The organism is Corynebacterium sp. LK2590 (assembly GCF_040946105.1).
Classification (GTDB): domain Bacteria; phylum Actinomycetota; class Actinomycetes; order Mycobacteriales; family Mycobacteriaceae; genus Corynebacterium.
In genome coordinates this window covers 57,312-111,650 of record NZ_JAYWMH010000008.1, presented here as the reverse complement: position 1 = coordinate 111,650, position 54,339 = coordinate 57,312, and the positions used below count along the sequence as shown (strand labels likewise).

At 65.9% G+C, this 54,339-nt stretch carries 64 protein-coding genes; 12 read left to right on the top strand and 52 right to left on the bottom strand.

Features of this window, described 5'->3' with window-relative positions:
- Positions 1-393: 393 nt before the first annotated feature.
- The 7 genes from tsaD to glmS form a co-directional block, all read right to left on the bottom strand.
- Positions 394-1,446: a tRNA (adenosine(37)-N6)-threonylcarbamoyltransferase complex transferase subunit TsaD gene (gene tsaD, locus VVR85_RS10485; RefSeq protein ID WP_368520818.1), complete on the bottom strand. Its 1,053-nt coding sequence runs from the start codon at positions 1,444-1,446 to the stop codon at positions 394-396.
- Positions 1,447-1,523: 77 nt separating this feature from the next.
- Positions 1,524-2,018: a ribosomal protein S18-alanine N-acetyltransferase gene (gene rimI, locus VVR85_RS10480; RefSeq protein WP_368520817.1), complete on the bottom strand. Its 495-nt coding sequence runs from the start codon at positions 2,016-2,018 to the stop codon at positions 1,524-1,526.
- Positions 2,015-2,710, bottom strand: a complete 696-nt coding sequence (gene tsaB / locus VVR85_RS10475) for a tRNA (adenosine(37)-N6)-threonylcarbamoyltransferase complex dimerization subunit type 1 TsaB (protein WP_368520816.1) — start codon at positions 2,708-2,710, stop codon at positions 2,015-2,017. Before tsaB ends, rimI begins: the two co-directional genes overlap by 4 nt.
- Positions 2,710-3,186 carry a hypothetical protein gene (locus tag VVR85_RS10470; protein ID WP_368520815.1) on the bottom strand — a complete coding sequence of 159 codons (477 nt, stop codon included), beginning with the start codon at positions 3,184-3,186 and terminating at the stop codon, positions 2,710-2,712. Before VVR85_RS10470 ends, tsaB begins: the two co-directional genes overlap by 1 nt.
- 163 nt (positions 3,187-3,349) lie before the next feature.
- Complete coding sequence (gene tsaE, locus VVR85_RS10465) at positions 3,350-3,856, bottom strand: tRNA (adenosine(37)-N6)-threonylcarbamoyltransferase complex ATPase subunit type 1 TsaE (protein WP_368520814.1); 507 nt, start codon at positions 3,854-3,856, stop codon at positions 3,350-3,352.
- A 1-nt stretch (position 3,857) separates the two neighbouring features.
- Entirely contained in the window at positions 3,858-4,958 is a 1,101-nt protein-coding gene (alr, locus tag VVR85_RS10460; RefSeq protein ID WP_368520813.1) for an alanine racemase, read from the bottom strand.
- A gap of 5 nt (positions 4,959-4,963) precedes the next feature.
- The gene (glmS, locus tag VVR85_RS10455; RefSeq protein WP_368520812.1) at positions 4,964-6,835 is read right to left on the bottom strand and encodes a glutamine--fructose-6-phosphate transaminase (isomerizing); all 1,872 of its coding nucleotides are present in this window, start codon (positions 6,833-6,835) and stop codon (positions 4,964-4,966) included.
- Positions 6,836-6,969: 134 nt separating this feature from the next.
- Here glmS and VVR85_RS10450 point away from each other — a divergent pair, with 134 nt between their 5' ends.
- Positions 6,970-7,803, top strand: a complete 834-nt coding sequence (locus VVR85_RS10450; protein ID WP_368520811.1) for a dienelactone hydrolase family protein — start codon at positions 6,970-6,972, stop codon at positions 7,801-7,803.
- Here VVR85_RS10450 and VVR85_RS10445 read toward each other — a convergent pair.
- From VVR85_RS10445 to glmM, 4 genes are all read right to left on the bottom strand, one after another.
- The gene (locus VVR85_RS10445) at positions 7,800-8,069 is read right to left on the bottom strand and encodes a hypothetical protein (RefSeq protein WP_368520810.1); all 270 of its coding nucleotides are present in this window, start codon (positions 8,067-8,069) and stop codon (positions 7,800-7,802) included. The genes VVR85_RS10450 and VVR85_RS10445 overlap by 4 nt on opposite strands.
- Positions 8,063-9,655, bottom strand: coding sequence for a zinc metalloprotease (locus VVR85_RS10440; protein WP_368520809.1), 1,593 nt, complete (start codon positions 9,653-9,655; stop codon positions 8,063-8,065). Before VVR85_RS10440 ends, VVR85_RS10445 begins: the two co-directional genes overlap by 7 nt.
- Positions 9,648-9,956 (bottom strand): hypothetical protein, encoded by a 309-nt coding sequence (locus VVR85_RS10435; RefSeq protein ID WP_368520808.1) that lies wholly within the window; start codon positions 9,954-9,956, stop codon positions 9,648-9,650. Before VVR85_RS10435 ends, VVR85_RS10440 begins: the two co-directional genes overlap by 8 nt.
- A 156-nt stretch (positions 9,957-10,112) precedes the next feature.
- Entirely contained in the window at positions 10,113-11,456 is a 1,344-nt protein-coding gene (glmM, locus tag VVR85_RS10430) for a phosphoglucosamine mutase (protein WP_368520807.1), read from the bottom strand.
- Positions 11,457-11,593: 137 nt separating this feature from the next.
- On the opposite strand from glmM, the gene VVR85_RS10425 reads away from it, so the two are divergent.
- Complete coding sequence (locus VVR85_RS10425) at positions 11,594-13,132, top strand: FAD-binding oxidoreductase (RefSeq protein ID WP_368520806.1); 1,539 nt, start codon at positions 11,594-11,596, stop codon at positions 13,130-13,132.
- A 23-nt stretch (positions 13,133-13,155) separates the two neighbouring features.
- A complete protein-coding gene (locus tag VVR85_RS10420; RefSeq protein WP_368520805.1) occupies positions 13,156-14,463 on the top strand; it encodes a class I SAM-dependent methyltransferase in 1,308 nt (435 codons plus the stop codon).
- A 140-nt stretch (positions 14,464-14,603) separates the two neighbouring features.
- Here VVR85_RS10420 and rpsI read toward each other — a convergent pair whose 3' ends face one another.
- From rpsI to eccCa, 6 genes are all read right to left on the bottom strand, one after another.
- The gene (rpsI, locus tag VVR85_RS10415) at positions 14,604-15,143 is read right to left on the bottom strand and encodes a 30S ribosomal protein S9 (RefSeq protein ID WP_368520804.1); all 540 of its coding nucleotides are present in this window, start codon (positions 15,141-15,143) and stop codon (positions 14,604-14,606) included.
- The gene (rplM, locus tag VVR85_RS10410; RefSeq protein WP_070769166.1) at positions 15,143-15,586 is read right to left on the bottom strand and encodes a 50S ribosomal protein L13; all 444 of its coding nucleotides are present in this window, start codon (positions 15,584-15,586) and stop codon (positions 15,143-15,145) included. The genes rpsI and rplM overlap by 1 nt, the downstream gene beginning before the upstream one ends.
- A 281-nt stretch (positions 15,587-15,867) precedes the next feature.
- Positions 15,868-16,155, bottom strand: a complete 288-nt coding sequence (locus VVR85_RS10405; protein WP_070769165.1) for a WXG100 family type VII secretion target — start codon at positions 16,153-16,155, stop codon at positions 15,868-15,870.
- Between the two features lie 66 nt (positions 16,156-16,221).
- Positions 16,222-16,539 carry a WXG100 family type VII secretion target gene (locus tag VVR85_RS10400; RefSeq protein WP_368520803.1) on the bottom strand — a complete coding sequence of 106 codons (318 nt, stop codon included), beginning with the start codon at positions 16,537-16,539 and terminating at the stop codon, positions 16,222-16,224.
- 191 nt (positions 16,540-16,730) lie between these two features.
- Positions 16,731-17,780: a type VII secretion-associated protein gene (locus VVR85_RS10395; protein WP_368520802.1), complete on the bottom strand. Its 1,050-nt coding sequence runs from the start codon at positions 17,778-17,780 to the stop codon at positions 16,731-16,733.
- Positions 17,777-21,394: a type VII secretion protein EccCa gene (gene eccCa / locus VVR85_RS10390; RefSeq protein ID WP_368521743.1), complete on the bottom strand. Its 3,618-nt coding sequence runs from the start codon at positions 21,392-21,394 to the stop codon at positions 17,777-17,779. The genes VVR85_RS10395 and eccCa overlap by 4 nt, the downstream gene beginning before the upstream one ends.
- A gap of 314 nt (positions 21,395-21,708) precedes the next feature.
- Here eccCa and eccD point away from each other — a divergent pair, with 314 nt between their 5' ends.
- Both eccD and VVR85_RS10380 read left to right on the top strand, forming a co-directional pair.
- Positions 21,709-23,187 (top strand): type VII secretion integral membrane protein EccD, encoded by a 1,479-nt coding sequence (gene eccD, locus VVR85_RS10385; protein WP_368520800.1) that lies wholly within the window; start codon positions 21,709-21,711, stop codon positions 23,185-23,187.
- Positions 23,188-23,252: 65 nt separating this feature from the next.
- Positions 23,253-24,380 (top strand): S8 family serine peptidase, encoded by a 1,128-nt coding sequence (locus tag VVR85_RS10380; RefSeq protein ID WP_368520799.1) that lies wholly within the window; start codon positions 23,253-23,255, stop codon positions 24,378-24,380.
- On the opposite strand, the gene eccB is transcribed toward VVR85_RS10380, so the two are convergent.
- From eccB to VVR85_RS10310, 14 genes are all read right to left on the bottom strand, one after another.
- Positions 24,374-25,678, bottom strand: a complete 1,305-nt coding sequence (gene eccB / locus VVR85_RS10375; RefSeq protein WP_368520798.1) for a type VII secretion protein EccB — start codon at positions 25,676-25,678, stop codon at positions 24,374-24,376. The genes VVR85_RS10380 and eccB overlap by 7 nt on opposite strands.
- A 102-nt stretch (positions 25,679-25,780) precedes the next feature.
- On the bottom strand, positions 25,781-26,707 hold the full coding sequence (gene truA, locus VVR85_RS10370) for a tRNA pseudouridine(38-40) synthase TruA (RefSeq protein WP_368520797.1): 927 nt from the start codon (positions 26,705-26,707) through the stop codon (positions 25,781-25,783).
- Between the two features lie 538 nt (positions 26,708-27,245).
- Positions 27,246-27,782: a 50S ribosomal protein L17 gene (rplQ, locus tag VVR85_RS10365; RefSeq protein ID WP_368520796.1), complete on the bottom strand. Its 537-nt coding sequence runs from the start codon at positions 27,780-27,782 to the stop codon at positions 27,246-27,248.
- A gap of 64 nt (positions 27,783-27,846) precedes the next feature.
- Entirely contained in the window at positions 27,847-28,857 is a 1,011-nt protein-coding gene (locus tag VVR85_RS10360) for a DNA-directed RNA polymerase subunit alpha (RefSeq protein WP_070768227.1), read from the bottom strand.
- Between the two features lie 66 nt (positions 28,858-28,923).
- Positions 28,924-29,529, bottom strand: a complete 606-nt coding sequence (rpsD, locus tag VVR85_RS10355; RefSeq protein ID WP_070768226.1) for a 30S ribosomal protein S4 — start codon at positions 29,527-29,529, stop codon at positions 28,924-28,926.
- 23 nt (positions 29,530-29,552) lie between these two features.
- Positions 29,553-29,957: a 30S ribosomal protein S11 gene (rpsK, locus tag VVR85_RS10350; RefSeq protein ID WP_070768225.1), complete on the bottom strand. Its 405-nt coding sequence runs from the start codon at positions 29,955-29,957 to the stop codon at positions 29,553-29,555.
- A gap of 3 nt (positions 29,958-29,960) precedes the next feature.
- A complete protein-coding gene (gene rpsM, locus VVR85_RS10345; protein ID WP_296202787.1) occupies positions 29,961-30,329 on the bottom strand; it encodes a 30S ribosomal protein S13 in 369 nt (122 codons plus the stop codon).
- A 182-nt stretch (positions 30,330-30,511) separates the two neighbouring features.
- Complete coding sequence (gene infA, locus VVR85_RS10340) at positions 30,512-30,730, bottom strand: translation initiation factor IF-1 (protein WP_004566852.1); 219 nt, start codon at positions 30,728-30,730, stop codon at positions 30,512-30,514.
- A 256-nt stretch (positions 30,731-30,986) separates the two neighbouring features.
- Entirely contained in the window at positions 30,987-31,847 is an 861-nt protein-coding gene (locus VVR85_RS10335) for a L,D-transpeptidase (RefSeq protein ID WP_368520795.1), read from the bottom strand.
- Positions 31,848-32,000: 153 nt separating this feature from the next.
- A complete protein-coding gene (gene map, locus VVR85_RS10330) occupies positions 32,001-32,798 on the bottom strand; it encodes a type I methionyl aminopeptidase (protein WP_368520844.1) in 798 nt (265 codons plus the stop codon).
- 16 nt (positions 32,799-32,814) lie between these two features.
- Positions 32,815-33,360, bottom strand: a complete 546-nt coding sequence (locus tag VVR85_RS10325) for an adenylate kinase (RefSeq protein ID WP_368520794.1) — start codon at positions 33,358-33,360, stop codon at positions 32,815-32,817.
- Positions 33,360-34,685, bottom strand: a complete 1,326-nt coding sequence (gene secY / locus VVR85_RS10320; protein WP_070768220.1) for a preprotein translocase subunit SecY — start codon at positions 34,683-34,685, stop codon at positions 33,360-33,362. The genes VVR85_RS10325 and secY overlap by 1 nt, the downstream gene beginning before the upstream one ends.
- A 256-nt stretch (positions 34,686-34,941) precedes the next feature.
- Positions 34,942-35,607: a response regulator gene (locus VVR85_RS10315; protein ID WP_368520793.1), complete on the bottom strand. Its 666-nt coding sequence runs from the start codon at positions 35,605-35,607 to the stop codon at positions 34,942-34,944.
- Positions 35,607-36,248 carry a sensor histidine kinase gene (locus tag VVR85_RS10310; protein WP_409338209.1) on the bottom strand — a complete coding sequence of 214 codons (642 nt, stop codon included), beginning with the start codon at positions 36,246-36,248 and terminating at the stop codon, positions 35,607-35,609. Before VVR85_RS10310 ends, VVR85_RS10315 begins: the two co-directional genes overlap by 1 nt.
- A 198-nt stretch (positions 36,249-36,446) precedes the next feature.
- Between VVR85_RS10310 and VVR85_RS10305 the strand changes: the two genes are divergently transcribed.
- From VVR85_RS10305 to VVR85_RS10295, 3 genes are read left to right on the top strand one after another with little or no spacing between them, the layout of a single operon-like run.
- Positions 36,447-37,133: an ABC transporter ATP-binding protein gene (locus VVR85_RS10305; protein ID WP_368520791.1), complete on the top strand. Its 687-nt coding sequence runs from the start codon at positions 36,447-36,449 to the stop codon at positions 37,131-37,133.
- Positions 37,130-38,572 (top strand): FtsX-like permease family protein, encoded by a 1,443-nt coding sequence (locus VVR85_RS10300; protein ID WP_368520790.1) that lies wholly within the window; start codon positions 37,130-37,132, stop codon positions 38,570-38,572. Before VVR85_RS10305 ends, VVR85_RS10300 begins: the two co-directional genes overlap by 4 nt.
- A 48-nt stretch (positions 38,573-38,620) precedes the next feature.
- Positions 38,621-38,788, top strand: a complete 168-nt coding sequence (locus VVR85_RS10295; RefSeq protein ID WP_368520789.1) for a hypothetical protein — start codon at positions 38,621-38,623, stop codon at positions 38,786-38,788.
- A gap of 143 nt (positions 38,789-38,931) precedes the next feature.
- Here the strand turns inward: VVR85_RS10295 and rplO are convergent, their stop codons facing one another.
- From rplO to rpsH, 6 genes are read right to left on the bottom strand one after another with little or no spacing between them, the layout of a single operon-like run.
- A complete protein-coding gene (gene rplO / locus VVR85_RS10290) occupies positions 38,932-39,381 on the bottom strand; it encodes a 50S ribosomal protein L15 (protein WP_070768216.1) in 450 nt (149 codons plus the stop codon).
- Positions 39,382-39,388: 7 nt separating this feature from the next.
- Positions 39,389-39,574 (bottom strand): 50S ribosomal protein L30, encoded by a 186-nt coding sequence (rpmD, locus tag VVR85_RS10285; RefSeq protein WP_290224733.1) that lies wholly within the window; start codon positions 39,572-39,574, stop codon positions 39,389-39,391.
- Between the two features lie 3 nt (positions 39,575-39,577).
- A complete protein-coding gene (gene rpsE / locus VVR85_RS10280; RefSeq protein WP_070768214.1) occupies positions 39,578-40,198 on the bottom strand; it encodes a 30S ribosomal protein S5 in 621 nt (206 codons plus the stop codon).
- Between the two features lie 34 nt (positions 40,199-40,232).
- Positions 40,233-40,634 (bottom strand): 50S ribosomal protein L18, encoded by a 402-nt coding sequence (gene rplR, locus VVR85_RS10275; RefSeq protein WP_070768213.1) that lies wholly within the window; start codon positions 40,632-40,634, stop codon positions 40,233-40,235.
- A gap of 3 nt (positions 40,635-40,637) precedes the next feature.
- Entirely contained in the window at positions 40,638-41,174 is a 537-nt protein-coding gene (gene rplF, locus VVR85_RS10270) for a 50S ribosomal protein L6 (RefSeq protein ID WP_368520788.1), read from the bottom strand.
- A 14-nt stretch (positions 41,175-41,188) separates the two neighbouring features.
- A complete protein-coding gene (rpsH, locus tag VVR85_RS10265) occupies positions 41,189-41,572 on the bottom strand; it encodes a 30S ribosomal protein S8 (protein ID WP_368520787.1) in 384 nt (127 codons plus the stop codon).
- A gap of 501 nt (positions 41,573-42,073) precedes the next feature.
- Here rpsH and VVR85_RS10260 point away from each other — a divergent pair.
- Entirely contained in the window at positions 42,074-42,346 is a 273-nt protein-coding gene (locus tag VVR85_RS10260) for a DUF6457 domain-containing protein (protein ID WP_368520786.1), read from the top strand.
- A gap of 69 nt (positions 42,347-42,415) precedes the next feature.
- A complete protein-coding gene (gene fdhD, locus VVR85_RS10255; RefSeq protein ID WP_368520785.1) occupies positions 42,416-43,255 on the top strand; it encodes a formate dehydrogenase accessory sulfurtransferase FdhD in 840 nt (279 codons plus the stop codon).
- Positions 43,256-43,397: 142 nt separating this feature from the next.
- Here fdhD and VVR85_RS10250 read toward each other — a convergent pair whose 3' ends face one another.
- The gene (locus VVR85_RS10250; protein WP_368520784.1) at positions 43,398-44,183 is read right to left on the bottom strand and encodes a formate/nitrite transporter family protein; all 786 of its coding nucleotides are present in this window, start codon (positions 44,181-44,183) and stop codon (positions 43,398-43,400) included.
- A 235-nt stretch (positions 44,184-44,418) separates the two neighbouring features.
- Between VVR85_RS10250 and VVR85_RS10245 the strand changes: the two genes are divergently transcribed.
- Positions 44,419-45,408 (top strand): hypothetical protein, encoded by a 990-nt coding sequence (locus VVR85_RS10245; protein ID WP_368520783.1) that lies wholly within the window; start codon positions 44,419-44,421, stop codon positions 45,406-45,408.
- 370 nt (positions 45,409-45,778) lie between these two features.
- Positions 45,779-46,822 carry a hypothetical protein gene (locus VVR85_RS10240; RefSeq protein ID WP_368520782.1) on the top strand — a complete coding sequence of 348 codons (1,044 nt, stop codon included), beginning with the start codon at positions 45,779-45,781 and terminating at the stop codon, positions 46,820-46,822.
- A gap of 337 nt (positions 46,823-47,159) precedes the next feature.
- Here VVR85_RS10240 and rplE read toward each other — a convergent pair whose 3' ends face one another.
- The 14 genes from rplE to rpsJ form a co-directional block, all read right to left on the bottom strand.
- On the bottom strand, positions 47,160-47,711 hold the full coding sequence (rplE, locus tag VVR85_RS10235; protein WP_070768205.1) for a 50S ribosomal protein L5: 552 nt from the start codon (positions 47,709-47,711) through the stop codon (positions 47,160-47,162).
- A gap of 2 nt (positions 47,712-47,713) precedes the next feature.
- A complete protein-coding gene (rplX, locus tag VVR85_RS10230; RefSeq protein ID WP_070768204.1) occupies positions 47,714-48,028 on the bottom strand; it encodes a 50S ribosomal protein L24 in 315 nt (104 codons plus the stop codon).
- Positions 48,029-48,032: 4 nt separating this feature from the next.
- Positions 48,033-48,401: a 50S ribosomal protein L14 gene (gene rplN, locus VVR85_RS10225; protein WP_070768203.1), complete on the bottom strand. Its 369-nt coding sequence runs from the start codon at positions 48,399-48,401 to the stop codon at positions 48,033-48,035.
- 329 nt (positions 48,402-48,730) lie between these two features.
- Positions 48,731-49,039 carry a 30S ribosomal protein S17 gene (gene rpsQ, locus VVR85_RS10220; protein ID WP_070768202.1) on the bottom strand — a complete coding sequence of 103 codons (309 nt, stop codon included), beginning with the start codon at positions 49,037-49,039 and terminating at the stop codon, positions 48,731-48,733.
- Between the two features lie 2 nt (positions 49,040-49,041).
- The gene (gene rpmC / locus VVR85_RS10215) at positions 49,042-49,272 is read right to left on the bottom strand and encodes a 50S ribosomal protein L29 (protein ID WP_070768201.1); all 231 of its coding nucleotides are present in this window, start codon (positions 49,270-49,272) and stop codon (positions 49,042-49,044) included.
- Positions 49,272-49,688, bottom strand: a complete 417-nt coding sequence (rplP, locus tag VVR85_RS10210) for a 50S ribosomal protein L16 (protein WP_368520781.1) — start codon at positions 49,686-49,688, stop codon at positions 49,272-49,274. Before rplP ends, rpmC begins: the two co-directional genes overlap by 1 nt.
- 3 nt (positions 49,689-49,691) lie before the next feature.
- A complete protein-coding gene (gene rpsC, locus VVR85_RS10205) occupies positions 49,692-50,438 on the bottom strand; it encodes a 30S ribosomal protein S3 (protein ID WP_070768199.1) in 747 nt (248 codons plus the stop codon).
- Positions 50,438-50,800, bottom strand: a complete 363-nt coding sequence (gene rplV, locus VVR85_RS10200) for a 50S ribosomal protein L22 (RefSeq protein WP_070768198.1) — start codon at positions 50,798-50,800, stop codon at positions 50,438-50,440. The genes rpsC and rplV overlap by 1 nt, the downstream gene beginning before the upstream one ends.
- Positions 50,801-50,803: 3 nt before the next feature.
- A complete protein-coding gene (rpsS, locus tag VVR85_RS10195; protein WP_040084843.1) occupies positions 50,804-51,082 on the bottom strand; it encodes a 30S ribosomal protein S19 in 279 nt (92 codons plus the stop codon).
- Between the two features lie 13 nt (positions 51,083-51,095).
- Positions 51,096-51,932 carry a 50S ribosomal protein L2 gene (rplB, locus tag VVR85_RS10190; protein WP_368520780.1) on the bottom strand — a complete coding sequence of 279 codons (837 nt, stop codon included), beginning with the start codon at positions 51,930-51,932 and terminating at the stop codon, positions 51,096-51,098.
- Positions 51,933-51,960: 28 nt separating this feature from the next.
- Complete coding sequence (gene rplW, locus VVR85_RS10185; protein ID WP_070768196.1) at positions 51,961-52,263, bottom strand: 50S ribosomal protein L23; 303 nt, start codon at positions 52,261-52,263, stop codon at positions 51,961-51,963.
- Positions 52,256-52,921, bottom strand: coding sequence for a 50S ribosomal protein L4 (gene rplD / locus VVR85_RS10180; RefSeq protein WP_368520779.1), 666 nt, complete (start codon positions 52,919-52,921; stop codon positions 52,256-52,258). The genes rplW and rplD overlap by 8 nt, the downstream gene beginning before the upstream one ends.
- Positions 52,918-53,574, bottom strand: a complete 657-nt coding sequence (gene rplC, locus VVR85_RS10175) for a 50S ribosomal protein L3 (protein ID WP_368520778.1) — start codon at positions 53,572-53,574, stop codon at positions 52,918-52,920. The genes rplD and rplC overlap by 4 nt, the downstream gene beginning before the upstream one ends.
- A gap of 32 nt (positions 53,575-53,606) precedes the next feature.
- Positions 53,607-53,912: a 30S ribosomal protein S10 gene (rpsJ, locus tag VVR85_RS10170; protein ID WP_003848085.1), complete on the bottom strand. Its 306-nt coding sequence runs from the start codon at positions 53,910-53,912 to the stop codon at positions 53,607-53,609.
- Positions 53,913-54,339 lie beyond the last annotated feature (427 nt).

Below are 54,339 nucleotides of genomic sequence, written 5' to 3'. Positions count from 1 at the left end.
CGAAGTTGGTCCAGAAAAAGAGAAACACTTGGTAGAAGATCAATCCCCATTTACCAACACGGTGCTTCGTCATTTGCCCTCGCTCAATGCTATCTACTTTTCCAGTAAGGTCTAGCGATTCAGATTCCATGCCACTCTCCCTAAAAACAAGTGCTCCACCAGAACAAAGTATCTTCTGCTAGCCATTTCGCCCATCTGCTAAGAGAAGAAAATTTGAGCAAGCAGAAGACCGAACTAGAACTCAACTCCCCACGCGAGTCAACATCTGCTTAAAGAGTCGAAACCAGCAGAAACCTCGTTCACCTCGGGATAACCTCCAATAGGAATTTCTCGAAGAGGGCCTGCGCCTCGCGCAATACCCCAGGGGGCTACTCCGAAAGAGAGATCAGGAGTCTAGGAACCCGCCACCACCAGCGGGGTCTCAACCTCCAGCTGGGTGTCCGTGGCGGTGGCGAGGCCGGAGGGCTCGGCGCCTTCGGTGATGAGTTGGGCGACGACGGCGGCGATCATGACGCCGTTGTCGGTGCAGAGTTTGAAGCTCGGGACGCGCAGCTCGATGCCGGCTGCGGCGCAGCGCTCGGCGGCCAGTTCGCGCAGCCGGGAGTTGGCGGCCACTCCGCCGCCCAGCAGCAGGACGCCGGCGCCGGTGTCCTGGCAGGCGCGCACGGCCTTGGCGGTGAGCACGTCGCAGACGGCCTCCTGGAAGGAGGCGCAGGTGTCTTCCACGGAGATGACCTCGCCGTTGCGCTCGGCCTGCTCGACGTAGCGGGCCACGGCGGTCTTTAAGCCGGAGAAGGAGAAGTCGTGGCGGTGGTCGCCGCGCAGATCCTCGGCCTTGCTCAGCCCGCGGGGGAACATGATGGTGGGCTCGCCGCGGGCGGCGAGCTTGTCGATGACTGGCCCGCCCGGATACCCCAGGCCCAGCAGGCGGGAGACTTTGTCATAGGCCTCGCCGGCGGCATCGTCAAGCGTGGTGCCTAGCTCCCGCATGGGGCGGCCGACGGCTTCGACCTCCAGCAGCTGGGTGTGCCCGCCGGAGACCAACAGGGCCACCGCGTGCGGCAGCGGCTTGCCCTCCAGGTTGGCTACGGCGACGTGGCCGCCCAGGTGGTTGACCCCGTAGAAGGGCACGCCCCAGGCGGCGGCATAGGCCTTCGCCGCGGAGGCGCCGACCAACAGCGCGCCGGCCAGGCCCGGGCCTACGGTGGCGGCCACGGCATCGGGGCGCTCAATACCGGCCTGGCGCAGGGCCTCCTCCATCACCTGGGGCATGGCCTCCAGGTGGGCGCGGGAAGCGATCTCCGGCACGACGCCGCCGAAGCGGGCGTGCTGCTGCATGGACGAGGCCACCGCGTCCGCCAGCACGTGCATCTGCCCGGCCTCGTCGACCTCCACGATGCCGACGCCAGTCTCGTCGCAGGAGGACTCGATTCCCAATACGATCATTGCCGTTCGCCTTCTTTAGTTTCTTGTCATTCCCACCCGGCCGCGCTGGGGCCCGGCACCAGGCTGGTTGTTGTTCTCTAGTTGCTGGTTCTCTGGTTGCTGGCGGGCTGCCCGCCTTCTCGCTTATAAGTGTAGGCATCCGCGCCGGAGGGTTGGTAATAGTTGCGGCGCACGCCCAGCCGGTCAAAGCCATAGGCCTCGTACAGGCTAATCGCCGGCACGTTGTCCACGCGCACTTCCAAAAAGATCGGGGCCTTCTCACGGTCGGCGATGTAGCAGATATTGTCCATCATCATCCGGCCAATACCGCGGCGCTGGTGCGCCGGATCCGTGCCAATGGTGTGGATTTCGTACTCCGGGTCATCGGCCGGGCCCATCCGCCCGATGCCCGCGTAGCCGACCAACAGATCCGCCTCGGTATCCTGCACGCCTAGGTAAAAGGTGTGCGGCTGGCGGAACTCCGCCTGGAAGACCTCTTGCGACCAGGGGGTCTCCCCCGGGAAGAGCACGGTTTCCAGCTCGGCGCACCGGGCGGCGTCGGATGCTTCTAACTCCCGCAGGACGAGGCTCACAGCTCGACCTCGGGGATGGCCGCCGAGCGCGGCTTCGGCGCCGGCTCCTTGGCGTCGGGCCGGCGCAGGTACAGCGGCACCAGCGGCTCCGGCTGCGCGCTAAAGTCCACGGCCGCTGCCAGCGCGGCCGGGCGCGGGTTGAGCGCCGGGCGCACGGCGTCGTGCCACTTCTCCGGCAGCCGCTCCCCCAGCGCCGCCGGGATATAGACGGCAGTCACGGTATCCGGGAAGTCCACCTCCTCCGGCCGGGCCACGTCCGGCCCGCTGACCCGCTCGGTGCCGCGGTAGACGGAGTAATAGATCTCCTTGCGGCGGGCATCGGTAGCCACCACGAACTCGCCGCTGTCCTGGGCGGCTGCGGCCACGGCGATGGCGTCGTGCGAGCAGAGCCCATAGACCGGGATGCCGCGCGCCTGCGCCAGGGCCGAGGCCGTGGCCATCCCGACGCGCAGGCCGGTAAACGGCCCCGGACCGCAGCCGGCCACGACGGCGTCCAGCTGGGAATAGTCCCCGCCCAGCAGCTGGTCGATGGTGGGCATCAGCAGCTCATTGTGGGCGCGGGTGTCCTCAACGGTCGCGTCCTGGACCGCCGACGGTTGGGCACCAGCCGCGTTGCCCGGCTGGGCCGGGTCGATGTCCACCAGACCGGTGACCAGATCCGTGGTGGAGGTGTCGATGCACAGAACCCGCATTAGGACGCCAGGACCCAGGTTCCGTCTTGGTTCTGCATGAACGGCAGCAGGGAGAAGCCGTTGATCACCGGCGGGACCTGCTGGGAGCACAGGTCAACCTCGCTGCGGTCCAGCTTCTCCGGGAAGCTGTTCAGGTCCTCGTCCAGGGCCACCAGGTAGTTGGTGTCCTCCGGGACCTTGCCGTCCACCAGGTCCAGCTTGTCCGGGTTCAGACCGAAGGCCTCCTGCAGCTCATCGCCGGAAACGCCCGGGCAGACAAATGCCGCGGCGCTCCACTCCTCGCCGTAGACATCCGCCGGGGACAGGGCCGTGCCGTGCAGGCCCTTGTTCTTGGTCTCTTCCAGGATATGGCCCACGCGGCCGACCGGCTCGTCTGCGCGGGCGGCGGTCCAGCCGACCAGGCCCAGGATGGCGATGAGGAAGCCGATGGTGACGACGGCCACCAGTGCGGCGGCTGACTTGGACAGTTTCATCATGGTGACTCCTTCTGCGCGACAGTCGTACGCCCGACTATCGGATTAGTTCTATGGGGATTAAGTGCCTAGACAGGCTTGGGCATTGTTTTTACGCCCTGTAATGGTACATCGTGCAGGTTCCGCGAGTGTGTGGCGCCTCCGCGGTAGCCGCGGGCGCGGGCCGCTAGCGGCTGTGCCACTGCCAGGAAATGACGCGGGGGCCGTCCTCGTCCAGCGGGGCATCGTCGGCCCGGGCGCTCTCGCGGTCGATGCGCACGAGCAGGAAGTCGTCGCTGAGCTGCTCGACCAGCCCGCCGCCCCACTCGGCGACGACGACGGCGTCGGCCAGCTCCGTGTCCAGGTCCAGCGCGTCCAGGTCCCCGATGGGGTCGCCCGAGCCGGCGCCGAAGTCATCCAGCAGGCGGTAGGCGTCCACGTGCACCAGGTTCGGGCCGGACTGCTTCGCGCGGTGCTCCCGGGCGATGACGAAGGTCGGCGAGGTCACCCGGCCTTTCACACCCATGCCTTCGGCGATGCCCTGGGTCAGGGTGGTCTTGCCCGCGCCCAGCGGGCCGTCCAGGATCACCACGTCGCCGGCCTCCAGCGCGCGTCCCAGCCGCGCACCTAGATCCTGGGTCTGCTCGCGGGTGCTCAGGGTCTCGCTGCCCTGGGCGGGAAAATCGCTGCGCATCCTAGGCCTCCTGCCGGGGCAGGTAGGTCCGCTGGGTGCGCCCGGTGGGCCGGCAGACCACCTCGTAGTTGATGGTCCCGGCGGCGTTCGCCAGATCCGTGGCGCTGCGCCCGCCAGTGCCAAAAAGCACGGCCTCGTCCCCGATGGCCACCCCGTGCGGGTTGGAACCTAGGTCCACCACGACCTGGTCCATGCACACCCGGCCGACCTGCGGGTAGAGGTGGCCGTTGATGCCCACCTCCAGCTTGTCCTGGAAGTTGCGCGGCAGGCCGTCGGCGTAGCCGGCGGGCACGGTGGCCAGGTAACCCGGCTCGGACGCGCTCCAGGTCAGGCCGTAGCAGGTGGCCTCCCCCGGCTCGATCGGTTTGACGTTGATGACGGTGGCGGCCCAGGTCATCGCCGGGCGCAGGTCGTGTTCCAGGCCCTCGATGGGCTCCAGGCCGTAGCAGGCCAGGCCCACGCGCACCTGCTCGAAGTAGGCGCTCGGGCGGGTCAGGGTGGCCGGGGAATTCGCCAGGTGGTTGACCGGGCACTCCAGGCCCATCGACCGCGCCTGCTCTAGCGCGTCGCGGAACTGCTGTTCCTGGTGGTCATTGTGCGGATGATCCGGGGTATCGGCGCACGCGAAGTGCGACATCAGGCCGGTGACCTCCAGGAAGGGGCAGTCGCGCAGCAGCTCAAAGGCCTCCGCCCAGTCCGCGCGCTGGATGCCGGAGCGGTGCATCCCGGTCTCCACGCCGATGATGACGCTGGCCGGGGTCTCCTGGTTGATGAGTGCCCGGGCGTGCTCCAGGGAGGGCACGCCGACGGTGATCCCGTGGGCTAAGACCTCCGAGAGATCGTCGCTGGGGGCCCAGATCCACGCCGCGATCGGCTGGTTGACGCCGACCTGGCGCAGGCGCACGGCCTCCGCCGTGGTGGCCACGCCGAAAGCGTCCGCGCCGGCGGCTGCCATCACGGGGGCCACCTTCTCGATTCCATGCCCGTAGGCGTCCGCCTTCACCACGCACATCAGCCGGGTGCCCGGTCCCACTTTGTCCTTGAGATAGGCAATATTGTGGGCGATGGCATCCAAATCGATGCGGGTGGTGAGTAACGACATGGAAGCTACTCTACCGTCACCGACTTTGCGAGGTTACGCGGCTGGTCCACGTCGTAGCCCTTGGCGGCGGCGACGTTGCAGGCGAAGATCTGCAGCGGCACGGTAGCCAGCAGCGGCTGCATCAGGGTCGGGGCCTGCGGGATGCGGATGATGTAGTCCGCGTAGTCCTCGACCGCGGTGTCGCCTTCCTCGGCGATGACCACGGTGACGGCGCCGCGGGCGCGGATCTCCTGGATGTTGGAGACCACCTTGGAGTGCAGCGAGTCGCGCCCGCGCGGGGACGGCACGATAACGAAGACCGGCTGGCCCTGCTCGATGAGCGCGATCGGGCCGTGCTTGAGCTCGCCGGCGGCGAAGCCCTCGGCGTGCAGGTAGGCGATTTCCTTCAGCTTCAGCGCGCCCTCCAGGGCGACGGGGAAGCCGACGTGGCGGCCCAGGAAGAGCACGGAGGTCGCGTTCTGCATGGACTTGGCCAGGTCCGCGACCTGCTGCTCGCCGTCGATGACCTCCTGGATCTTGTCCGGCATGGCGCGCAGCTCGCGCAGGGTGGATTCGACCTCGTCGGCAAACTTGTTGCCGCGCAGCTGCGCCAGGTACAGGCCCAGCAGGTAGGTGGCGGTGATCTGCGCCAGGAAGGCCTTGGTGGAGGCCACCGCGATCTCCGGGCCGGCGTGGGTGTACAGCGCGGCGTCGGACTCACGCGGGATGGACGAGCCCTGGGTGTTGCAGATGGCGATGACCTTCGCGCCCTGCTGGCGGGCGTGCCGCACGGCCATCAGGGTGTCCATGGTCTCGCCGGACTGGGACAGGGCCACCACGAGCGTCTTTTCGTTGACGATCGGATCGCGGTAGCGGAACTCGTGCGCCAGCTCCACCTCGGTGGGGATGCGGCACCAGTGCTCGATGGCGTAGCGGGCCACGTGGCCGGCGTAGGCGGCGGTGCCGCAGGCGATGACGATGATCTTGTCGATGGACTTGAGCACGGATTCCTCGATCCGCAGCTCGTCCAGGATCAGCTTGCCGGACTCGTCGAAGCGGCCCAGCAGGGTGTCGCGGACCGCGCTCGGCTGGTCGTGGATCTCCTTGTCCATGAAGGAGTCGAAGCCACCCTTTTCTGCCTGGGCGGCGTCCCACTTGATTTCAAACGGCTTGCCCTCGGCCGGGTTGCCGTCGTAATCGGTGATGGCGACCTCGTCCGCGGTGATGGTCACGACGCGGTCGTTATCGATCTCAACGGCGGACTTGGTGTAGTCGATGAAGCCCGACACGTCGGAGCCCAGGAAGTTTTCGCCCTCGCCCAGTCCGATGACCAGCGGCGAGTCGCGGCGGGCAGCCACGATGCGGTCCGGCTGATCCGCGTGGATGGCCAGCAGCGTGAAGGCGCCTTCGAAGCGCTGGCAAGCCAGCTGCATAGCGCGGGTCAGGTCACCCTCGGCCTCGCCGTGGAAGACGTCGGCGAGCACCGTGGCGGCGACCTCGGTGTCGGTCTCCGACGCGAAGTGGGCGCCCTTGTCGATGAGCTCGGTGCGCAGCTCGGAGAAGTTCTCGATGATGCCGTTGTGCACGACGGCGAGCTTCCCGCCGTCTACGACGTGCGGGTGGGCGTTGATGTCGGTGGGGCCGCCGTGGGTGGCCCAGCGGGTGTGGCCGATACCCAGGACCGAGTCCGGCACCGGGCGGCTGGCCAGCTCCTTATCCAGCTCGGCTACCTTGCCGGCCTTCTTGCGCCAACTGATTTCCCCGTCCGCGTACATCGCGATGCCGGCGGAGTCATAGCCGCGGTATTCCAGGCGGCGCAGCCCCTCCAGCACGACGTCGAGGGCAAAATATTCACGGTCGTTTCCCGATTGACCAACGTATCCGACGATTCCACACATAGCCCCAGATGTTACAGCATCATCCAGCACTCCGACGGATTCAGGTTGTATATTCACCTCGCCGTAATAATTGCCCGAAGTTTTCGGCCCCGGTCAGGTGCTACCGCGCCAAGGTTTGCTCTATCCTGGTAGATGTGTCTGCGAATTTGAAGAAGCATCTATCGACCCTGTCCAAGCGCGGCCCGCACCGGGTACTCGTCGGCGATCTGTCGTACGCCGGCCTGAACGGCAAGGTGTATGCCCCTGCCGAAGGCAACGCGTTGCCCGCCGTGGCTTTCGGCCACGACTGGATGAAGAAGGTGAAAAGCTACCACGCCACGCTGCGCCACCTGGCCTCGTGGGGGATCGTGGCGGTCGCCCCGGACACGGAGACCGGCTTTCACCCGAACCACCGCAACTTAGCCGCTGACATGGAAACCGCCCTGCAGATCGCCGCCGGCGTGAAGCTGGGCCAGGGCAATATCTCCGTCGGCCCGGGCAAGCTCGGCATGGTCGGCCACGGCATGGGCGGCGGCGCCGCAGTCCTGGCCAGCGTTGATAACGAGAAGGTGCGCGCTGTCGCGGCCATTTACCCCGCCTCCACTGCCCCGTCGGCCTCCCGCGCCGCCCGCCGCCTGGAGATCCCCGGCCTGGTCATCGGCTCCGGCCGCTCCGATATCTTCAGCGCCGGCAACCCGGCAAAGTTGGCCTACAACTGGGCCGGCGACTGCTCCTACCGGGAGATCGCCAAGGGCACCCAGCAGGGCTTTAGCGAAGACCGCCTGACCAAGCTCATGCTCGGCACCCCAGCCTTTGAGGGCGGCCCCACGGAGACCGCCCGCGGCCTTATCACCGGTTTCTTCCTCCACCAGCTCAACAACGACAGCAAGTACTCCGACTTCTCCGATCCGGAGGCCGTCGGCAAGAACGTGGAGAGCTTCATCGGCGAAGACCTCAGTGAGAAGGCCGGCGTCACCCGCGACGACTAGCCCCTCCGCAGCACGGATTTAACCTGCCCCGGCGCACTGGTGCGCTGGGGCTTTCTGCGTTCATCCCGCCCCACCCCGGGCCGCGCCGCCGATGCCCGCGCCGTCTTGCCGGTCGCCTTCGCCTCGGCACTGGCCTGGTGCTTGGCATTGTCCGCGGCCTTTTCTAAGTCTTCCTGCGCCTTGGCCAGGGTGCGTTCAAATTCCAACAGCCGCGCCGCGGTGCGCTGGCGGAACTGCCGGGCAAATTCGTCGAAGTCGTTTACCATCGTCCTGCCTTTCGGGCTCGCTCTTGCGGTTCATCTCCAGCTTCTTCCTCCGGCGCCTCCGGCTCTTGCGGGGCAGGGCCCGCCCGGCCACCGGCGTCCGCAGCCGGCGGTGTCGCCGGTTCGGGCGCTACCGGCTGGGCAGCAGGCTCGGGCGCCGGCTCAGGCGCCGGCTCAGGCGCCGGCGGCGCGGCATCCATATGGGCCAGCTTGCCTGCCGGCGGTTCCGGCTCTGGTACCTCTGACAGGTCCGGCGGCGACGGCTTAGGCGCAGGCTCCGGCTCGGGTTGTGGTTTAGGCTCCGGCTCCGGGCAAGGCTCGAGTTCTGGCTCTGGCTCAGGAGCTGGTTCTGGTTCCGGGCAGTCCATGCCCTCCAGGCACTCGGCCGCGGCCGCCAGCAGCAGGCCTGCCCCGATGAGGGCCACGCCAGCGCCGGCGACGCCGAGTGCGCCGCAGCAGCTGTGTGCGGGTTCGCACGGGACCGGTTCCGGGCAGGGCTCGGGTGCTGGCTCAGGTGCTGGCTCAGGTTCCGGTTCGGGTTCAGGCTCGGGTGCGGGCTGTCCGGCCGGTTCGGTCTCCGGTGCTGGCTCCGGCTCCGGGCAGGGCTCAGGCTCGGGTTCTGGCTCTGGTTTAGGTTCTGGCTCCGGGCACGGCTCAGGCTCGGGTTCCAGGCAGGGCTCAGGCTTGGGTTCCGGTTTAGGTTTGGGCTGCGGTTGCGGTTCTGGTTGTTTTTCTGGCTCTGGTTTTGGTTCCGGCTCTGGGGCCGGCTTGGGCGCAGGGTCCAGGGACGACGGTTCGGTCGGTGGTGGGCCGGCATCCGGAGCGGGCTGAGGCTGCGGTTTGGGCTCGGGCTTGGGTTGCGGTTCTGGTTTAGGCTTGGGCTCGGCCTCTGGCTTGGGCTCTGGCTGGCCCTCGGCGCAGGGCTCGGCTTCCGCGGGGGCTTGCGGTGGTTCGGGTGGTAGCGGGCGCTCGCAGGCGCACTCGCAGCGGCGCTCGAATTCCTCGTAGCAGCTGTCGATGGCCTCGTCACGCTCCCGGCAGGTGCCGGCGACCTGCTTGTTGGTGTCCTCGATGACGCGGCCGCCGATGGCGGAGATGGCGGGGATGAGGAACTGGGCCACGGGGTGGCGGCGCAGCACCATGGCCAGGATGTCCAGCAGCCCGATGGCGGCGCTGAGCAGCTCCCCAATCGCGGAGTCGGAGATGTGCACCACGTCGTCGATGGCCTGGGCGCAATGCTCCGCGTCGCGGGCGAGCTCGTCGGCCTGGGTGCGGTCCTCCTCGTGGTCGTCGTTGATGGTGCGCAGGCGGTCCAGCAGCTTATCGCCGGCGGCGAGGAAGCCGCCGCCGAAGAGGAATTCGCGCAGCTCCCCGCCGCCGCGGTTGGGCCGGTCCGCTCCCACGGCCGCGCGGGTGCCCGCCACCAGGTCGGCGCTGCTGAGCCCGTCGACGGAAGCGACCATCCGCTGCAGCACCCCGACGGGCAGGCTGGGGCCGGAATACGCGCCCTGGCTGGCTAGCTGGAAATTGCTTACCGAGCGGGAATAATCGGCCAGTTGGCTGCGGGCCATGGCGCTGGTGCTACTCATGGCTATCCCCCTGCCCCAGCCGGGCGCCGAACGCGTCGTCACCGCGGTAGAGGGCGGTGAACTGGTCGGCCGCGGCACGCACGGTGTCGTCCATGTTGTTAATGCGCCAGCCGCCCTGCTCATGCAGGCGGTTGAGCAACTGCTGGATGCGCTGCCCGTGGCCGGCGAAGTCGCGGCCGGCGGCGGCCTGCGGGTACTCCGGCACGCGGCGCAGGTGGGCCTGGCGCTGTGCGCTCACGCCGGTGGATACCTGGCGGAGGCGAGCGACAATATCAGTGTGGTCGAACTCGATTTCCGGCACCGAGGGACTCCCTTTCTTGCAGTCTCGTCTTTTTAAGGTTTTGGCCGCCCCGGTGGGAGCAGCTTCACCTTATTTGGACTGCCGGAAGTCCCCGGCGGTTCCCGCCAATTTCTGCGGGAACTTTTTAGGGTTTCGGGTGCCGGTGGTGCGGGTGGTTTAGACGCCGGCGACCACGGCGGCGAGCCGGCCGGCGACCTTGCGGGCCTGCTCTTCCTCGGCGGCTTCGACCATGACGCGGAAGAGTTCCTCGGTGCCCGACGGGCGCAGCAGCACGCGGCCGGTGCCGTGGAGTTCCTCCTCGGCCTGGGCGATGGCGGATTTCACCTCGTCGTTGCCCATGATGGCGGACTTGTCGGAGACCGGCACGTTGATGAGCACCTGCGGCAGGACCTTCATCACGCTGGCCAGCTCCTGCAGGGACTTACCGGAACGGGCCATGCGCGCCATGAGCGACAGGCCGGTCAGGGTGCCGTCGCCGGTGGTGCAGTCGTCGGGCAGGACGATGTGCCCGGACTGCTCGCCGCCCAGGGAGAAGTCGCCGCGGATGAGCTCTTCGACCACGTAGCGGTCGCCCACCTTGGTCTGGACAACCTCGATGCCCTGCTCTTGCATCGCCAGCGTCAGGCCCAGGTTGGACATGACGGTAGCGACCAGGGTCTTGTGGCGCAGGTCGTTGTCCTCGTGCATGCCGACGGCCAGGATGGCCATGATCTGGTCGCCGTCGACGACGTTGCCGGCGGCATCGACAGCCAGGCAGCGGTCGGCGTCGCCATCGTGGGCCAGGCCGAGATCCGCGCCGTGCTCCACGACGGCCTTCTGGGCCTGCTCGATGTGGGTGGAGCCGCAGTCCTCGTTGATGTTGAAGGCGTTCGGCTTGTGGTGAATCGGAATCACCGTCGCGCCGGCGGCCTCGTAGGCCTGCGGGGCGACCTTGGAGGCGGCGCCGTTGGCGGTATCCACCACCACGGTGATACCCGATAGGTCGGCGGTAACGACCTCGGCCAGGTGCTTGAGGTAGCGCTCGCGGGCATCGGGGGCCTCCGAGATGATGCGGCCCAGCTTGGTGCCGGTCGGGCCCTCCTCGCTCAGGGTGTCCATCGCCTGCTGGATTTCGTCTTCCACCGCGTCCGGCAGCTTCCGCCCTCCGGCGGAGAAGAACTTGATGCCGTTGTCCGGCATGGGGTTGTGCGACGCGGAAATCATCACGCCCAGGTCCGCCCCGTAGTCATCGGTGAGGAAGGCAATAGCCGGGGTCGGCAGCACGCCCACGCGCAGCACGTCCACGCCGCGGGAAGCGAGCCCGGAGGCGATCGCCGCGTCGAGCATCTCCCCGGACACGCGCGGGTCGCGGCCGATGATAGCGAGCGGGCGGCGCTCGTAGGATTCCCGGTTGGCGGTAAAAACCTCCGCCGCCGCTTGGCCAAGTTTCAGTGCCAGCATGGGGGTCAGCTTCTGGTTAGCCAGACCCCGTACTCCGTCGGTGCCAAATAGTCGAGTCATGTCCAACATTATGCCCCTAGCGTTATGCTTCGCGCGACCGGACCGGACCTATTCCCACTCGTTCCACTCACCTAAAGTGGGGTAGCCGCGCCAGCACCGAATAGCGCCGCGCCCGGACACGCTTAAAATGGCCCCATATGAGCGCAGGCGGAACCTTAAGAGAATCACTGATTAACGTCACCGGTCGAGCTACTAATGCGCTAGCAAGCGCATTACCCGGCCGCACTGTCGACGCGGAAAGCATTCAACCCATCGGCTGGCACCGCCACGCAGAAGGCGTGCGCCGGCTGCTGGATAGCTTCCAGGCCGTCCCCGCCGGCAAGCGGGTGCGCCTGGCGAAGAAGACCTCCAACCTCTTCCGCGGCCGCGAGTCCACCACCCCAGGGCTGGACGTGAGCGGCCTGGGCGGGGTCATCGCCATCGACCCGGTGGCCCAGACCGCCGACGTGCAGGGCATGTGCACCTACGAGGACCTGGTGGACGCGACCCTGCCCTTCGGGCTGGCACCGCTGGTGGTCCCGCAGCTGAAAACCATCACCCTGGGCGGGGCGGTCACCGGCATGGGGGTGGAATCCACCTCCTTCCGCAACGGCCTGCCGCACGAATCCGTGCTGGAGATGGACGTCCTCGACGGCAACGGGCAGATCGTGACCTGCTCGCGGGAAGAAAACGTGGACCTGTTCCGCACCTTCCCCAACTCCTACGGCTCGCTGGGCTACGCGGTCCGCCTGACCATCGAGCTCGAGGAAGTCCCCTCCCTCATCGAGGTCCGCTCCGTGCGCTTCCACGACCTGGAAAGCTTCCAGGACGCCCTGGCCGAGGCCTCCGCCAGCGGGGAATTCGACGGCACCCGCCTGCACGGCCTCGACGGGGTGGCCTTCAGCCCGCAGGAGGCCTACCTGGTGCTGGCGGTCGCGGCTGGCGATGCCGCCGTCCACACCTCGGACTACACCGGCCAGGCCATCTACTACCGCAGCCTGCAGCACCCTAACGGCACGAGCCACGACCTGCTGAGCATCCGCGACTACATCTGGCGCTGGGACACGGACTGGTTCTGGTGCTCCCGGGCCTTCGGGGCGCAGAACCCGACGGTGCGCAAGATCTGGCCGCGCCAGTGGCGCCGCAGCTCCTTCTACTGGAAGATCGTGCGCCTGGACCGCAAGTACCAGCTGGAATACAACTTCCTCAAAAAGCCCAAGGGCCTGCCGGCCTCCGAGCGGGTGGTCCAGGACGTGGAAGTCACCGCTGACAAGACCGCCCAGTGGCTCGACTGGTTCTTTTCCGCCAGCGATATCCAGCCGGTGTGGCTCTGCCCCATCCGGCTGCGCGACGGCGTCGAGGACCTAGTCGGCACCGGAGAGGTTACCGCTGAGTCGGACGCGCCCTGGCCGCTGTACCCCCTGAAGCCGGGAACGACCTGGGTAAACGTCGGGTTCTGGTCCGGGGTCCCGGCCGACCACGTCAGCCCGGCACAGGAGCCCGGCGCCTTCAACAAGGTCATCGAGGCCAAGGTCAGCGAGCTGGGCGGGCACAAGTCCCTGTACTCCGAGGCCTTTTATACCCCGGAGCAGTTCGCCGAGCTCTACGGCGGCGACCTGCCGGAGAAGATGAAACAGCAGGCCGACCCGGCGGGCCGTTTCCCCACCCTCTACGACAAGACCGTGAACAACTCTTAAACCAACGAAAGGAAGCCCTATCCATGCCCGGTAAGTTTCAGCCGATGACGGTAGCCGAGATTATCGATGCCTTCGTCCCCGCCGCCAACCCCTTCTACTGGACCGCGTTCGATGGTTCTTCCACCGGCAACCCGGACTCGCAGTATCACGTGTCCATCAACAACGTAGAGGGCCTGTCCTATATCGCCACCGCCCCGGGCGACGTCGGCCTGGCCCGCGCCTTTGTCACCGACGGCATCACGGTCAAGGGCGAGCACCTGGCGCACCCCTACGGCATCTTCGACGCCCTGCACGAGATGTACCGGAAATTCGAGCGGCCGGATACCAGCACGCTGCTGAAGATCGTGCGCTCGCTGGCGTCGATGGGAGCTATCCAGATCCAGCCGGTGCCGGAGGCCGAGCGCGCCGGCCGCTTCGAGCGCATGCTGCGCCAGGGCCTGTCCCGGCACTCCAAGGCACGCGACGCGGATGTCATCTCCGATCACTACGACGTGGGCAACGACTTCTACGAGCTCTTCCTGGGCGACTCCATGACCTATACCTGCGCCTACTACCCCAGCCCGGACGCGTCGCTGGACGAGGCCCAGGACAACAAGTACCGCCTGGTCTTTGAGAAGCTGCACCTGAAGGAAGGCGACCGCCACCTGGACATCGGCTGCGGCTGGGGCGGCATGGTCCGCTACGCCGCCCGCCAGGGCGTGAAGTCCATCGGCGTGACGCTCTCGCGCGAGCAGGCCGAGTGGGGCCAGAAGAAGATTCTGGAGGAAGGCCTCGAGGATCTGGCCGAGATCCGCTACATGGACTACCGCGACGTGCCGGAGGAGAACTTCGACGCCATCTCCTCCATCGGCTTGATGGAGCACATCGGCGTGAAGAACTACGCCAGCTACTTCGACTTCTTGTCCGGCAAGCTGCGCGAAGGCGGCGTGATGGTCAACCACTGCATCACCTACCCGGACAACCACAAGACCCCGCGCGGTTCCTTCATCGACCGCTACATCTTCCCCGACGGGGAGCTGACCGGCTCGGGCACCATCGTCCGCAAGATGCAGGACCACGGCTTCGAGGTCTTCCACGAGGAAAACCTGCGCTTCGACTACATGCGCACGCTGTCGGCCTGGTGCGAAAACCTCAAGGACAACTGGGAGGAGGCCGTCAGCCTGGTCGGCCTGCCGACCGCCCGCCTGTGGGGCATGTACATGGCCGGCTCCCAGTGGGGCTTCGAGCACAACATCGTCCAGCTCCACCAGGTCGTAGGCATCAAGCTGGACAAGACCGGCTCCCGCTGCGGCACCCCGGAACGCCGCTGGTGGAACGACTCGGTCTTCTAGACCCTCGCCGTCCTAGGCCCCGGCAAAGGACCCGGGTGTCCTAGGCCCCGGCCAACCCCGGGACTAGAAAACACAAACGCCGCTTGGGCTTCCCCAAAGGGAAGGGCCCAAGCGGCGTAAGTGTAAGTACCAGCGAAGAATTAACGCTTGGAGTACTGCGGGGCACGACGTGCCTTGTGCAGACCAGCCTTCTTGCGCTCGACGGCACGGGCGTCACGGGTGAGCAGGCCGGCCTTCTTCAGGGCGGCGCGGTCAGCCGGGTTGTAGACGTTGAGTGCACGGGCGATAGCCAGACGCAGAGCGCCGGCCTGGCCGGTCGGGCCGCCGCCGTTGACGGTGACCTTGATGTCGAACTGGTTCTCGCGGTCCAGCAGGGTCAGCGGAGTGAGGATGTCCTGCTGGTGCAGCTTGTTCGGGAAGTAGTCATCCAGGGTGCGGCCGTTGACCACGATCTCGCCGGAGCCGGCGATCAGGCGGACACGAGCGATGGCGCGCTTACGGCGACCAACGGTCTGGATCGGGCCCTCGTGGATAGCCGGGGCAGCAGCCTCGGTCTCCTCAGCGGCTTCCGGAGCAACGACGTCACCGATGGTGTTGGTGAACTCTTCGGTTGCGGCGGCTGCGGCTGCGATGTCGGCAGCGTCTGCCACGTTGTTATCGATGTTGTTCTGCTCGGTCATTACTGTGCCACCTGCTTAAGCTCGTAGGATTCCGGCTTCTGGCCGGCGTACGGGTGCTCCTCGCCTGCAAAGACGTGCAGCTTGCGGGCGGAAGAACGGGAAAGCTTGTTGTGCGGCATCATGCCGGTGACAGCTTCTTCGATAACGCGAACCGGGTTGGCGTCCAAAGACTGACCCAGGGTCATGGTCTTCAGACCACCCGGGTAGCCGGAGTGGCGGTAGCGCTTTTCGCGGTCACGCTTGTTGGAAGAGATGTGGATCTTGTCAGCGTTGATGATGATGACGTGGTCACCACAGTCAACGTTCGGTGCGAACTGCGGCTTGTGCTTGCCACGCAGCAGGTCTGCCACGGTGGAAGCGAGCTTGCCCAGCACCACGTCAGTAGCGTCGATGACGTACCACTTGCGGGTGATGTCACCGCTCTTAGGGTGGAAAGTAGACAAAATGACTCCTTGAAAGTCTGTCTCGGAACTGCCGGCCAACGCCATGGTCCTTCGACTGCCCCTAGATACAGCGGCCGGTGGAGACCTGCACTAGGCGCCGCGTCCAGCCCCAAAGCAGGGCTGTCTCGCTCAGACACATAGGTCTAATACTTTAGTGGTTTCGCCCCAAAATCCCAAAACGCCGTTAGACGGCGGAGACGCTCCCCCACTACACACAAAACCCGCCTTCCCCATTTACCGGGGAAGGCGGGGTGACAGACGGGATTGTGTGGTGGGTGCGTTTAGCCCCAGCTGGCGGCGGCGCGGCGGTTGACGTCGCTCATGGCGTCGTTGCCCTCGGAGACGGTGCGGGAGATGGTCATCAGCACCTGGTTGAGCTCCAGGGCGGCGTTGTCCCACTTGCGCTGGGCCTGCTGGTAGGCGGCTGCGGACTCGCCCTCCCAGGTGGCGGCCATGGGCTCGATGATGGACTTGAGCTCGTCCAGCAGGCCGTTGATGCGGGCCGAGGTGGAGTTGATATCGGCAGCGGCGGCCTCGATGGCGCCGAATTCGTACTTGATAGCGGTCATGCGGGAATTTTTCCTTCCTGGTGTTTATCTGGTGTGCGCTCGCGCGGTGGGTGTTGTGCCGGGCGGCTACAGGGCCAAGCCGGCGCCGCCGACGTTGTTGAGGACCTGCGCGTTCTGGGCCTCGACGTCGTCGAAGTTGCGGGCGTTGCTGCGGATGTTGTCCGAGATGGCGGACAGGGCCTCGCGCAGCTGCTGGGCGGAGGCGTTGTAGCGCTGCATGAGGTTGTCGAAGGACAGCTGCGCGCGGCCCTCCCAGCTCGCGCGGGTGCCCTCCACAACGTTGTGCAGGCGGGTCAGCTCGCCCTGGACTTCCTCATTGGTCGAATCGACATGCCCGGCCGTGGCCTGCATGACCTCGGCTTCGGTCTTGAACGTAGTGTGCATAGTGTTCGCCCCTCCTCGAACGGGTTGACAGTGTGGTGTCACGGTCTTGTGTCACGGATTGTGTGTCGCGGTTACTTGTCAGACTGGTGGAGGAAGTCCCCCGCCGCCGCGTTCTTTCCGACGCGGTGCCTTCCTCATCTTTATTGGACTGCCCCGCCGGGCAATCGGTTCCCGGAGTTTTTAAAAAAGTTTTAGCCCTGACGGACCAGGGATTCTTCGGCCATGCGGCAGGCCGCCTTCTGCGCGACGCTGGGCAGCTCGCGGGTGTGACAGCCCACGGACAGCTGGTGATCGCCGTCCACCCACGTCGTCCAGACAACGTGCGAGTCGTCCCCGGGCTTTTCCACGTAGGTCAGCCGGCCGTCGTGCTCCTGCGGGTGGGACAGGGCGTCGTCGCCGGCGATTTCTTCCTGGATTTGTTCCAGCAGGTAGTCCGCGGGCACCGAATAGAGCGGATCCGCGGCAAAGAGCACCCGCAGGTCCGGGTCCGGCCCCGTGGCCGTGACCAGCCCATCGCCCTCGGCGGATTCCTCGGCGTGAAAGCCCTGCGGCAGCTGCACCGACAGTCCCGCCGCGCTTAACTGCTCCGGTGCGGGCGGCGGCTCGTTTGCCGGCCCGTCGCTGCCCGCCTCCCCGGGCGCCGGCGGGCCGCCGTCCTGACCGCCCGGGGCGGCCGCCACCGCGTTATCGGTTGCCTCACCGCCCGCGCTCTCCTCGTTCGCATCGCCGCCGCGGCCGACCACGAACCAGGCCACGCCGGCCACGATCAGCACCACCACGGCCAGCAGCGCGTAGAAGGGCTGGAACCACCCGCCCTTGCTGGTGTTGTCCGTGCTCGGGCGCAGCGGCTCGGCGCGCGGCGCGTCCGGGTGTGAGCCGCCGGGAGCGGCGGCATCGGCAGCCGGTGCGAGCGGGGCGAAGACCTCGGTCTCCGGGTGGGAGACCGCGTGCTCGGCGGTGTCCACCACCGGCACCTCCCGGCCCTCGAGCTGCCGGGTAATGATGCTCACGGCTTCCGCTGAGACCGCAGTCGCGCTGGAGTCCGCGCAGACCTTCACGGGGGCTTCCGGCCAGTGCGCGCCCAGGATCTTCTCCGCCTGCTCGAGCGCGCCGTCCAGGGCCCAGCCCTCCACAATCCCGGTGCCGGGCAGGTCGTAGCGGTACACGGTTTCCGGGCCTTCGAAAATGGTGGCGGTATCCAAGATGGTGATGGTCAACAAAGCGGGTGCGGCGGTCGTCATGGCGTGTCCTTTCGCTTGCTTTCTGCTTGGTTGCTTGCTGCTTGGTGGCTCTCGTCTCGTTCTTCGGCGGCTGGTGGTGTGTCTTCTTGGTCGTCGGCGCGGATGACTTGGCACAGGCCCAGTTCCTCGCCGCGGAGGTGGTAGCGGCCGCGGCCGGGTGGCTGGCGCTTCGGCTTCATGCCGAAGATGGGGCCTTCCTCCTTGTCGGCGTCCAGGAGCAGGACGGCCGGCTGGGTATCTTTGAGCGCCGAGCAGAACTTGCCGAACATGGCGCGGCCGATGCCGCCGGCCTTGCGGGCGAAGATGACGTGCAGGCCGATGTCCTGGGCGTGCGGGATGAGCTCCACCAGCGGGTGCAGGGCGGCCTCGCTGGTGAGCTCCGCGTCGTCGATGACCACGTAGATCTCGGGGCCGCTCCACCAATCGCGGGCGCGCAGGCGCGCCGGGGTGATATCCGGCCCCGGCAGGCGCTGCCGCATAGTCGCCGCGGTATCGCGCAGGGCCTTCTCCGCCGCCGCGGGCGTGGCGGCATAGGCGGCGAGCATGTCCTCGTCGAGCGCGCCCAGGTGCGCCCGGCGCGGATCGATGACCACCAGGCGCGCGTCCTCCCGGGGCAGGCCGGCCACAGCATCAGCGATGACCCGGACGAAGGTGGACTTGCCGGACCCGCTGGCGCCGACGCAGACCACGTGGGCGCTGGTGGCCGGGTCCCAGGCCACCGGTTCCAGGTCGCGGCCGCCAATTCCCCAAACCAGCCCGGCGGTCAGCGCGTGGCGGGGCAGGTCGGCCGGGCGCAGCTGGGCGGGCAGGGTCTTGAGCCGGGGCACCGGCTCGCCGCCGCGGGACTGCAGGTGTGCCACGTCCTGGTTGGAGGTGCGCGCCAGCAGCATCATCTCCCCGGTCTCGGTGAGCCCGCGGCCGGGCAGGGCCGGCAGCTTCTGTTGGGCCTTGCGGTCCACCAGGGATTCCATGGCCTCCCCCAGGCGCAGCTCCAACCGGTGGGCGATGAGGTCCCTAATCGACGGGCGCAGGGTGGTCCACCGCGGCGTGGACAAGACCAGGTGGACGCGGGCGCTGGGGCCGTCGGCGGCCAGGGTGGTGATCTTCTCCGTGAGATCGTTGAACTCCGCGCCGGCGGTGCCCACGTGGTGCCAGCCGTCTAGCACCAGGAAGGTGTGGCGGGGCTCGGGGCGCTCGACCAGGCCGGTGACCTCGTCGATGATGCGGCGGACCGTGTCCGGCTCGTCGCGGCCAGCCACGCCCGCCACGTGCGGCAGGCGGTCCAGGTTGGCTAGCGCCCCGCCGCCCAGGTCGATGACGTAGAAGCGGATGGCCTCGGTGCCGTGGGTCGCGGCCAGGGAGCCGACGATGGTGCGCAGCGCCATGGACTTGCCTGTCTGCGGGCCGCCGCAGACGGCCGCGTGCCCACCGGCGGTGGAAAAGTCGACCACCAGGGGATCCTGGCGCTGGTGGTAGGGACGGTCGATGAGCCCGACCGCGGCCTGCAGGTGGGTGGTCTGGCCGGCCCGGTGCAGGATCTCGGGCAGCTCGACCGCGGCGGGCAGCGGCGGCAGCCAGATGCGGTGGGCGCTGTGCCCGCGGTGGTCGGCCTCCGCGCGGGCGACGGCCACGACCTCGTTGAGCAGCGTGGTCGACTCGTCCCAGACAAGCTCCGGCTCGCTGTCCTCGGTGGTGTGAGCGTCCCAGCCGTCGAAGACGGACACCCGGGCCGGCGGTACGCTTTCCCCTTCGGCTGGTTCGGCCGGGCGAGCGAGCGGCCCGGAGACGTAGGTGGCCTGGAAGCGCTCGAGGGCGTCGCCGTTGGTCTTCAGGTAGCCGGCACCCGGCCGGGCGGGCAGGTGGTAGGCATCGGTAGCGCCTAAGACCTGGCGGGACTCCGCGGCGGAGAAGGTCTTGAGCCCGATCCGGTAGGACAGGTGCGAATCCAGCCCGCGCAGCCGGCCCTCCTCCAGCCGCTGGGAGGCCAGCAGCAGGTGCACGTGCAGCGAACGGCCCAGGCGGCCGACGGCGACGAAGAGATCGGCGAAGTCCGGGTGCTGGCCCAACAGCTCGGAGAACTCGTCCACCACGATGACCAGGGCGGGAAGCGGCGGGAACTGGTCCGGGTCGCGGCCGGCGTTGTAGTCGCCGACGTTGGCGAAGTTGCCGGCCTGGCGCAGGATCTCCTGGCGGCGGTTCATCTCCCCGGAGATGGCGTCGTACATGCGCTCGACCAGGACGGATTCTTCCTCCAGGTTGGTAATCACCGCCGCGGTGTGCGGCAGCTGCTCGCAGCCCAGGAAGGTCGCCCCGCCTTTAAAATCCACGAGCACCAGGTTCAGCTCCTCGGGCGAGTGCGTGGCCGCCAGCGCGGTGACCAGGCTGCGCAGCAACTCCGATTTGCCGCTGCCGGTGGCGCCGATACACAGACCGTGCGGGCCCATGCCGCCCTGGGCAGATTCCTTCAGGTCGAGGTAGACCGGCTGGCCGCTAGGGTCCAGCCCCACCGGCACGTGCAGGCGCTGCGACCCGGCGCGCCCTGGCCAGAGGTTCTCGCCGCGCAGCTCGGCGATGTCGCGGTGCCCGAGCAGGGCCACCAAGTCGCCGCCGCCGGAGCCGAGCTTGGGCCCCGGCTCGGCCAACGGGCGGCGGCAGCGGGCCATGCGGCGCGCGATGAGCACCGCGCCCTCTTCGGCCAGCTGGTCCGCGCGCCCCAACTCTTCCTCGCCCGCGGCCGTGGAGACCAACAGCGTTGTGCCCGCATCCCCGCCCGCCTCGTCGCGCAGGCTCAGGCACAGGCCCTCGTGCTCGGCGCGCAGGCCGAGTGCGGTGTTGCGCCGCGACCCGACATCGATGATGGTGGTTACCCCCTCCTCGTCGAGGAAGTCTTCCACCCCGGTGGTCGCCACGCCGTCGACGATGAGCACGCGGTAGTTCGCCTGCTCCGGCCGGCGGGCGTGCGGCAGCCACTTGACCCACTCCCAGCCGGCCCCGCGCACGGAGCGCACGGAAATGCCCAGGGTGTCGGGCCCATGCGCGCAGGCCAGCTGGATGACGATGGCCCGAGCCAGGTCCGCCGCACCCGCGCCCGCGATCCCCAGCACGCCGAAGGCCTGGAGCTGGATGACCACGGGCATCTCCGGCAGGGTTTCGACCGCCTGGATGGTCCGGCGCAGGCTGACCGCGCACACCGGGTCGAGGTCCTCGGCCGCGGCCGCCTCCGGCACCTGGATTTCCGTGGCGAGCTTGGTCTCTCCCACCCCAATGCGCACCTCGAGCGCGTCCGGGTCGCCCGCGCTGCGCTCCCACAGCCGCTGGTTGTGGACGAAGGCGGGCAGCTGCTCGACCGGCGGGTGGCGGTGCAGCTCGTGGGCCCGCTGGGCGGCGCCGTTGTCCAGGGCCTTCTCGCGCAGCGCCTTGAGGTGGCGCAGGTAGGTCCGCCGGGTCTCGTCCGGGTCCTGGCCGCCGGTGGTCGGGCTGAACATCATGAACATGCTGGCCAGCATCATGATGGGAAACATCAGCATGAGCGGGCTGAAGGTCCGATCCGACCCGCCGCTCAAGACCATGAACGCGACCATGCCTAGCATGGCGGCGACCATGACGATGGGCATGATGATGCGCACCAGCGGCACGGGTTGTTTGCGTTGGGCCTCCGGCACCGCCTCTGCGGTGATGGTCCCGGTCGGCGCCGGCGGCACCGGTTGGCGCTGCGTTAAGGTTGTTGGCTCGATTACTTGGATACTCTCGCGCTGATCCAGCACGGCTGATACACCCCCGAAAAGTTTTTGGCGGCCACCTCCCCTAGCGGTGGACACGCTGCCCACAGTAAGCCACAATTGAGCGCGACGGGCAAGGTGGGGAAGAAAATTTTTCTTGGCCACCGGCCTGAGAATTCGGGGATCTACTACTTCGGGGGTGAAGCGTTATGACGGCTGCGATCCCCCATACCGTCCGCGTGACGGTGCGCGTCCACGCAGGTAATTTTCGGAAAGAAGCGGACCTGTCCTTGCCGGTGACCGGCAGTTTAGGCGAGATGATTGACGATATCGGCTATATGGTCGACGCGCCCCAGCTGTCCAAGCCGTGGCGGGCGTCCACCGCGGGCGGGCGCGGGTTGGACATGGCCCAGCCGCTTGCAGCCACCCGGCTCACGGACGGCGCGGTCGTCATCCTCACCCCGCAGGAGGACACCCCGGCGCCGGTCATCCGCGACTCGGCGGAGGCCCTCGTGGCGGCCGGCCGCCCCTCGGAACTGCCGGGGCTGGCCGCGGTCTGGGCGGGTATCGGGCTGGTCGCCGTCGCCGCCCTGCTCGCGGGCGTGCTGCCCGCCTCCGCCGCGGTCGCCATCGCGCTAGCCCTGGGCACCGCGCTGGTCATCTATCAACCCGCGACCCGCCCCTTGGTCCCGGCGCTGGTTTTCGCCGGGGCGCTGGCCGGCTGGTGGGCCGTCGCCCCGCCGGGTGGGACGCTTCCACCCGCGTGGCAGGCGGCCCACCAGCAGCTAGACGGGCCCGCGCTGGTAATCCACAGTGCCCTGTCCTGGGTGGCCCCCGCCGCGCTTGGCGATGCCGCCTGGGCGCTGCTGGCCGCGGTGTCCTGCGGGCTGGCCATGGTGGCGGTCTTCCACGTGACCGCCGTGGCTCGGCCGCGGTGCACGGCCGCCGCGCTCACCCTCGGCGGGCTGGGGTTGGTCGCGGCCGGCGGCCTGGCCATGCCGGGTGAGGCGCCTTTCGTCGCCGCCGGGGCCGCGGTGCTGCTGGCGGTGGTCTGCCTCATCGCCGCCGCCCCGGGCGTGGTCACGCGGGCGGCGGGGCTGTCGGTGCCGCAGCTGCCGACCGCGGGCCAGGACTTGTCGGTCTCCGACGGGCACCAGCCGGACGTGGACGCCCGCGCCCGGCGCGCCCAGGAGCTCTACGCCGGGGTCTGCCTGGGCGCCGGGCTGGCCGCGCTGCCCGCCCTGGCGGCGCTGGCGCTGACCGGCACGGGCATTACGCCGGTCTACGAGGGGCCCTTCGGCACGCAGCTTCACGGCTCCGGCTTCGCCCAGGCGCTGTGCCTGTGCGTCGGCGGGGCACTCATCATGCACGCGGTGCGGCACGGGCAGGCCAGCGCCGCATGGTGCCTGTCCCTGCTGGCGGCCGCTAGCCTGCTGACCGCCTGCCTCATCCCGGTTGCGGCCAGCGCGCCGGCCAGCGACGGCGACCCGCACCTGGCGATGTTCATCGTCGCCGGCTTCGCCGCCGCGGGCGCGCTGAGCACCCCGCTGTGGGCGGCGAAAGTCCCCGCGGCGGAGCCGACCACCATCGTCTGGTGGGAGCGCGCCGAGGCGCTTGCCATCGCCACGTGCCTGCCCCTGGCCGCGCACCTAATCGGGCTCTTCGCCCTGCTGCGGGGGCTGGGATGACGCAGCGCCCAGGACGAGGAACTAGGTGCGCCGCAGCACTCGTCGCCGGCGCCGTCGTCGCGGGTGTGGCTCCCATAGCCGCCGCGGCGGAGCCGGACACCGCCTGCGCGGTGGCAGTACCCACCGAGGAGGTCCCCGCCCCGACCGCCGAGCAGGCCGACTACCGCGCCCGCCTGCACGCCCAGGCCACCGGGGACGGGGTGACCGTGGCGGTCATCGACACCGGCGTCCACCCGCACCCGCAGCTGGGCCAGCTGGATCCGGGCCCCGACTTCGTCGACCCGGAGGAGCCGAACCCGCTCGAGGACTGCGACGCCCACGGGACCGTGGTCGCCGGGGTCATCGCCGCGGCCGATACCGGTCTGGCCCCCGGCGCCCGGGTGCTATCCATCCGGCAGACCTCGGCGCACTACCGCGCCGCCGGCGGGGACGGCGGGCAGGAGGACGCTGCGGCCGGCGACCTGGATACGCTGGCCGAGGCCATCGAGGCGGCCGTGGACGCGGAGGCCGACGTGATCAACATCTCGGTGGTCTCCTGCCTGCCCGCCGGCACCAGCGTGGACACCAGCCGGCTCGACGCCACCCTAGAGCGTGCCGAGGCCGCCGGGACCGTGGTGGTCGCCGCCGCCGGCAACGCCGGTGATTCCTGCGAGCCGGGCCATACCGTCTACCCGGCCCATGCCGCCACGGTCGTCTCCGTGGGCGCGCTGGCTGGCCCGCAGGTCCGTGCGGAATATTCCATCCCGCAGCCCGACTCCGGCCTGGCGCTGTCCGCGCCGGGCTCGGTGCCGCTGGGGTTAAGCCCCGACGGGCAGGGCTGGGCCCGGGCCGTCGTGGCGGCCGATGGGACTGGCCCGCAGCGCGAGTTCACGGGCACCAGCTTCGCCGCGCCGACCGTCGCCGGCACCGCGGCACTGCTGCGGGAGGTCCATCCGGGTGCCAGTGCCGCAGACATCCGCGCGCTGCTGGCGCAGGCGGCCGAGCCCGCCCACGGCGGCGTGGATCCCTTGGCGGCCGTGGGCGCGCGCCCGGCCGATTACGCCGAGGAAGAACGGGCGCTGGCCGTGGCCGCGGGCGAGGACGCCATCCGTCCGGCCACCCGGCGGGCGCAGCTGGTGCTGCTCGGCCTGGCCGGCACCGCGTTAGTGGCGGCCCTGGGTTGGGCCACCCTCCGGCGCGGGCGCGCTCAGTAGCTGGCCTTCAGCGCTTCCTCCCGGCTGAGCTGGCTGCCGCCCGGCAACAGCCGGAGGATCTGCCAGGGCGCATGCGCCCCGGTGCTCGTGCCCAGGGCCTCCAGCGTGGCCTCGTCCTCCACGGAGTGCCGCAGGCCGTGCGCGGTGACCAGGTGGAAGCCGTGCTCGGAACTTAGCCCCAGCCCGCCCTGGGGCAAGCCGCTGAAGCGGTCGGCCACGGCCGAGCCGGACAGTTCGATAGTCCCCTCCTGCGGCGGGGCGGCTGCCCCGCGGCCGGCGGCCGTCGCGCACAGCCAGCCGTGGGCCGGGTCGATGAACTCAGGCGCGGCTTCGGGCAGGCTGAAGGCCTCCTGCGCCGCCGGGGCATCGGGCAGGGCGGCGACCTCCTCGTGGCTCAGGCGCTGCAGATCCGCGCCGGCATCGACCAAGGCGCCGGCCTGCGGCTCGGTTAGCGCGAAGACTCCCTGGTCCGTCCGGGCCCACAGCCCCTGGTCCCCGGTGCCGGTGTCGATGACGGCCGGCAGCGGGTCCGGGAATTCGACGGCGGGCAGCACCCGGAAAGCGTTGAGCATCTCCGCGGGCAGCTCCCAGCGGAAGGTGTCCGCGTCCACGCCCAGGGCGCGCCGGATTATCCGCCCTTCCGTCGTCTCCGCCGGAGGGATTTCGCGCCGGCCCTGCGCGTCCACCAGCCAGTCCGTGCCCTCCGTTTCCACCCACGCGGCCCGCCCGTCGAGGAGCTCGTGGCCCTGGTTGGCGGTTACCACGATGTCGCCGGCGCTGAACTCGCGGGCGGCGTCGATGGTGATGACGAAGCCGGGGGTTTCCGCCGCGTCCGCGCCGGCGAAGCAGGCCAACCACTCCACCGCGTTTTCGGTGCCGGAGGCGGCGATAAAGCCGGGCGCGTCCGCAATACCCAGGGGCACGCCCAGCTGCGCGTCGTCTAGGTGCTGGGTGCCGATGCGGGCCGGTTCCGCCGGCTCGCCGGCGATGATGCGGGCCGAGGCCAAATTGGAAACCGGGTGGTAGGTGCCGTCGACGAGCACGAAGAGCTGCTTGTCCGCCGATTCCACGATGGGCGCCTCGCCGGGGTTGGGCTCCGGCTGCAGCCAGGCCAGCAGGGCCGAGCCTATGCCCACCAGCACCACGGCGATAAGCCCGAAGATAAGCGCCCGCCGGCGGGTGGACAGCGGGTCATGGATCATGCGAATATCCCCCATGACCAGGCCGTGCTCTACCCGCCTGCGCAGGAACTTGTGGCCGGATACTTGCGCTTTCGTAGTGGGAACTGGACGCGCCATAAAATTTCCCCCCTGGGTAGCCAGCGACACCCCATCGCTGCTGTAGAAACCGTACCGTCGGCAGCCAGAAAACTCTGCCGCTGCCCGTCAGGGTAGCCGGGCTTAGCCCAGCTCGCTACCGCTGCGCTTGGCCCGGGTGGCCTCCGCCCGTGCGGAGAGCTCTTCCGGGGCCGGGTAGTCCACGCCCACCAGGCTCAGCCCCTTGGCCGGGGCGACCGGGATCTGGGAGGAGCGTTGACTCTCCGCGAGCATCGCCGTGGCGAAGTCGACGTCCCGGCGCCCCTGCCCCACCGCCAGGCAGCAGCCCACCAGAGAGCGCACCATGGACCAGCAAAACGCGTCGGCGACCACGTGCGCCTGGTACAGGTTCGGCTCGGTCGGGGTTGAGGTACCCTCCCAGGTAAAGCTCTCCAGTTCCCGGATGGTGGTGGCGTGCGGCTTGGCCTTACAAAAGGCCGCGAAGTCGTGCAGGCCCACCAGGAGGTTAGCGGCCTGCTGCATGGCGTCGATGTCCACCGGCTTCGACCAGACCGCGGTATCCGCCCGGCGCAGAGGCAGCGCCCCGGCCGGGGAGGTGGTCACCCGGTAGACGTAGTGCCGCCGCAGGGCCGAAAAGCGCGCGTCGAAGCCATCCGGGGCGAAGGCGACGTCGTGGACGCGGATATCCTCCGGCAGAAGCTTGGCCAGGCGGCGGACCAGCTTGCCCGGATCCCCGTCGATGGAGCGTTGCTGCAAGCAATCCTCCGGGATATCGAAGTGCGCGACCTGGCCGGCCGCGTGCACCCCGGCGTCGGTGCGCCCAGCGACGGTCAGTTCGACCGGGTGGCGCAGGATCATCGTCAGGTTGTCCTCGATAACCGCCTGGACCGTGCGCAGCTCGCTGCCCTGCTGCGGCTTCTGCCGGGCCCACCCGTGGAAGCCGGTACCGTCGTAGGCGACGTCCAGCCGCACGCGCCGCAGGCTCGCCGCGGGCGCGGGGTTCGGCGTTTCCTCCGGGGTGACTTGGGGGCTGTGCTCAGCAGGGTTCATAGGCCCACATGCTACCGCCACGCCGGGTTGGAAAAAAATCTTTGGGAGGGATTTTTCGGCACCTAGCGGGCATTATGTGGGATAGCTGAATGTGTGAGAACTGCATTAACAGCGCCTTTACAGACTGACCTGTCACAATAATTGTCAGGCGCCAAGGGAAGGCGAAAGTTTTCCACTTTCCTTGGTGTGGATTTGAGAGATGGTCCTTGCACCCCGCAGGGCGGCTGGTGACAGCCAAAGCGGGGTGGACTTCGCAGAGGCGGCGTGAACGGCCGCGGAGGAGTTTTCCTTTTCAAGCCGTAGCTTGGGGAACCTTAGAGAGACAGAGACAGCGAACCGCCGGTAGCCTTCGGGCCGCCGGCGGTTCGTTGTTGTATCAGGCGCCGTCAAGGACGGCGCGCTGGTTTGTGCACTGGGCGGTCCTATCCCGCGCGGGGCGGTATCCCCGCGCAAGGCGCGCGGCCACCACGGCACAAAGAAACCGCCCGTCCTTACCGCAGGTGCGGAATGGACGGGCGGTCTACTGAGTGAGAAGGACTTACTTGTCCTCAGCCTCGGTCTCAGCCTCGGCGGAAGCCTCCTCGGCCGGAGCCTCGGTAGTCTCCTCAGCCGGAGCTTCCTCAGCGGTCTCCTCGGCCTTTTCAGCCTCGGCCTCTTCGGCCTCAGCCTGCTTGGAGGCGGCAGCGCGGGTGGCGCGGTTAGCCTCGGCGGAGACGGTCTCCTCGGTCACCAGGGAGATCTGGGACATCGGAGCGTTGTCGCCGGCACGGTTGTCCAGCTTTATGGTGCGGGTGTAGCCGCCGTCGCGGTTAGCGAACTTCGGGGCCAGCTCATCAAACAGGTAAGCAACAACATCCTTGTGCGGGATGAGCTTCAGAACCTGGCGGCGGTCGGCAACGGAGCCGGACTTGGCCTTGGTGATGATCTTCTCAGCGTAAGGACGAAGCATCTTCGCCTTCGCATCGGTGGTCTTGATAGCGCCGTGCTCGAACAGGCTGACTGCCAGGTTGCTCAGCAGGTGAGCTTGCTGGGCAGCGGAGCCGCCGAGACGGGCACCCTTCTTCGGGGTAGGCATTATGTACTCCTCGTTAGCGTTTTAAATGAGCGCTGCAGCCGGCGGGGCCGGCGCACTAGCTTCTTTACTCGGAATCGTCTGCAGCCGGATCCTTAAAGTCACCGGTTTCAGCGTCGTAACCTTCCAGCTGGGTGGGGTCGAAGTCTTCCGGAGTGTCCTTCAGAGCCAGACCCAGGTTAGCCAGCTTGATCTTTACCTCATTGATCGACTTCTGACCGAAGTTGCGGATATCCAGCAGATCGGACTCGGTGCACTCGGCGAGCTCACCGACGGTGTGGATTTCCTGGCGCTTCAGGCAGTTGTAGGAGCGAACGGAGAAGTTCAGGTCCTCAATCGGCTTGCTGTAGGCAGCGATGAACTCCGTCTCCTGCGGGGACGGGCCGATCTCGATGCCCTCGGCGGCCGTGTTGAGTTCGCGGGCCAAGCCGAACAGCTCGACCAGGGTGCCACCGGCGGAAGCCAGGGCGTCGCGAGCGGTGATGGAGTTCTTGGTCTCCACGTCGATGATCAGCTTGTCAAAGTCGGTGCGCTGCTCAACACGAGTTGCCTCGACCTTGTACGAAACCTTGAGGACCGGGGAGTAGATCTGGTCGACCGGGATGCGACCGATTTCCCCAGACGTAGCGGCGGCTGGCACGTAGCCGCGGCCGCGCTCTACGACGAGCTCCATGTCCAGCTTCGCGGTGTCATTCAGGCTGGCGATGTGCAGATCCGGGTTGTGGATCTCCACGCCGGCCGGCGGCTGAATGTCGCCCGCGGTGACCTCGCCCGGGCCTTCCTTGCTCAGGTACATAACGACCGGTTCCTCGGAGTCCGACGACAGTACCAGGCCCTTGATGTTCAGGATGATCTCGGAAACGTCTTCCTTGACCCCGTTGATGGTGGTGAACTCGTGGAGAACGCCATCAATCTTGACGGAGGTCACGGCCGCGCCCGGGATGGACGACAGCAAGGTGCGACGCAGGGAGTTGCCGAGGGTGTAACCGAAGCCCGGCTCGAGCGGTTCGATGACGAACTTGGAACGAGACGAGTCGATGAATTCCTCGGAGAGCTGAGGACGCTGGGAAATGAGCATTGAAATTCTCCTTTTCGACGCCCGCTATATGACGTCGGTAGAGGGATAAAGATGACTTTTCGAAGTTTACTTCGAGTAAAGCTCGACGATGAGCTGCTCCTGCAGCGGGATGTCGATTTGTGCGCGCTCGGGCAGCTGGTGCACGAGGATGCGCAGGGTCTCCGGAACGACCTGCAGCCATGCCGGAACGTTGGCGTCGGCCAGGCGATCCTGGGCCTCTTCGAACCATTCCATCTTCTGGGAACGCTCACGGACATCGATGATGTCGTACTGCGTCACGCGGAAGGACGGAACGTTGATGTTCTTACCGTTGACGGTGAAGTGGCCGTGGGAGACCAGCTGACGGGCCTGGCGGCGGGTGCGAGCCAGACCAGCGCGGTAGACCACGTTGTCCAGGCGGGACTCCAGCAGGATGACCAGGTTGTCACCGGTCTTGCCCGGCAGACGGTTGGCCTCTGCGTAGTAGCGACGGAACTGACGCTCCAGGACACCGTAGGTGTACTTTGCCTTCTGCTTTTCCTGCAGCTGCAGCAAGTACTCGGATTCCTTGATGCGGTTGCGGCCAGCCTGTCCCGGGGGGTACGGGCGGCGCTCAAACGCCATGTCGCCGCCGACCAGGTCGACGCGGAGACGGCGGGATACACGGGTAGCGGGGCCGGTATAACGAGCCATAGTTTAGTTACCTCTTCCTTCCCTTAAACGCGACGACGCTTCGGCGGACGGCAGCCGTTGTGCGGCTGCGGAGTCACATCCGAGATCGAGGACACCTCCAGGCCGGCGGCCTGGAGCGAACGGATTGCGGTTTCGCGGCCCGAGCCCGGGCCCTTAACGAAAACGTCAACCTTCTTCATCCCGTGCTCCATCGCCTTGCGGGCGGCGGACTCGGCAGCCATCTGAGCTGCGAACGGGGTGGACTTACGGGAACCCTTGAAGCCGACGTGACCGGAGGATGCCCAGGAAATAACAGCACCGGTCTGATCGGTGATCGAGACGATGGTGTTGTTGAAGGTGGACTTGATGTACGCGTGGCCCTGGGCCACATTCTTCTTTACGACGCGACGGCCGGAACGGCGGGCGCCGGAACGAGTCTTTGGAGGCATGAATTACTTCTTCTTTCCTGCGATCGTCTTCTTCGGACCCTTACGAGTACGAGCATTGGTCTTGGTGCGCTGACCACGAACCGGCAGGCCACGACGGTGGCGCAGGCCCTGGTAGCAGCCAATTTCAATCTTGCGGCGGATGTCAGCCTGTACCTGGCGGCGCAGATCGCCTTCTACCTTGTACTCAGCCTCGATCGCGTCACGCAGTGCCGACAGCTGGTCATCATCCAGGTTGTCGGTACGCAGGTCGGGAGAGATGCCGGTCTTTTCCAGCAGTGCCTTGGCACGGGTGTGCCCGATGCCATAGATGTAGGTGAGAGCGATCTCCATGCGCTTGTTGCGCGGGAGATCAACACCAGCTAGACGTGCCATGTGGCTTGTCCTTTCGGGTTTTTACGGTGGTTTTCTCCCTACCCGTCCCCTACCATTTCGCGCGCTGCCCGGACCGTGCCGGTGCCAGCGCGAAATTGTGGTGGGGCTCAAGCCACCGTGGCCTGAGGTAGAAAAAGGCGACCGACCTTGCGGCCGCCCCTGGGTAAGGAGGCTTACTGTCTTTACTTGTAGCGGTAGACGATGCGTCCGCGGGTCAGGTCGTAAGGAGACAGCTCAACAACTACCCGGTCCTCAGGGAGGATGCGGATGTAGTGCTGACGCATTTTGCCCGAAATGTGGGCAAGAACCTTGTGTCCGTTGTCAAGCTCGACACGAAACATTGCATTCGGCAAGGGCTCGATGATGCGGCCCTCGACCTCAATTGCGCCTTCCTTAGCCATAACCTCAACTTTTCTAGCCGCTGGCTACTAGCCGAAGCGACTGCATGTATTTGTCTACTGCCTGGCGTTTATCGTGCGGAGAGTTCCGCACACATACACCAAACAAAGAGCATACGCGTTAACGACACGAATTCCAAACCCGTCCCCTAACGTTCATGCTGGGTGACCGCGCGCTAGCGACGCCAAAAAGACCCGCCCCGCGCCTGGATGAGGCGGGCGGGGCGGGCCGGGGAAGTTTCAGATGTCGAAGCTTCGCTTAGTAGATGAAGACCTTGTCACCAATCTGCAGGTCGTTGAAGTAACGGATAGCAGCCTGGTCCGGCAGGCGGACGCAGCCAGCGGAGTCGTAGGCCGGGTCGCCCAGGTGGAAGGCGTGGCCGTTGTTGGTGAAGTAGATGGCGTAAGGCATCGGGGCGTTGTTGAACTCGTAGGAGATCTCGTCCTTGATCTTACGGTTGACGTGGAAGGTGCCACGCGGGGTCTCCTGGCCCGTCTTGCCCGGGGCCATGGACGGGGCGACGTAGGTGACATCGCCGTTCTTCTGCAGCCAGGTGCGGCGGCCGTCCAGGTCGACGCAGACGGCGGCGTCGGCCGGGCACGGGCCGCGGTTGAAGGCGTTGCGCTGGCGCTCCTGCTCCGCCTTGCGGGCAGCGGCTTCGGCGGCAGCCTTCTCGCGGGCGGCCTGCTCGGCCTGGGCGCGGGCGGCGGCCTCGCGGGCAGCCTTGGCCTCGGCCTGCTTCTGGGCCACCAGGCCCGGGAACAGAGCGTTCAGGACGTTGTCGACGACCGGGCGCAGGGCGTTGGCGGCCTGCGGGTTGAGCTTGTTGACCTCGTTGAGCATCTGGTTGCGGGTGTTCCAGGCCTGCTCGCGGGCACCGCCGAAGAACTTGTCTGCTTCTTCCTGCACCTGCTTGGACAGCTGGTCGATGTTCGGCAGCTGGGAGCTGCCCTGGTTCAGCTGAACTTGGGAGGACAGTTGGGTCGGGTCCGGCATTTGCTGGGCGTGGGCGTTCGGCACGCCACCAATCAGGGTGACGGCCATGGCCACCGTGGCGGCCAGCGCTAAGGCGGCGCGACGGAAAGCCAAGGGGACGGCATTGAAGCGGAATTTCGACATGCTGAAAATTATAGACCTCTGGCCGAGGAATTTCCCAGCCGGGCGTGAACGTTACCAAATCGTAGCCGCGCACAGGCCTGTCCCGCCCGGCGTCGCCGCGCGCTCGCTGGGAGCTTTTGGAGTGTTTGGGGAGCTTGGCCCTAGGCAGCCGGGCTACTTGTCGTAGCGCGGGGTCAGGATGCGCGGGCCGTCGGCGGTGGCGGCGACGGTGTGCTCCCAGTGGGAGGCCAGCGAGCCGTCCTCGGTAATGACGGTCCAGTCGTCGTCCAGGACCACGGAGTCCTCGGTGCCCAGCGTGAGCATGGGCTCGATGGCCAGCACGGAGCCTTCCTGGATATAGGGCCCGCGGCCCGGGCGGCCCTCGTTGGCCAGGTAGGGCTCCTCGTGCATGGTGCGGCCGATGCCGTGGCCGCCGTAGCCGTCGACGATGAACAGCTCAACGCCGAATTTCTCCTCGGCGGCCCAGGTGGCCAGCTCGAGGGCGTGGGAGACGTCGGTCAGCCGGTTGCCCGGCACCATGGCCTTGAGCCCCTCGGACAGGACCCAGGCGGTGGCATCGTTCAGCTTGGTGGCCTCCGCGCTGACCTCGCCGACAGGGAAAGTCCAGGCGCTGTCGCCCACCCAGCCGTCGAGGGTGGCCCCGCAGTCGATGGAGACCAGGTCACCTTCGGCCAGGATCGTCTCCTCATCCGGGATGCCGTGGACGATGACGTCGTTCACGGAGGCGCAGATGGAGCCCGGGAAGCCCTCGTAACCTTTGAAGGTGGGCTGAGCGCCGGCGCCGCGGATGAGTTCTTCCGCGACGGCGTCGAGTTCGAGGGTAGATACGCCTGGCGCCGCAGCCAAGCGCACGGCCTGCAGGGCGCGACCGACGATTTCGCCGGCCACCTGCATGGCGTCGAGTTCACCCGGGGTACGGGCGGGGATGCGTTTGCTGCGGCGGGAGAAGATGGAAATGGCTCTTAACCTACTTCCCCAGTGCTTCCATGGCGCGGGCGTTAATCTCTTCGACCTCGCCCTCGGCCTTGATCGGGATGATGGCGTCGCCGTAGTGCTGGATGAGCGGGAAGGTCTCATCGCGGTAGACGCCCAGGCGGGTGCGGATGGTGTCCTCGGTGTCATCGGCGCGGCCGCGGGCCAGCATGCGCTCGACCACGACGTCCTCGGAAACCTCGAAGTTCAGCACGCCGTCCAGCTTCAGGCCCTTGTCGGCCAGCAGCTGGGTCAGGATGTCGGCCTGCTCCACGGTGCGCGGGAAGCCGTCCAGCAGGAAGCCCTTGGCGGCGTCGTCCTGCTCGAGGCGGTCCTTGACCATGCGGGCGGTGACGTCGGTCGGCACGAGCTGACCGGCGTCCATGTAGGACTTGGCTTCCTTGCCTAGCTCGGTGCCCTCGCCGATGTTGGCGCGGAAGAGGTCACCGGTGGAGATGTGCGGGATGCCCAGCTTTTCGCTCAAAATAGCGGCCTGCGTGCCCTTGCCGGCACCGGGAGGTCCAAGGAGTACGTAACGCATTATTTCAACAGTCCTTCGTAGTTCGATTGCAGAAGCTGGGACTCAATCTGCTTGACGGTAGTCAAGGCAACAGAGACCATAATCAAGATCGCGGTACCACCGAAGGCGGTCATGCCGCCGCCCTGGGAGTGCCCCACGCCGAAGTCCAGCAGGATGTTCGGCAGGATAGCAATGATACCCAGGTAGGCAGCGCCCACGAACAGCAGGCGGTTCATCACGTAGCCCAGGTACTCGGCCGTCGGGCGGCCGGGGCGGATGCCCGGAATGAAGCCACCGTACTTCTTCATATTATCCGCTTGCTCCGCCGGATCGTACTGAACCGAAACGTAGAAGTAGGCGAAGAAGATGGTCAGCACGAAGTAGAGCACGATGTACTGCCAGGACGCCGGGCTCTGCAGCCAGGAGATGACGTTGCGCTGCCACCAGTTGTCCGGGGTGACCGCGTTGTTGGAGTTGACGATCTGGGTGATCAGCACCGGCATGTAAATCAGCGAGGAGGCGAAGATCACCGGGATAACGCCGGCCTGGTTGACCTTCAGCGGCAGGTAGGTGGAGGAACCACCGTACTGGCGGCGGCCCACCATGCGCTTGGCGTACTGGACCGGGATGCGGCGCTGGCCCTGCTCGATGAAGGTGATGCCGATGACCAGGACGATGACGCCGGCGACGATCATGGCGAAGACCAGGCCGCCGTTGTTCTGCAGGATGTTCATGCCGTCGGTAGGCAGACGGGTCGCGATACCTGCGAAGATCATCAGGGACATGCCGTTACCGATACCCTTTTCGGTAATCAGCTCGCCCATCCACATCACGAGCACGGCGCCGGAGGTCATCACCAGCACCAGCACCACCAGGTCGAAGATGTTGCGGTCCGGAACCAGGACCTCCACGCCCTGGCCCAGCAGCTGCTGACGGTCGGCCAGGGCGACGATGCCGGAGGACTGCAGCAGCGCCAGCGCCACGGTGAGGTAGCGGGTGTACTGCGTCATCTTGGTCTGCCCGGACTGGCCTTCCTTCTTCAGCTGCTCGAAGTGCGGGATGACCACGGTCAGCAGCTGCACGATAATGGAGGCCGTAATGTACGGCATGATGCCGATGGCGAAGATCGACAGCTGCAGCAGCGCGCCACCCGAGAACAGGTTGATGACGGAGTACAGGTTGCCGGATTCTTCCGTCAGGTCGCGCAGACGGCCCGCGATGGCGCCGTAGTCGACGCCCGGGGACGGGATCTGCGCGCCGATGCGGTACGCAATGATCATCACGATCGTAAAGATGATCTTCTTGCGCAGATCGGCGTCCTTAAATGCCTGAATAATGGCGGACACTACACAATCCTCCTGGCCTACCGAGGGCGTGCGCAGAAAAATACCGCCCGCGTCTCACGCGTGCCGGTGCCCTTCTACTGCCTCGAGGTGGATACTCATTTGACCCGCTGGGCAACGCCAGGCCGCCGCCCGCGGCGCGCGGTAAAGGCAGCCTGGTTAGCCCTCCGGGTGGGATGAACAGTTTTGACCCCATTACCCTACCAGCCCCAAAAGCATTAGCCCCAATAGCAGCGACCTAAACGCGATTAGGCTCGCCTTAGCCGGGCAGCTGGCGCTGCGCGAGATAGCGCAAGATGGCCTTGACCCGCCGGTTTTCCTCCGCCGGGTCCAAGCGCAGCTTCAGGAAGATATTGCTCACATGTTTGCCCACCGCCGCGGTCGATAGGAACAGCTGGTTCTCGATCTCCCGGTTCGACAGCCCGCAGGACATCAGCTCCAAGACCTCTCGCTCCCGCGGGGTGAGCTCGCCGATGCCGCTGCGCGCCGAGTTCATCAGCGCCTGCGCCACCGTGGGGTCGATGACCACGCCGCCGGCGGCCACCGTGTCCAGGGACTTAAGGAAGTCCGCCACTTCCGACACCCGGTCCTTGAGCAGGTAGCCGGTCCCGCCGTCGGTGTTATCGAAAAGCTCCACGGCATAGGCCGGGGCCACGTACTGGCTCAAAACCACGACCGCCAGGCCGGGAAACTCCTGCCGTAGGCTCACCGCAGTCCGCAGGCCGTCGTCGGCCATGCGCGGCGGCATCCGCACGTCCGTGATTAAGACTTCGGGGAGTTGGCCGGCGGCGGCCAACTCACGCACCAGGCCGACCAGCTGGTCGGCGTCGCTAGCCTGGCCGACGACGCGGTGGCCGCGGCGCTCTAGCAGCCCGGCCACGCCCTCGCGCAGCAGCGCGGAATCATCCGCGATAACAATCCGCATTATCCGATCCCCGTTTCTCCTCGTTCCAACAACAACGGAATGACCGCCGCCACCCGCGTGGGCCCGCCCGCCGGCGAGGTCAGCTCCAGCCTGCCGCCGAAAGCCGCCAGCCGCTCGCGCATCCCGGCCAGGCCACAGCCTGGAGTTAGCTCGGCCCCACCCGGGCCCTCGTCCACCACGGTGATGCGCAGGTTGGCGTCGGCGGTGACCAGGACACTGACCGCCGCGCCCGGGGCGTGCTTGGAGGCATTGGTCATGGCCTCGGTGGCGAAGAAATAGGCGGCCGCCAAAATGCTGGGTTGCAGATCCGGCAGCGGGTGCGGGGCGCGGACGGCGACGTGCGGGCCCAGCCCCGCCGCGGCATCGTTCAGCGCGGCCACCAGCCCGCGGTCCGTGAGCACCTGCGGCTGGATGCCGCGGACGGTCGCGCGCAGGCTGGCCAGCCCGTTTTCGATGTCCTCCTTGGCCGCGCGCACCAGGTCTGCCTCGGTACCCTCCAGGTCCAGCAGGGCCTCGCCCAGCTTGATGGAGGCCGCCACGAGGTACTGCTGGGTGCCGTCGTGCAGATCCCGCTCTATGCGCTGGCGCTCGACTTCGTAGGCGTCCGCGATCGCCCGGCGGGCGCGGGTAAGCTCGGCCAAGCGCTGGGCTTGCGCCCGCTCTTGCGCGCGCTCGGTGGCGGCCGGGTTGAAGGCCGCGCGCGGGTTATGCTTCCACGGGAGTTTCACACTGACAGACTTTAACGCCTGCGCTTTCGGTGGGGGTAGGGCCAGCCCTACCCGGAAATCTAGTTCCACCCCGCTTCTGCGCCGGCGTTTTCCTACGTTGAATAGGTAGACATGACCACCACACTGAAACTCAACGACGTCACCAAGAATTTTGGCGGCAACGATGTCCTCTCCGGCATCACCCTGGAGCTTTCCCCGGGTGAAACCGCCGCCATCATAGGCCCGTCCGGCTCCGGCAAGTCCACCCTTTTGCACTGCATGTCCGGGGTCCTGCTCCCCACCACCGGCCGCGTCCACTTCGGAACGACCGACCTGACCGAGCTCAACGACGGCGACCGCTCGCACCTGCGCCTTAGCTCCTTCGGCTTCGTCTTCCAGGACGGGCAACTCCTGCCGGAGCTGACCGCCGCGGAGAATATCGCTCTGCCGGCTACCCTGACCGGCACCTCCCGCCGGAAGGCCCGGCGCCGCGCCGTCCACCTGCTGGATCAGCTGGGCCTGGGCGAGTTCGCCGACCGCCGCCCCGGGCCTCTGTCCGGCGGGCAGGCCCAGCGCGTGGCCATCGCCCGCGCGCTGGCTACCGAGCCCGCGGTCATCTTCGCCGACGAGCCGACCGGGGCGCTCGACCAAGCCACCGGGCACGACGTCATGCAGATGCTGACGACCCTGGTGCGCCAGCAGGGCTCCACCCTGGTGCTGGTCACCCACGACGCGCAGGTGGCCGACTGGCTGGACCGGCGCATCGAGCTGCGCGACGGCATCATCCACGACGACCGCCAGCTGGGGGCCGCACGATGAGCACTCCCACCGCCTCTCCGAGCTCCCGTCCCGCGCCGGTGCGCGCCTCCATCGGCGGCCTGGCGCTGCAGCTGTTCCGGGCCTCCGTGTCCTCGCGCTCCGGCACCGGCACCCTGACCCTGCTCTCGCTCGGCTCGCTGACGGTGGGCGCGACCATCGCCTTCCTCGTCGCCGGCGGGACGTACATGTTCTACCGCCGGGGCGAAAACGCTCACCTCCAGGCCGGCTTGGACACCTCCCAGCCGGGCATGGACGCGCACACTTGGACGGTCTTGGCCCTGATTGCTTGCGCCTTCCTCGTACCTGCCCTGTTTAGCCTCATCTCCCAGGCCGCCGTCACCAGCGCCGCCGGGAGGGAGCGGCGGCTGGCCGCCCTGCGGCTCATCGGGCTTAGCGCCCGCGACATCACCCGCATGACGGTCCTGGAGACGGGCATCAACGCGGTGGTCGGCACCGCGCTCGGGGCCTTGCTCAGCGCGCTGCTGGTCCCCGCCTTTGCCACCCTGACCTTTATGGGGGTTCCCCTCTCCCCGACCGAGCTCTACCTGCCGTGGTGGGGCTACCTGGCCGTCGGCTCCGCTCTCATCGTCCTCGCGCTAGCCGCCGCCCTGGCCGGCATGCAGCGGGTCGCGGTGAGCCCGCTAGGGGTAGCCCGCCGCCAGATGCCCCGCGCCCTGCGCTGGTGGCGCGCCGTGGCCTTCCTGGTGCTCGCCGTCGGCCTGCTGGTAGGAGTCAATCAGTTCGACTTTTTTGCCAGCCTGGGGGCTATGCTCGCCATCGCCGCTTTTCTCTTTCTGCTCATCGGCACTCTGAGCCTCATCGCCCCGCTCTTCCTCCAGGTCAGCGCCTGGGTGGCGGGTATGTTGGGCTCTAATGCAAACTTCATCGCCTCCCGCCGCGTGGCCACTGGGGCCCGGGCGGCCTGGCGGCGGGTCGCCCCGAGCGCGCTCTTCGGCCTCTTGGCCGGGTATATGATCGTCTCCCCCTTCGGCGACGACGACCTGAGCCAGTCGCTGCGGGAGAACCCGGAGACCTCCATCATTTTCCACGACGTCTTTACCGGGATCATCCTGACCATCTCCTTCGGCTTCTGCATCACGGCGATGTCCATCCTGCAGGGCCAGGCGCACGAGGTCTTCGCCAACGCTGACCTGACCCGCAGCCTCCGGCTGATGGGGCTGCGCCCGGGCTTCCTCACCCGCGTGGCCGCCTACGAGATCTTCGCACCCCTCGTCTCCGTCAGCCTCCTCGGATTTGCCTGGGGCGCTCTCCTCGGCCTGGTGATGCTCTACAGCAGCGGGGATCTGGAGATCGCCCCGCGCCTGGCTAACGCCGGGCTCCTGCTGGGCGCCGGCTGGCTGGTCGTGGCCGTGGCTTTTATCGCCGTTATCCCCCTTCGGAATCGGGTAGCCCGCCACGCCACCCGCAAAAACGACTAGGGTGGCTGCTTAGACAACCGTTAGCCGTTAAAGGAAGGAATTCTATCTATGGCTACCACTAAGTTTCAGCCCACCCGCCGCCTGGCGGCCGTCGCCCTGACCGCGCTGCTCGCCGTGGGCGGCGCCACCGCCTGCGACGACTCTTCGCGCAGCGAGAACGAGCACGACGTCTCCTCCACCGAGCCGTCCGCGCCGGCCTCCGAAGAATCCAAGTAACCTAGCGCGCCGCTCACCTGGCGCTTGCCGCTCCAACGCGTTGAGCGCTCGAGTGGCATACAACGCATAGAAAAATCCCACCGCCGGTCTCCCTCAAGCGGGAACCCGGCGGTGGGATTTTATTTAGTAGGTCTTAAAAAGACTTACTTGGTCGCGGTGGTGGAGCCACCGGCGGCCTCGATCTTCTCCACAGCGGACTTGGAGAACTTGTCAGCGGTGACGTTCAGCTTGACGCTGATTTCACCGTTGCCCAGGACCTTGACCGGCTGCTTAGCGCGGACCAGGCCGGCGGAGACGATGTCTGCGACAGTGACGTCGCCGCCGTTCGGGAAGGCCTTGGCCAGGTCGGACACGTTGACCACCTGGTAATCGACCTTGTTCGGGTTGCGGAAGCCCTTGAGCTTCGGCAGACGCATGTGGATGGGCATTTGGCCACCCTCGAAAGCGGCCGAAACCTGCTTACGTGCCTTAGTACCCTTGGTACCGCGGCCGGCGGTCTTACCCTTGGAAGCTTCACCGCGGCCGACGCGGGTCTTAGCCTTGTTTGCACCCTTGGAAGGGCGCAGATCGTGCAGCTTGATGATATCAGCCATGATTTATCTACTCCCCTGCCACTTCTTCAACGGTGACCAGGTGACGCACCTTGTTAACCATGCCGCGGATGACCGGGGTGTCCTGCTTAACGACGGACTGACCGATCCGCTTGAGGCCCAGGGCCTCAATGTTGGCGCGGTGGTTCGGCTTGGTGCCCACCAGGCCCTTAATTTGAGTAATCTTCAGAGCCATTGTTTATGCCTCCTGACCTGCGCGACGGCGCAGCATACGGGCCGGGGTGACCTCCTCGACGGACTTGCCGCGGCGAGCGGCAACTTCCTCGGGGCGGACCAGCTGCTTGAGGCCGTCCACGGTAGCACGGACGACGTTGAGGGCGTTGTCGGAGCCCAGGGACTTCGACAGGATGTCCTGCACGCCGGCGCACTCAAGCACCGGGCGGGCAGCGCCACCAGCGATTACACCGGTACCGGGGGCGGCCGGCTTCATCATGACGATGCCGGCGGCGTCGCGGCCCTCGACCGGGTGGGTGATGGTGCCAGCGATCATCGGGACGCGGAAGAAGTTCTTGCGAGCTTCCTCGGCACCCTTCTGGATGGCGGCCGGGACTTCCTTGGCCTTGCCGTAGCCGACGCCGACCATGCCCTGGCCGTCGCCAACGACCACGAGAGCGGTGAACGACATGTTGCGGCCACCCTTGACGGTCTTGGAGACGCGGTTGATGGTCACAACGCGCTCGATGTACTTATCGCGCTCGTTGTCCTGGTTACGACGATCGTTGCGGCGGTTGTGGCCACCGCGGTTGTTGTTCTTGTTCTCGGCGGAGCGTCCGCCGTCACGCTGTTCACGGTCCGACATTAGGCGTTCCTTCCGTTGATGTTTCCGTTGACCATTAGAACTTCAGACCGCCTTCACGTGCGGCCTCAGCCAGAGCTGCGACGCGACCGTGGTACTTGTAACCACCGCGGTCGAAGACAACCTGCTCGATGCCAGCTGCCTTGGCGCGCTCTGCGATCAGCTCGCCCACCTTGGAAGCCTTAGCCTTCTTGTCGCCCTCGAGGGCGCGGATGTCCGCTTCCATGGTGGACGCGGAGACCAAGGTGTGGCCCGCCAGGTCGTCGATGACCTGGACGTGCATGTGGCGGGAAGAGCGGTGGAGAACCAGACGCGGTGCCTCCGGGGTACCGCGCAGGGTCTTGCGGATACGGAAGTGACGGCGGGCGCGTGCCTCGCGACGACGGCTAGAGATGTCCTTGCCGACTGGAGTGCGCTTGTTGTTTTCAGTGTTTGCCATTGCTTACTTACCCGTCTTTCCGACCTTGCGGCGGATCTGCTCGCCTTCGTAACGAATGCCCTTGCCCTTGTAAGGATCGTCCTTACGCAGGCGGCGGATGTTCGCGGCGATCTGTCCGACAGCTTGCTTGTCAATGCCAGTGATGGAGAACTTGGTGGCGCCATCAGTTGCGAAGCTGATGCCCTCCGGAGCCTCAATGAGGATCGGGTGGGAGTAGCCCAAGTTGAACTCCAGGTTCGAACCCTTCTGCTGAACGCGGTAGCCGACACCGAAGATTTCCATCTTGATGGTGTAGCCATCGGTCACGCCGATGACGGCGTTGTTGATGAGGGAACGAGACAGGCCGTGCAGGGCACGGTGCTTGCGGTGATCATCCGGGCGGGAAACGCGGATCTCGTTGTCCTCCACGGCGACGGTGATCGGCTCCGGAACCTCGACGGTCAGGGTGCCCTTCGGGCCCTTAACCTCGATGGTCTGTCCGTTGATCTTGGTTTCGACGCCGCTCTTAACGGCGATGGGTGCTAGACCGACTCGAGACATGTGTCATACCTCCCTTACCAGACGTAGGCGAGAACTTCTCCGCCTACGCCCTTCTCCTGAGCCTGACGATCGGTCAGCAGACCGTGGGACGTGGAGATGATAGCCACGCCCAGGCCGCCAAGGACCTTCGGCAGGTTGGTGGACTTTGCATACACACGCAGACCCGGCTTAGACACGCGGCGCAGACCGGACAGGGAGCGCTCACGGTTGTTGTACTTAAGCTCGAGGGACAGCTCGCGGTCCTCGACAGAGTAGTCAGCGATGTAGCCTTCCTGCTTCAAGATCTCAGCGATGTTGACCTTGATCTTGGAGGTCGGCATCGACACGGTGTCGTGGTGCGCATGGTTTGCGTTGCGCACGCGCGACAGCATGTCGGCGATAGGATCAGTCATGGTCATGGTTAAACGACCGTTACCTTTCTCGTTGCGGTTCCCATCCCAGCCGCGCGACAGGCAGAGACTACCTGCCCGTTCGACTGGACTCACCACGCGCGTTTTCCGTGTGATTTCGGGCTACTCACGCTCCCCGCGGTCAATACCGCGAGGCGCTCGCCACCCTTTGATACAGACACGGTCCGCTTTATCGGCGAGGGGCCTACAACAAAGTTGATGTTCAATTCTTACCTGGAAGGCGCCGAAAAAAATCACGGCCCCGCAGCACCCATGGGGTACTGCCGAGCAGGCCAGGGGTTCAAAACCCCCGACGGACGCTATTCCAACGGGTCAGTGTACCCAACCAGCAGGGCGTTTGTAAAATTTCTCCTGCTCACGACTTCTTCGCCGCCCGCGGGGCCTCCCCGCGCCCCTTCCGCCGCCCCGCCGCAGAATTCGAGCAGTCTCCCACTTGCCCATTCACCAGCACCAACGCCTCCTTTTGCGCGGGGGCCTAAACTGGGTCCCATGTCTGATGATGCGAAGAAGATCGATAACAACAAGGAACCCATGCAGTCCGCCCACGCCTGGCTGGTCGAGGCCGCCGGCCACCTGGGCCTCGACAAGGCGGATGCCACCGCCCTGACCAAGGAATTGCTCGACCTGACCGCCGACGTCGCCCACAACCGTTCCCGCCCGGCCGCACCGCTAACCGCGTTCCTGGTGGGTTTGGCCTCTAAGGACACCGACGAGGCCCGCCAGCGCATCGAGAAGCTGCGCGCCCAGATCGCCGAGCAGTAGCTACCCGGCCGCCACGGCCACGACCACAGCAAGCCAGGTCAGACAGACCACCCCAGACCAGGAGGATTAGTGTCCAACAGGGTTAACGCCCGCTTTGCCGTTACCCGCGTGCGCCTTGACAACGACGGCCAGCTCACCCAGGTCGACACCCGGGCCGATACCGTCGCGGGCGAGGAACCGCTGGAGATCCGCGTGGACGGCCAGACGATTACGACCACCATGCGCACCCCGGGCCACGACGTGGAGCTGGCCCACGGCTTCCTCCACTCGGAGGGCCACATCCGGGCCGCCGCCGACGTGACGACCGCGCGCTACTGCGCCGGATCGACCGTCAACGGCGAGAACACCTACAACCTGCTGGACGTGGAACTGGCGCGTCAGAACGTCATCGAGCTATCGGATCTGCGCCTGGGGCTGACCACCTCCGCGTGCGGGGTCTGCGGTACTTCCTCCATCGAGCAGCTCCAGCACAAGCTGCCCTACCCCATCCCCCACTGGGACGTGGACCCGCAGCTCATCGCAACCATCCCGGACCGGCTGCGCGAGCACCAAAAACAGTTCAAAAAGACCGGCGGCATCCACGCCGCGGCCGCCTTCACCATGGACGGGGAGCCGGTCGTCGTGCGCGAGGACATCGGCCGTCACAACGCCGCCGACAAGGTCATCGGACACCTGCTGCTAGAAGGCCGCCTACCCGCCCACGACCTGGTGCTAGTGGTTAGCTCCCGCGCCTCTTTCGAGCTGGTGCAAAAGGCCGCCATGGCCGGCTTCCCCGCGCTGATTGCGGTCTCCGCCGCCTCCTCCCTTGCCGTCGAGACCGCCCGCGAGGCCGGCATGGCGCTCGCCGGCTTCGCCCGCGGCAACCGGTTTAACCTGTACTCCGGCCAGCTGGACCGCTCGCGGGGTTAGGCGCCCCGCACACGCACCACCAGATCACCAAAGGCCCGCCGGGTACATACCCGGCGGGCCTTGTCCTCAGCAGGTGAGAACTCCCCGGAATTGGGAGACTCGCGGAGCCGAAAGGGCCGAGAGTCCTTGTCCCTGGCAGGGATTAGTCGCGGTATTCCTCGGGGCCTTTGTTCAGCCAGGCGTAGACGCCGCCGATGAGGAAGCCGCCGCCGACCAGGTTGCCCAGCCAGACCAGGGTCCAGTTGAGAGCAACGTTGCCGATGGTCAGCGCGGCCGGGAGCGGATCCGAGCCGAAGGCGGTGAGCAGGAAGAGGCAGAAGTTAGCAATAACGTGCTCGAGGCCCAGGCCCACGAAGCAGGCGATGATCGGCACGATCATGAAGAACTTGGAGACGACCTCCTTGGCGAAGATGCCGCCCACGATGGCCATGTTGACCACGAAGTTGGCCAGGATGGCCTCGACGAACATGCCCTGCGGGGACTTGGTCAGCTTGCCCTCGGACAGGGTGACGATGAGGTGGCTGGGGTCCATCCCGGAGAATTTCGCCGACATGCCCATGGCCGCGGCGAAAAGAATCACGCCCACCAGGTTGAAGAAGGTCGTGACGATAAGCAGCCAGAGACCCTTACCCCACGAGACCTGCTTGTTGACCGCGCCGTAGACCATGTACATCATGTTGCCGGTGGCCAGGTCAGCGCCGAGCACCACGATGGCGAACAGGCCCAGGCCGAAGAGCATGGCGAAGACCGGGGTGCCCAGGCCGGGCGCGAGCTGCTCCACGGCGTTGCCCACGACGCCCGCGAAGGCGGTGCCCACGGTCAGGTAGACGCCCGCCAGGGTGGAGCGGCCCGCGAACCTGCTGAAGGACTTATCCAGCAGGGTCACTTTCTTATTGACGGCCGCGGCGGCCGAATCATTCAACGACATTGATTTCCTTTACTGCGGTTACGCGGAAGGGGCCACGCGGGCCTAGTACGCATAAAATTTTAAGACTATTTCCAGCACTTACATAATCAGGGCGCAAAGATTTTCCAGACACCCCAACCGTGTCTTTTGCAACTCCAGTCACTCCAGGCACTATGGTTGTGTATATTCGTTCCGCTGGCCCGGCCGGCGGACTCCTTCCCCTCTCCCCGCCCTATCCCTTTTCGGAGCCACCTCGATGCCGAGCCACCCACACACCAGTGCCTGGGCCGCCTTGCAGGCCCGGGGCGATGCCGCCCGCCCGGATTCCCGCTCCGCTACCCGCCCCCGACCGGAGGCCGACGGCCCCCGCCGCCGTCCCCGCCGGCGCACGGATGCCACCCCGCAGCAACACCCTTTGGCCTTCCCGCAGCAGGAGGCGCCTGCGGCTACGCCCGCGAGCACCCAGGTAGACACGGCCGAAAGCAAGGACCGGCCCGGGCTGCTCCGCGCGTGGTCCAACAACGGCGCGGTCCGCGTCGCCGTCGGCGTGGTAGCTACGGTCGCGCTTATCTTCTCCATCCAGCGCACCGTCGATACCCCGGAGGAAATCACCCAGGCCCCGCAGCTGTCGGCCCACGCGGGCGAGGCCCCGGCTATCGCCCCGTCGCCGGCGCAGGAGATGTATGTTCCGGCGGTAGGTATTCACGCCAATTTCGACGCGGAGCCCTGCCGGGTTAAGGACGGCGCCATCGATCCGGAGAACATGGACACCGCGTGCACGTATACCGCAGATAACCGCCCCTATTCCCTACCCGGCCCCACCGCCGAGGACCTCGTGGTGGTCGCCGGCCACACCGGCGCGGGCGTGCCCGGGGTCTTCGACAACCTCTACGACGGCGGCAGCGACGAGCACCGCATCAACGTGGGCGACAAGCTCTACCTGCGCACGGCAGCCTCCGGCGACGACTGGCTGGTCTATACAGCCACCGACCTCCACGATCCCAACAAGGGCGGTCTGGCTGACGATGCCTCCGTGTGGGGCGACGGCCCCCAGCCCGGGCGCCTTTTGACCATCAGCTGCATCCAGCCCGCTAACCTGTGGCAGCCGGCTGTCCGCAACGCGGTCGTGGGCTGGCAGCTGGAATCCGTGGTCAGCCCCGACGCCGGCAGTGATGCGCCGGACCAGGTCTCCCCGGACGAGGTTCAACCCGTGCCCTACCCGGGCAAGGAGCCGGCCACGCTCTAGAGCAAACTGGGGCCCGAGGCCCGCCCGCGGCACTGCCCCAGCACAGTTGTCTATACCCCCGAAACCTACCCCCAGCGAAAATCGCGAGCCCTAAATAATACCTTTTCGCCGGAAAGATAGCACTTCGCCACGCCGAAAACTGTTCGAGCCTCCACCAAGCTGGAACTTCATCTAGCACCCGTTAAGGCACCCGCCGCGCTGTCTACGCTTTTAGGGCCAAAATTAGTGAGCCACTCTCAAAGTTACTGATGAGAAAATTGTTACTTGTTGTGACAAAAGGTGCGCTTGGGGCTAATCTCAATTTCGATGGCGCCATGGTCCCCTATTCGAACTTGGCGCCTAGTCCCATCACTCTCAAGGAGAACCTCTCATGCAGAAGCTCACCCGCACCCTGACCGCCGGCGTTATGGCCGCAGCTCTTACCCTGGGCGGCACCGTCGTGGCTCAGGCCCAGGAAAACCCGATGACGCTCACCGTCGACGGCACGGAGTACTACAAGAACGCCGACGGCAAGTACACCTCCGGTTTCGGCGAGGATGCCACCGAACTGACCGGCGCGGAGCTCGACAACGCCCTGAATGCGTGGCGCGAAGAAAACGGCTTCACCTCTGAAGGCGAAGCAGGTGACACCGGCGAGGAAGGCACCCCCGAGGGAAACGAGGGCATCCCGGCCCCGGCCACCATTGAGGAAGAGGGCACCACCTGGTACCAATCCACCCAGGACAAGGGCGTCTACGTCGACGACCCGGCCAAGGTCAACGAGCCGGTTACCGACGAGATGCGCGCTGCTTCTCAGGCCATGCTGGACAACCGCGCCGCCCGCTTGGAGCACGGCGACAACGAAGGTATCCCGCTTCCGGCAGAAATCACCGATAAGGACGGCGTGACCTGGTACCAGTCCACCCAGGACAAGAGCGTCTACGTCGACGACCCGGCCAAGGTCAACGAGCCGATCACCGACGAGATGCGCGCTGCTTCCGATGCCATGCTGGCCGAGTACAACAAGCAGCAGGCGGAGGAAGAAAAAGACTACTCCAAGCTGGCTTGGCTGGCCCTGCCGGCAGCCCTCATCATCGGCGGCGTGACCTGGTACCTGATGCAGGACGGCAAGACCTACACCCAGGACAAGGCCCGCGTGAACGAGCAGCCGACCGCAGAAGAAAAGGCTGCCTCCGAGGAGCTCCTGGCCGCTAACAAGGACGAGGTCATCGCCCAGGGCGGCAAGCTGGACGAGGCCGCCTACGCCGGCGCCGGCGCCCAGGGTGTCGGCACCGCCCAGGACACCGCCACCGCCCCGCGCGGTATGGCCGCTGAGACCGGCTCCAACACCGTGGCACGCGGCCTCATCGCCCTGGCCGTCGTCGCCATGGCGGGCGCCGCCGCCTTCGTGGCCCGCCGCAAGTTCTTCGCCTAATAGCGCGAAGCCGAAAACACTAAAACTCCCGTAACCACCAACGTGGCTACGGGAGCTTTTCTCTGCCCAGCCCAGCGCTCGTAAGCAGCCACTAGCGCCCGGCGGGCGGCTATGAAGCTCTCTACCTACGGACATCATACCGCGTATACACCGTCGAGCGCACAGGTTACGACGAAATACCGCAGTGGGATGAGGGCCTCAACTAAAGAACGAGACAGAGACAACAAAGAAGAAGACATAGAAGAACCCCGGCCGGTACTTCGTTTGAGTACCGGCCGGGGTTCTTGCTTAGCCCGAGTTCCTAGCCTTGGATCGGCTGAGAACTCGGCTAGCTACCTTACTTGAACGGGAAGCCCAGCTCGCGCAGGAGCTTGCGGCCCTCGTCATCGTTGGTAGCGGTGGTGACGACGGTGATGTCCATACCACGTGGGCGATCGATCTTGTCGATGTCGATCTCGTAGAACATGGACTGCTCGGACAGGCCGAAGGTGTAGTTGCCGTGGCCGTCGAACTGCTGATCAGACAGACCGCGGAAGTCGCGAATACGCGGCAGCGCGATGGTCAGCAGGCGGTCCAGGAACTCCCACATGCGGTCGCCACGCAGGGTGACGCGGGCGCCGATCGGCATGCCCTCACGCAGCTTGAAGTTTGCGATGGACTTGCGTGCGCGGCGCAGCTGCGGCTTCTGGCCGGTAATCAGGGCCAGGTCTTCCAGTGCACCGTTGATCAGCTTGGAGTCACGGGCAGCGTCGCCGACGCCCATGTTGACGACAACCTTGGTCACGCCCGGAATCTGCATGACGTTGTCGTAGTGGAACTCCTCGTTGAGGGTGTTCTTGATTTCGTCGCGGTAGCGCGCCTTCAGGCGCGGGGTGTAGTTCTCGCTCATGTTTAGATGTCCTTCCCGTTGCTACGCGCGATACGGACCTTCTTGCCGTTTTCGTCGAAACGGTAGCCCACGCGGGTCGGCTTGCCCTCGGAGTCCAGGATCGCAACGTTGGACACGTGGATCGGAGCCTCCTGGGTCACGATTCCGCCGGACTCAGCACCGCGCTCGGTAGCGGAGTTGGCGACGTGCTTCTTGATGCGGTTGACGCCCTCGACGAGGACCTTCTCGCGCTTCGGGTATGCCTCGATGACCTTGCCCTGGGCGCCCTTGTCCGGGCCCGAGATGACAACGACCATATCTCCCTTATGAATCTTCATAAGACTAGATCACCTCCGGGGCGAGAGAAACGATGCGCATGAAGCGCTTGTCACGCAGCTCACGAGCAACCGGCCCGAAGATACGGGTACCGCGGGGCTCGCTCTCACCCTTCAGGATGACAGCAGCGTTCTCATCAAAGCGGATGTAGGAGCCGTCCGGACGACGGGTTTCCTTCTTGGCACGGACGATGACGGCCTTGACGACGTCACCTTCTTTAACGTTTCCGCCTGGTACGGCTTCCTTGACAGTAGCGACGACAACGTCACCGATGCCAGCGAAGCGACGTACGGAGCCGCCGAGAGGACGGATGACGAGCAGCTCTCGTGCACCCGAGTTATCGGCGACGCGCAGGCGCGATTCTTGCTGAATCACTATGGGTCTCCTGACCTGGATTAACGTGCGACAAGATTTCCGTCCTTGCCACACCTGGTCTACTTACATGATTGGAGCTAAAGCCTTACAACGAACATGTCGAGGGGTCTCGGGCTGCGGTTCGGAACGCACCGCGCGCCGACCAAGCTTTTAGCAACCCTAATATTCAACCACATGCCGGCCCCTTAACTCAAATCCCTGATCTTTTCATTCTCCAACACGCCGCCGGGGCGTTTGCGCTGGTGCGGCGGCTGGCCTATGCAAAAAGCCCGCAGCCAACCAGATGGTTGCTGCGGGCTTAAATCGCTTAATCGCGAAAGGGCTAGGTTTTACTTAGCCTTCTCGACGATCTCGACGAGACGGAAGTGCTTGTCCTTGGACAGCGGGCGGGTCTCGGCGATGCGGACGCGGTCGCCGACGCCGGCGATCTCGTCTTCGTCGTGCGCCTTCACCTTGGAGTTGGAGCGCATGATCTTGCCGTACAGGGCGTGCTGCTTGCGGTCTTCGAGCTCGACGACAATAGTCTTCTGCATCTTGTCAGAAACCACGTAGCCGGTGCGGACCTTGCGGGCGCCCTTTTCCTTCTCCTTCTTCGGAGTCGGTTGCTTCTTGGATTCAGTCACGTTTGCCTCACTCATGATTAAGCCTCAGCTCCCGGAGCAACGGACAGGCCCAACTCGCGCTCACGCAGCACGGTGTAAATGCGGGCGATGTCGCGCTTTACAACGCTGACGCGGCGGTTGTTGGTCAGCTGGCCAGTTGCCTTCTGGAAACGGAGGTTGAACAGCTCTTCCTTCGCATCCTTCAGGCGGTTTTCCAGCTCGGAGTTGTCGAGCTCGCGGAACTCGTGGGCGGGGGTACCGGTAGCCATTAGAACTGGTCCTCCTTCTTGATGATGCGGACCTTGCACGGAAGCTTCTGGCCGGCACGACGCAGAGCCTCAACAGCAGTGGCCTCGTTCGGGTAGCTCATCTCGAAAAGAACGCGGCCCGGCTTAACGTTAGCCACCCACTTCTCGACCGGGCCCTTACCGGAACCCATACGAACGCCGAGCGGCTTCTGGGTCAACGGACGGTCCGGGAAGATGTTGATCCACACCTTGCCACCGCGCTTGACGTGGCGGTTGATGGCAATACGTGCGGCCTCAATCTGACGGTTGGTGATGTAAGCCGGCTCCAGAGCCTGGATGGCGTAATCACCGAAGTTGATGCGGTTACCGCCCTTGGAGACACCGCGCCGACCCGGGCGGTGCTGACGACGGTACTTGACGCGCTTAGGAATCAGCATGGATTAGCCCTCCTGCTTCTGCTGTGCGCGCTGACGGCGCTGGCCGCCACGGCGGGAACGACCACCACGGTCGCGGCCGCGGCCCTGCGCCGGAGCGTTCAGTTCGGATTCGCGTACGCCGCCGACAACGTCACCCTTGTAGATCCACACCTTGATGCCGATGCGGCCGAAGGTGGTGTGGGCCTCTGCGGTGCCGTAGTCGATTTCCGCACGCAGGGTGTGCAGCGGAACGCGGCCTTCGTGGTAGCGCTCGGTGCGGGACATCTCAGCGCCGCCCAGACGACCAGAGCAGAGGACCTTGATGCCCTTGACCTGCGGCTGGCGCATAGCGGACTGGATGGCCTTACGCATGGCGCGGCGGAAAGCAACGCGGTTGACCAGCTGCTCAGCGATGGACTGAGCAACCAGGGTGGCGTTGGCGTCGACCTGCTTGACCTCGAGGATGTTGAGGGCAACCATCTTGCCGGTGAGCTTTTCCAGCCCGCGGCGGATGCGGTCGGCCTCAGCACCGCGGCGACCGATCACGATGCCCGGGCGGGCGGTGTGAATGTCGACGCGGACGCGGTCACGGGTGCGCTCGATGACGACGTCGGCGATGCCGGCGCGCTCGAGGCCCGTGGACAGGTACTCGCGGATCTTGATGTCTTCGGCTACGTACTTTGCGTAGTCGTCCTTATCGGCGTACCAGTGGGTCTTCCAGTCGGAAGTGATGCCCAAACGTAGGCCGTGAGGATGGATTTTCTGGCCCATTACTTGGCCCCTTCCTGCTGGCTCTCGACCACCACGGTGATGTGGCTGGTGCGCTTACGGATCATGAATGCGCGGCCCTGGGCGCGCGGCTGGAAACGACGCATGGTCGGACCCTCGTTGGCGTAAGCCTCGGAGATGACCAGGGTCTTCGGGTCGAGCCCGAAGTTGTTCTCAGCGTTAGCAGCGGCCGAGGCAACGACCTTAGCGACCGGCTTAGCAGCGCCCTGCGGGGCGTACTTCAGGATAGCCAGTGCCTCGGATACGGACTTACCGCGTACCAGGTCGATAACGCGGCGCGCCTTCATCGGGGTTACGCGGACGTAACGGGCCGTAGCGCTGGCGTTGGTGATGGTGTCACTCATCGCTTATCGACGTCCCTTCTTGTCATCCTTGACGTGACCCTTAAAGGTCTTGGTGGGGGCGAACTCGCCCAGTTTGTGGCCGACCATGGAGTCGTCGACAAACACCGGCACATGCTTCCGGCCGTCGTGGACGGCGAAGGTGTGGCCAATGAAGTCCGGCAAAATGGTCGAACGGCGGGACCAGGTCTTGATGACCTGCTTGGTGCCTGCCTCGTTCTGAGCATCTACCTTGTTGAGGAGGTGCTCATCGACGAAGGGGCCCTTCTTTAGGCTGCGTGGCATTTTTTACCTCCTCTTAGCGCTTCTTGTTCGGGCGACGACGGCGCACGATCATGTTGTTGGAGTAACGGTTCGGGTTGCGGGTACGGCCTTCCTTCTGGCCCCACGGGGAAACCGGGTGGCGACCACCGGAAGTCTTACCCTCACCACCACCGTGCGGGTGGTCGACCGGGTTCATAACAACACCACGGACGGTCGGGCGAACGCCCTTCCAACGCAAACGGCCGGCCTTGCCCCAACGGATGTTCATCTGGTCAGCGTTGCCGACCTCACCGACGGTAGCGCGGCAGCGGATGTCCACACGGCGGATTTCGGAAGACGGCATACGCAGAACTGCGTACTTGCCTTCCTTACCCAGCAGCTGGATCGAAGCACCAGCGGAGCGGGCCAGCTTAGCGCCGGCGCCCGGCTTCAGCTCTACAGCGTGGATGATGGTACCGGTCGGGATGTTGCGCAGCGGCAAGTTGTTACCGGTCTTGATATCGGCGTTGGCGCCAGACTCGACCATGGTGCCCTGCTTCAGGCCCTTCGGTGCGATGATGTAGCGCTTCTCGCCGTCCACGTAGTGGAGCAGAGCGATGTTTGCGGTGCGGTTCGGGTCGTACTCGATGTGAGCGACCTTTGCCGGGATGCCGTCCTTGTCGTTACGACGGAAGTCGATCAGACGGTAACGGCGCTTGTGGCCACCGCCGATGTGGCGAGTGGTGATGCGACCGTAGTTGTTACGGCCGCCGGTCTTGCTCAGGGGACGCAGCAGGGACTTCTCCGGAGTAGAACGAGTGATTTCCTCGAACTTCGACACGGAGGATGCGCGGCGACCCGGAGTTGTCGGCTTGTACTTACGAATAGCCATAATTCTTCCTTACTTCTCGACTTTCCTCTTAGGCGCCAGCGCCGAAGATGTCGATGGAGTCGCTGCCCTCACGGAGCGTCACGTAGGCGCGCTTGGTGGACTTGCGTCGGCCGAAACCGGTGCGGGTGCGCTTCAGCTTGCCCTCGCGGTTAACGGTGTTGACGGAGTCGACCTTCACGCCGAAGATCTGCTCTACGGCATCTTTGATTTGGGTCTTGTTGGAGTCCTTGGCGACGAAGAACGTGTAGACGTTCTGCTCCATCAGGCCGTAGGACTTTTCAGAGACGACCGGGGCGATGATGATATCGCGCGGGTTAACGGTCTTAGCCATTGTTGACCTCCTTGGCCTCGTCAGCGCCGTTCACGCGGGTGACGAAGGTATGCAGAGCCTCAACGGAGAACACAACGTCGTCCGCGTTCAGGACGTCGTAGGTGTTCAGCTGGCCAGCGTCCAGGATGTGGACGTTTTCCAGGTTGTTGGCGCTGCGGCGAGCGTTCAGGTCCTCGCGGCCGATGACCAGCAGCACGTTCTTGCGGTCGGTCAGGCGCTCGAGGAAGGCCTTAGCCGACTTGGTGGACGGCTTCTGGCCCGGAACCAGCTCTTCGATGACGTGGATGCGCTCGTTGCGAGCACGGTCGGACAGTGCGCCGAAGAGAGCAGCCTTGATCATCTTCTTCGGGGTACGCTGCGCGTAGTTACGCGGCTGCGGACCGTGCACGGTGCCGCCGCCAGTGTAGTGCGGGGCGCGGATGGAGCCCTGACGAGCTCGGCCGGTGCCCTTCTGGCGGAACGGCTTGCGGCCACCGCCGCGGACATCGCCGCGGGTCTTGGTGGCGTGGGTGCCCTGACGGGCGCCGGCCAGCTGAGCGGTGACGACCTGGTGCATCAAAGCGATGGATACCTCGGTGTCAAAGATTTCAGCCGGCAGCTCCACGGAGCCGTTGGTCTTACCCTCAGCGGTCTGGACGTCTAGCTTAAGGTTGCTCATGCGTGTGCACCGCCCTTCACTGCGGTCTTAACGGTGACGAGTCCGCCGCGAGCACCCGGGATAGCACCCTTGATGAGCAGCAGGTTGGACTCGGCATCGATCTTCTGAACCTTCAGGTTTTGCGTGGTAACGCGGTCCTGGCCCATGCGGCCAGCCATGCGCTTACCCTTGAAGACGCGGCCCGGGGTAGCAGCGCCGCCGATACCGCCGACGCGGCGGTGAGCAGCCTGGTTACCGTGGGCAGCGCCCTGGCCGGCGAAGCCGTGGCGCTTCATAGCGCCGGCGTAGCCGTGGCCCTTGGTGGTGCCGGTGACATCCACGAAGTCAACGCCTTCGAAGATCTCAACGGTCACGTCCTGGCCGACCTCGTAAGCGGAGGTGTCGTCCATGCGGATCTCGGCCACGTGGCGACGCGGGGTCACGCCAGCCTTCTTGAAGTGGCCAGCGGCCGGCTTCTTAGCCTTGCGGGGATCCATGTCGCCGAAGGCGATCTGGATGGCGTTGTAGCCATCGGTTTCTACGGTACGAATCTGGGTGACAACGCACGGCCCAGCCTCGACGACGGTGACCGGCACAACGCGGTTCTCCTCGTCGAAGACCTGGGTCATGCCGAGCTTGCGGCCCAGAATGCCCTTGATCTCGTTTTCACTCATTAGTATTTCTCCACCAAAGTTCTATTCGTCGATCACTGAATGTTCACGTCGACACTTGCCGGAAGATCGATGCGCATCAGGGCGTCAACGGTCTTCGGCGTCGGGTCGAGAATGTCGATCAGGCGCTTGTGGGTGCGCATTTCGAAGTGCTCGCGAGAGTCCTTGTACTTGTGTGGAGAACGAATAACGGCGTATACGTTCTTTTCGGTCGGCAGCGGCACCGGGCCAACGACACGGGCACCCGTGCGGGTGACAGTTTCGACGATCTTCTTGGCAGAAGCGTCGATAGCCTCGTGGTCATAGGCCTTCAGCCGAATGCGGATTTTTTGTCCCGCCACGCTTATCCTCTTTCTCGCTTTCCCACTTTCACATACCCGGTTCTTCCGGGGCGTGAAGCGGTGGAAACTTGCTTCTCGATTTCTCTATAACGTTGTCCGGGCCAGGGGCCTGGGCGCAACGCCAGTTGTCTTGACTGCCATGACGACGAAGAAGTACTCGGCCTGGCAAAAACAGGCGCCGACTTCTTTTCGGGGTACAAGACCCGAAGTCAATTCAAGCTACTCGAGGACGGTTTTCACGCATTACACGTGGCAATCCGAACCGATTTACTATACTGCCGCTGTTTATTTGCCATGCCCCTTCTCCGGTTCTAATTCTCGGGATGTCTCTGCTCAAACGCGGACCTAGCCCGATCCTTAGACCTTCGTTAGCACCTGCCAGAGCAGGCCCTATGCGAAAGCGTCATGTTCGCCTTACCAGCGCCAG

Coding starts and splice junctions, on each gene's coding strand:
- rplD (WP_368520779.1), bottom strand. CDS start 52,921: ATGAGCAACCTTAAGCTAGACGTCCAGACCGCTGAGGGTAAGACCAAC.
- rpsS (WP_040084843.1), bottom strand. CDS start 51,082: ATGCCACGCAGCCTAAAGAAGGGCCCCTTCGTCGATGAGCACCTCCTC.
- VVR85_RS10300 (WP_368520790.1), top strand. CDS start 37,130: ATGAGCACTCCCACCGCCTCTCCGAGCTCCCGTCCCGCGCCGGTGCGC.
- rpmD (WP_290224733.1), bottom strand. CDS start 39,574: ATGGCTCTGAAGATTACTCAAATTAAGGGCCTGGTGGGCACCAAGCCG.
- rpsI (WP_368520804.1), bottom strand. CDS start 15,143: ATGACCGAGCAGAACAACATCGATAACAACGTGGCAGACGCTGCCGAC.
- rplP (WP_368520781.1), bottom strand. CDS start 49,688: ATGCTGATTCCTAAGCGCGTCAAGTACCGTCGTCAGCACCGCCCGGGT.
- rpsQ (WP_070768202.1), bottom strand. CDS start 49,039: ATGAGTGAGGCAAACGTGACTGAATCCAAGAAGCAACCGACTCCGAAG.
- glmS (WP_368520812.1), bottom strand. CDS start 6,835: ATGTGTGGAATCGTCGGATACGTTGGTCAATCGGGAAACGACCGTGAA.
- VVR85_RS10240 (WP_368520782.1), top strand. CDS start 45,779: ATGCAGAAGCTCACCCGCACCCTGACCGCCGGCGTTATGGCCGCAGCT.
- eccCa (WP_368521743.1), bottom strand. CDS start 21,394: ATGCCCATCGTCATGGTCGCCGCCATGCTAGGCATGGTCGCGTTCATG.
- eccB (WP_368520798.1), bottom strand. CDS start 25,678: ATGGCGCGTCCAGTTCCCACTACGAAAGCGCAAGTATCCGGCCACAAG.
- rplE (WP_070768205.1), bottom strand. CDS start 47,711: ATGAGCGAGAACTACACCCCGCGCCTGAAGGCGCGCTACCGCGACGAA.
- tsaD (WP_368520818.1), bottom strand. CDS start 1,446: ATGATCGTATTGGGAATCGAGTCCTCCTGCGACGAGACTGGCGTCGGC.
- alr (WP_368520813.1), bottom strand. CDS start 4,958: ATGTCGTTACTCACCACCCGCATCGATTTGGATGCCATCGCCCACAAT.
- rpsM (WP_296202787.1), bottom strand. CDS start 30,329: ATGGCACGTCTAGCTGGTGTTGATCTCCCGCGCAACAAGCGCATGGAG.
- rplR (WP_070768213.1), bottom strand. CDS start 40,634: ATGGCAAACACTGAAAACAACAAGCGCACTCCAGTCGGCAAGGACATC.
- rplW (WP_070768196.1), bottom strand. CDS start 52,263: ATGGCTAAGACCGTTAACCCGCGCGATATCATCATCGCCCCGGTCGTC.
- tsaB (WP_368520816.1), bottom strand. CDS start 2,710: ATGCGGGTTCTGTGCATCGACACCTCCACCACGGATCTGGTCACCGGT.
- rpsH (WP_368520787.1), bottom strand. CDS start 41,572: ATGACCATGACTGATCCTATCGCCGACATGCTGTCGCGCGTGCGCAAC.
- rplQ (WP_368520796.1), bottom strand. CDS start 27,782: ATGCCTACCCCGAAGAAGGGTGCCCGTCTCGGCGGCTCCGCTGCCCAG.
- rpsK (WP_070768225.1), bottom strand. CDS start 29,957: ATGCCTCCAAAGACTCGTTCCGGCGCCCGCCGTTCCGGCCGTCGCGTC.
- VVR85_RS10445 (WP_368520810.1), bottom strand. CDS start 8,069: ATGGTAAACGACTTCGACGAATTTGCCCGGCAGTTCCGCCAGCGCACC.
- rplF (WP_368520788.1), bottom strand. CDS start 41,174: ATGTCTCGAGTCGGTCTAGCACCCATCGCCGTTAAGAGCGGCGTCGAA.
- VVR85_RS10335 (WP_368520795.1), bottom strand. CDS start 31,847: ATGTCGAAATTCCGCTTCAATGCCGTCCCCTTGGCTTTCCGTCGCGCC.
- rplB (WP_368520780.1), bottom strand. CDS start 51,932: ATGGCTATTCGTAAGTACAAGCCGACAACTCCGGGTCGCCGCGCATCC.
- truA (WP_368520797.1), bottom strand. CDS start 26,707: ATGAACCCTGCTGAGCACAGCCCCCAAGTCACCCCGGAGGAAACGCCG.
- VVR85_RS10470 (WP_368520815.1), bottom strand. CDS start 3,186: ATGATGAAACTGTCCAAGTCAGCCGCCGCACTGGTGGCCGTCGTCACC.
- rpsD (WP_070768226.1), bottom strand. CDS start 29,529: ATGGCTCGTTATACCGGCCCCGCTACCCGTGTATCCCGCCGTCTCCGC.
- glmM (WP_368520807.1), bottom strand. CDS start 11,456: ATGACTCGACTATTTGGCACCGACGGAGTACGGGGTCTGGCTAACCAG.
- VVR85_RS10395 (WP_368520802.1), bottom strand. CDS start 17,780: ATGACGACCGCCGCACCCGCTTTGTTGACCATCACCATCTTGGATACC.
- rplO (WP_070768216.1), bottom strand. CDS start 39,381: ATGGCTGATATCATCAAGCTGCACGATCTGCGCCCTTCCAAGGGTGCA.
- eccD (WP_368520800.1), top strand. CDS start 21,709: ATGACGGCTGCGATCCCCCATACCGTCCGCGTGACGGTGCGCGTCCAC.
- VVR85_RS10325 (WP_368520794.1), bottom strand. CDS start 33,360: ATGCGTTACGTACTCCTTGGACCTCCCGGTGCCGGCAAGGGCACGCAG.
- VVR85_RS10295 (WP_368520789.1), top strand. CDS start 38,621: ATGGCTACCACTAAGTTTCAGCCCACCCGCCGCCTGGCGGCCGTCGCC.
- infA (WP_004566852.1), bottom strand. CDS start 30,730: ATGGCTAAGGAAGGCGCAATTGAGGTCGAGGGCCGCATCATCGAGCCC.
- VVR85_RS10250 (WP_368520784.1), bottom strand. CDS start 44,183: ATGTCGTTGAATGATTCGGCCGCCGCGGCCGTCAATAAGAAAGTGACC.
- rplC (WP_368520778.1), bottom strand. CDS start 53,574: ATGAGTGAAAACGAGATCAAGGGCATTCTGGGCCGCAAGCTCGGCATG.
- VVR85_RS10360 (WP_070768227.1), bottom strand. CDS start 28,857: ATGCTCATTTCCCAGCGTCCTCAGCTCTCCGAGGAATTCATCGACTCG.
- tsaE (WP_368520814.1), bottom strand. CDS start 3,856: ATGCGCAGCGATTTTCCCGCCCAGGGCAGCGAGACCCTGAGCACCCGC.
- rpmC (WP_070768201.1), bottom strand. CDS start 49,272: ATGGCTACCGGTACCCCCGCCCACGAGTTCCGCGAGCTCGACAACTCC.
- VVR85_RS10405 (WP_070769165.1), bottom strand. CDS start 16,155: ATGACCGCTATCAAGTACGAATTCGGCGCCATCGAGGCCGCCGCTGCC.
- VVR85_RS10425 (WP_368520806.1), top strand. CDS start 11,594: ATGAGCGCAGGCGGAACCTTAAGAGAATCACTGATTAACGTCACCGGT.
- VVR85_RS10440 (WP_368520809.1), bottom strand. CDS start 9,655: ATGAGTAGCACCAGCGCCATGGCCCGCAGCCAACTGGCCGATTATTCC.
- VVR85_RS10260 (WP_368520786.1), top strand. CDS start 42,074: ATGTCTGATGATGCGAAGAAGATCGATAACAACAAGGAACCCATGCAG.
- VVR85_RS10400 (WP_368520803.1), bottom strand. CDS start 16,539: ATGCACACTACGTTCAAGACCGAAGCCGAGGTCATGCAGGCCACGGCC.
- rpsE (WP_070768214.1), bottom strand. CDS start 40,198: ATGTCGGACCGTGAACAGCGTGACGGCGGACGCTCCGCCGAGAACAAG.
- VVR85_RS10245 (WP_368520783.1), top strand. CDS start 44,419: ATGCCGAGCCACCCACACACCAGTGCCTGGGCCGCCTTGCAGGCCCGG.
- VVR85_RS10420 (WP_368520805.1), top strand. CDS start 13,156: ATGCCCGGTAAGTTTCAGCCGATGACGGTAGCCGAGATTATCGATGCC.
- rplX (WP_070768204.1), bottom strand. CDS start 48,028: ATGAAGATTCATAAGGGAGATATGGTCGTTGTCATCTCGGGCCCGGAC.
- rpsC (WP_070768199.1), bottom strand. CDS start 50,438: ATGGGCCAGAAAATCCATCCTCACGGCCTACGTTTGGGCATCACTTCC.
- VVR85_RS10305 (WP_368520791.1), top strand. CDS start 36,447: ATGACCACCACACTGAAACTCAACGACGTCACCAAGAATTTTGGCGGC.
- VVR85_RS10315 (WP_368520793.1), bottom strand. CDS start 35,607: ATGCGGATTGTTATCGCGGATGATTCCGCGCTGCTGCGCGAGGGCGTG.
- rplV (WP_070768198.1), bottom strand. CDS start 50,800: ATGAGTGACACCATCACCAACGCCAGCGCTACGGCCCGTTACGTCCGC.